Raw genomic sequence first — 57,535 nt, 5'->3', positions numbered from 1 at the left:
AGCGGGCATTGGCCGAACGCCTGATGGCCAGCCTGCTGTGCAAGGCCCCCGAAGGGCTTGAGGCCTGCGGGCATTGCAAGTCCTGCCTGTTACTGGCAGCTGGCAGCCACCCGGACAATTATGTCCTGGAGCCGGAAGAGGCGGACAAGCCGATCAAGGTCGATCAGGTGCGTGATCTGGTCAGCTTTGTCGTGCAGACCGCACAGATGGGCGGTCGCAAGGTGGTGCTCGTCGAGCCGGTAGAGGCAATGAACATCAACGCTGCCAATGCTTTGCTGAAAAGTCTGGAAGAGCCTTCGGGCAATACCGTTCTGTTGCTGGTCAGTCATCAGCCGAGCCGGTTGCTGCCGACGGTCAAGAGCCGCTGTGTTCAGCAGGCTTGCCCGCTGCCAGGCGAGCAGATGAGCCTGGACTGGCTGAGCAATGCCTTGCCTGACTGCACGCAGGACGAGCGTTTTGAGTTGCTGACGCTGGCGGCCGGATCGCCGCTGGCGGCCGTGGCGCTCCATACGCAAGGCGTTCGCGAGCAACGCGCGCAGGTGGTGGACGGTGTCAAGAAGCTGCTCAAGCAACAGCAATCGGCGACTCAATTGGCCGAGGGCTGGAAGGATATTCCGCTTTTACTGCTGTTCGACTGGTTCTGCGACTGGTCGCACCTGATCCTGCGCTATCAGATGACGCAGGATGAAGAAGGCCTTGGTCTTGGCGACATGCGCAAGGTCGTTCAGTACCTGGCACAGAAATCCTCTCGCGCCAAAGTGCTGGATATTCAGGACTGGATTCTGGCGCAGCGACAAAAAGTCATGTCCAAGGCCAATCTCAACCGGGTCTTGCTGCTTGAAGCATTGCTGGTGCAGTGGGCAGGCCTGCCAGGACAGGCGTAGACTCTGCGTTATCCGGAACCGTTGAGGTGTTGTCATGAGTCTGCCGCTGAACACAGGTCCACGTAATGGCATTCTGTCGCTGACCATCAAGGACAAATCCGTCCTTTACGCTGCCTACATGCCTTTCATCAGAAACGGGGGGCTGTTCATTCCCACCAGCAAAAGCTACAAGCTGGGTGATGAGGTGTTCATGCTGCTCAACCTGATGGACGAGCCGGAAAAGGTTCCGGTGGCCGGCCGCGTCGCCTGGATTACGCCAAAAGGCGCGCAGGGCAATCGGACTGCCGGTGTCGGCGTGCAATTCAATGACGGCGACAATACCGCACGTAATCTGATCGAAACTCATCTGGTCGGTGCTCTCAAGTCCGATCGTCCAACCCATACGATGTAGTTGTGTTTTAACCAATGCTTGTAGATTCCCATTGTCACCTCGATCGCCTTGACCTCGCCCTGCACGATGGTTCTCTGGATGCCGCCCTTGACGCCGCGCGGGGCAGGGGCGTCGGGCACTTTCTCTGCATCGGTGTCAGCGCCGACAATGCCGGCGCAGTCAAAGCGCTCGCCGAACGCTACGCCGACGTCGACTGCTCGGTAGGCATCCATCCGCTGGACGTCAAGCCGGGTGAAATGCCCCCTCTGGATTGGTTGCTCAAGGAGCTGGACCATCCGCGCGTGGTGGCGATCGGCGAGACCGGTCTGGACTATCACTACGAGCCCGAGGCCGCCGAGCTGCAGCAGGCTTCTTTCCGGTTGCACCTTGAGGCAGCCCGTGTCACGGGTAAACCGGTGATCATCCATACCCGTGGCGCACGCGCCGATACATTGAGCCTTCTGGGTGAGGCGGCACTGCCACAGGCAGGCGTCCTGCATTGCTTCACCGAAGACTGGGAGATGGCCAGGGCTGCGCTGGACCTGGGCTATTACATCTCGCTGTCCGGCATCGTGACCTTCCGCAATGCCGACGCATTGCGGGATGTTGCAAGGCAAGTCCCAGCAGACCGGCTGCTGGTTGAAACCGATTCGCCTTACCTTGCGCCTATCCCTTATCGGGGCAAGCCGAATCTGCCGCAGTATGTGCGTGAAGTTGCCGAATTTCTCGCGATGCTGCGAGGCGACTCCTACGAGCGTTTTGCCGAACAGACCACTGCCAACTTCGCTCGCCTGTTCCCGCTGGCACATGTTCAGCGCTGATTGGCCTACAGGTCGGTGCAAGGGCAAATCGCAGGCAAAAAAAACCCGGATTCTGGGGGGTGAAGCCGGGTTAAGACCATTAGGAGTAAAACAAAGGCACGCTGGTCCCTCGGCACCTTTACTGGCGAGTCATTTGGGGAATTATGACGCGTCAGCGGATTAAGTATTGCCCAGCATGGCGCACCGTCCAGTCTCTTTTGGTCGTTTTTTAAACAGTTTTGGAATACTAAAGCGATTCTTGAGTCCTCTACAGGCGTTTTTTTGCCGAACCGGATGCAAGGCGGTTGTATCAATGTTGCCCGCGTGCGCCGATAGATCAGGCATGCCGAGCGTTATTCAGTGTCTGGCCGGAGTTGTCGGGTGGAGTTTTCCAACGGTTTTCTATTGAGTCTGTCGTTGTGCCTGGACATCGGTCTGGCAAACATAGCGATGATTACGCTGTCCATGCAGCGCGGCTTTTCCAAGGGCTTATGGCTGGGGCTGGGAACCTGTGTCGGCGATCTGGCCTACGCGATTCTGGCCATGCTCGGCATGGCGGTGTTGCTGCAATACGAAGCTGTACGCTACGTGCTCTGGCTTGGCGGTACGGCCGTGCTGGCGTGGTTCTGCTTCAGGATGGTCATGAGTGCTACTACGGTTAGCGCTGGTCTGGAGAATCAGGACGTTCACTCGGAAAAGTCCAGCCTGGCATTGTTTCTGCGCGGGATCTTTCTGGCGATGTCTTCACCTAGCGCCATTCTCTGGTTTGCTGCCGTCGGCGGCGCGCTGATTGCCCGGCAGGGCTCTGACCTCGCCAGTGCCTCGACCTTCCTTGCGGGGTTCGTCGCAGCGGGGGTGGTCTGGTCGATCTCGCTGTGCGCGCTGGCACACCAGGGCGGGCGTTTCATGGGCGAGCGGATGCTGCGCTGGTCTTACATTGCCTCTGCGCTCATCTTTGCCTATTTCACGTTGTATGTGGTGATCACGGGGTATCTGGAGTTTGTCGTTGCAGCACCGGTGGGGCCTGCGTCTTAGCGTGCCGTCCGGTATCCGCTTTACCGGGCTGTCGACGACCGGCAGATTTTTCTCGCCCGATTCGTTCGTATAGGTCGACAAGTAAGGATGATCCGTGCAATTTAGCGCCGATTGGGCATAATACCCGGCTTCGATTTCGATCCTGACAGACCTCTCTATGCAGAAAGAACCTCGTAAGGTCCGTGAATTTCGCCGCCGCGAGCAGGAAATTCTCGACACCGCGCTAAAGCTGTTCCTGGAGCAGGGCGAAGACAGCGTCACTGTCGAGATGATCGCGGACGCTGTCGGCATTGGCAAAGGCACCATCTACAAGCACTTCAAGTCCAAGGCAGAGATCTATCTGCGCCTGATGCTCGATTACGAGCGGGACCTGAACGCGCTGCTGCATTCCGCCGATGTCGACAAGGACAAGGAAGCGCTCTCGCGTGCCTATTTTGAGTTCCGCATGCGTGATCCGCAGCGCTATCGTCTGTTTGACCGACTGGAAGAAAAAGTGGTCAAGGGCAATCAGGTGCCCGAACTGGTCGAAGAACTGCACAAGATCCGCGCCTCCAACTTCGAACACCTGACACTGCTGATCAAGGGGCGCATTACCGAAGGCAAGCTTGAAGATGTTCCGCCTTATTACCACTACTGTGCTGCGTGGGCGCTGGTGCACGGCGCCGTTGCGTTGTACCACTCGCCGTTCTGGAGCAATGTGCTGGAAGATCAGGAAGGCTTTTTCCACTTCCTGATGGACATTGGCGTACGCATGGGCAACAAGCGCAAGCGTGACGTCGATGTCACTGCCGAGCCCAGGCTCAAGCCCGAGCCCTCCGCCGAATAAGACCCCGTTAGGGTCTTGAGCGCTCGCTTCAAGGATTTGGTGCCGGCTGCGTCAGAGATGGCGCGGAAGCTGCATCCGACGACCATTCGCCGGTTTTCCGTCACCGGTCTTTGGGAGGGGATAATGCGTAGCCTGGTTCTGCTGCTCGCGCTGTTGGCGCTGAGCGGCTGCATGAAAGTCAGTGACATGGGTGAAGGTGTTCGCGAGCAATTCAGCGATGCAGGGCTGCTCGATCACAGCGACACCCGCCGTACTGCCAACTGGCGCGTGCAGCCCGACTCGTTCATTTATATCGCGCAGGGTGCCTTCGTTCCGCCGGGTAATGCTTACCCGCGACCCAATGTGGTGGCCGAGGAGGCTTTCAAGGGCTTTGTCGAATACTTCCCGATGGTCCGCCGTGCCAGAGGGCCCATGGGCCTGGATGAAGCCATGATCGAGGCGCGCAGCGCAGGCGCACATTATTTGCTCTATACCCGTTTTGCCAAGGCCGATGACCGTATTGGCAATGGCGATCAGTGGTCCGATCAGGAAGCGGTGGACCGCCTGGGCGTCGACAGCGGCGTCATTCAACTAATGTTGATCGAAACCAGCACCCGCTATCTCATCGACAGCGCGCGCATTCGCAGCCGTGGCGGATTGCTGACGCTTTACGACAAAAGTCCCGAGGATTTGCTGGGTCCGCCTCTTGAGGACTACGCTCGTACCTTATTGGGCGTCGAACGTTAAAGCCCGCGTCAGGAGAGTGGAGTGACCGATTCAAACAAGGCGGGTGATCTGTTTGCACAGATCCCCAAAACCAAGGGGTTGCCGCCTGTTCATCTGTGGAATCCGGATTTCTGTGGCGATATCGACATGCGCATCGCCCGCGATGGCATCTGGTACTACCAGGGTACGCCGATCGGCCGTAAACCAATGGTCAGGCTTTTTTCGACCATCATGCGCCGTGACGGCGATGACTATTTTCTCATTACCCCCGTCGAGAAGGTCGGCATCAGGGTTGATGACGCGCCTTTTGTCGCCGTTAGCCTTGAGGTGCTGGGCGAGGGCGAAGGTCAGGTGCTGCGTTTCCTGACCAACGTCGAAGATCAGGCTGAAGCAGGGCCGGAGCACCCTCTGCGTGTTGTCACAAACCCCGATACTCAGGAGCCAGCGCCGTATATCCATATACGGAGCAATCTTGAGGCGCTGATTCATCGCAATGTTTTCTATCAGTTGGTCGAGCTGGCGGTTTCCCGCGAGATCGATGGAGAGCGCTGGCTGGGGGTCTGGAGCCACGGCGTATTTTTCCCGGTGGGGCTCGAGCCTTGAACGACACGGCTATTTTCCGGCTTGAATTGCCTGTCGGCAGTGCGGCAGTTAAAGTGCCGCTCCCTGATTTTCCTGAGGTTTTTGCATGAGCCAGTCCTTTGATATCGCCGTCGTCGGCGCAACCGGTACTGTCGGCGAAACCATTGTCCAGGTGCTCGAGGAGCGCAATTTCCCGGTGGGCAATCTGCACCTGCTGGCAAGTATAGAGTCTGCTGGCCACTCGGTGCCGTTTCGGGGCAAGAATGTGCGCGTACGCGAAGTCGACAGTTTCGACTTCGGCAAGGTGCGCATGGCGTTTTTTGCTGCCGGCCCGGCCGTCAGTCGCAGTTACGCCGACAAGGCCGTAGCGGCGGGCTGCTCGGTCGTGGATTTGTCGGGCGCCTTTCCGTTTGCGCAGGCCCCGAATGTCGTGCCTGAAATAAATGCTACGCTTTTGCACAACTACGGCGTCGCGCCTTGTCTGGTGGCCAGCCCGAGCGCTTCTGCCACTGCGGTTGCATTGGCCCTTGCGCCACTGCGCACGCTGATCGATATCCAGTCCGTGACGGTAACAGCGTGTCTGGCTGTATCTGCACTGGGCCGCGAAGGCGTCAGCGAGCTGGCGCGCCAGACTACCGAGCTGCTGAACGTCCGTCCGCTGGAAACACGCTTTTTCGATCGTCAGATGGCATTCAATGTACTGGCCCAGGTGGGCACGCCTGACGAGTCGGGGCACTTGGCGCTTGAAAAGCGTCTGGTCGAAGAAATACGCGAACTGCTGGCGCTGCCGTCGCTCAAAGTGTCGGCTACCTGCATTCAGGTGCCGGTGTTCTTTGGTGACAGCTTCAGCGTAGCGTTGCGCACCGCCGGCCCGGTCGACGTGGCAGCGATCAATGCAGCGCTCGAGTCGGCAGCCGGGATCGAGCTGGTGGATGCCGGCGATTACCCTACAGCGGTGGGTGATGCCGTGGGTCAGGACGTGGTTTATGTGGGGCGGGTTCGATTGGGAACTGACGATTCGGAGCAGCTCAATCTGTGGCTGACATCGGATAATGTGCGAAAAGGTGCTGCGCTGAATGCTGTGCAGGTTGGCGAATTGTTGATAAAAGACTATGTGTAAAAGATACTTGGCAACTATTTGAATAATTGTTTTAGCGGCGATACGCCTTACACCCAACTGCAGGACTACCTCTCCGGATATCGGGGAATCTTTAAACAAGGGATGGGCTATGGTTCAGGTTCGTAAACTGGTATTAGCAATCGCTGCGGCTTCAGCGCTGTCATCGGGTATGGCGCAGGCGCTGGGGCTCGGGGAATTGTCGGTCAAGTCGACCCTGAATCAGCCTTTGGTAGCGGAAATCGAGTTGACCGAAGCACAGGGGCTCAATGCAACGCAAGTTGTGCCCAGTCTGGCAACCACCGCGGATTTCGCTCAGGCGGGCGTTACCCGTCAGGCGTTTCTCAACGACCTCACGTTTACCCCGGTTATCAACGCCAGCGGCAAGAGCGTTCTGCGCATTACCTCCAGCAAACCGGTGCGTGAACCCTACGTAAAGTTCCTGGTTCAGGTGCTCTGGCCAAACGGTCGGCTGCTGCGTGAATACAGTCTTTTGCTCGACCCGCCAAAATTTTCTCCCGAGGCCGCCGCAGCAGCAGCAGCCGCTCCGGCCCCAGCTGCAGCACCCGCAGCACCCGCACAACTGGCAACGGTAGCGCCTTCGGCAGAGGCTCCCACGCCTGAAGCCCCAGCGCCTGCGACCAATGCAACTGCATTGCCGCCGCCAGCCGCAGACAAGCCGGCGCAATACGTCACCGCCAATAACGACACCTTGTGGGAAATTGCCGCCAAAGTGCGTAATGGCGGAACCGTTCAGCAAACCATGCTGGCGATACAGGCACTCAATCCGGAGGCCTTCATCGGCGGCAATATCAACCGCTTGAAGAAGGGGCAGGTGCTGCGTCTTCCGACGCCTCAGCAAACCGCCGCACTGCCACAACCGCAGGCAGTTGCGGAAGTTTCCCGGCAGTACAGCGCCTGGCGTGAAGGTCGTCGTCTGCCTGCCGGCACACGTCAAGTCGACGCCACTCGTCGTGACCGTGCTGGCGCGGCGCCTTCCAGTGTCGAAACTTCCGACAACCTGAGTCTGGTTTCGGCCAGCGGCAAGCCTGCGGCAAAAGGCGCAGCGGGCGACAGTGATCTTGGCAACAAGCTGGCGGTGGCTCAGGAGGCACTGGACACCACGCGTCGTGACAATGCCGAGCTGAAAAGCCGCATGAACGACCTGCAAAGCCAGCTTGACAAGCTGCAGCGTATTATCGAACTGAAAAACGGTCAGTTGGCCAAAATGCAGGCAGCCGGTGCAGCCGTGCCTCCTGCTTCGGCTGCTGCCACCCCGGAAGCTGCGACGCCTGCCAATGCGGCAGTGCCTGCATCGCTTGTGGATGCCAACGGTACTCCGGTCAAACCGGCTGGCGAGATCGCTCCGGAAGATGCATTGCCGGCAGGTGCCGCTGAGGTTGCGACCCCAGCGGCCGATCAGCCGTTGGCCGTGGAGCCGGTTGCCCCTGCAGAAGATCAGGATGCGCTGCAGAAAATCCTCGACAACCCGGTACTGCTTGGCTTGATCGGCGGCGCTGTATTGTTGATTCTGGCCTTGCTGCTGTTGTTCCTGGCGCGTCGTCGCGCTGCGAAGGCTGAAGCCGAGAAGCACAAGCGCATGGCGCGTGCGCTGGCTGAAGAGTCAGATTTTGTTTCAGACATGGACATGAACGCGCCTCCAGCCAGCTTCGATGGTCTTGATGTGCCACCACCCAGCGTGCGCATGGGGGCTGCCGCAGCCGCCGCAACTGCTGCTCGCGAACGTCCTGCCGATCCGCTGCTTCAGGCCGAGATTCATATTGCTTACGGGCGCATGAACCAGGCTGTCGAGCTGCTTGAGGAAGCCGTCAAGGAAGATCCGAAGCGCGATGATATTCGCCTGAAACTGATGGAAATCTACGCCGAGCAGGGCAACAACAAAGCCTATGCCGCGCACGAGCGTAAACTGGTGGCAGCGGGAAAGCGTGAAGCTGAGGTCGAGCAGCAGGAAGAATTCAACTCGACCCTGAAGCCGGTGGCACCTGTTGCCGCACCGCTGGCTTCTGAATCTGCAACCGCGTCGGTTGCCCCTGCGGTGGTCGCAGGGGCTGCAGCGGCCAGTGCCGCAGCTCTGGCAGCAGAGCTTGATGCCAAATATGTCGAAGAACTGCTGGCCGACGACTCGGCAGAGCAAAAGGCTGAGCCTGAACCTGAAATTGCGGCTACGCCGGATCCCGAGCCTGAACCTGAGACGGTCACTCCATTGGCCGCTCAGCCCGCAGAGGAAGATCCGTTCGATCACGATTTTGACTTGAGCCTGGACGAGTTCGAAGAAACGTCCGCGCCTGACGTCGCCACGGTGAATAATCTCGATGACTTGATGCTGGACGAGCCGAAGGTCTCAGCAGCGGATGATGAGCCGCTGAGCTTTGAGTCGATCATGCAGCAGCAGGAAGAGGCCCGCGCAGCTGCAACGCCGGAGGACCTTGCCGATTTCGATCTGGACCTGTCCGAGGAAGATCCGGCGCTCAAGAATGAAGATGACTTCCTGCTGGGGCTTGGCAGTGATCCGCTTGATCTGGGCGAAACCCCGCCTGCGCCGCCAATCAGTGACGACCTGGAGTTGCCGGAAGATTTTGATCTTTCGCTGGCTGACGAGATTGAAACCGATCAGGCAAGTCAGGCATTCGCCACCGAAATCGATGACGTCAATGCCGAGCTTGACCGGTTGTCGCAGAATCTCGAGCACCCGCCGCTCGATGAGCCAAGGTTCACAGCCGAAGATGCAGCGGCACTGGACGATGAGCCTGACTTCGACTTCATGGCCGGTACTGACGAAGCGGCGACCAAGCTCGACCTGGCGCGTGCCTACATCGACATGGGTGATGCAGACGGCGCCCGGGATATTCTGGACGAGGTGGTCACCGAGGGCGATGACGGGCAGAAAAGCGAAGCGCGGGAGATGCTTTCGCGGCTGGCCTGACTCCACATGGGCAACCTGCAAACGGCCGCATACGCGGCCGTTTGCGTTTCAGTTGCCCGGCTTGAGTAGCGTGTTTTTTTTGCGACCGTATAATGACCGACTTTTCGCGAACCGACAGGCTGTACCACTTTGGCGAACATAGATAACCCGGCCGCCGAGATGGCGGCCGAGGGCTTTTCCCGAATCGCGCTGGGCGTTGAATACAAGGGCTCGCGCTATTGCGGCTGGCAACGCCAGGCGTCCGGTGTGCTGACCGTGCAGGAAACCTTGGAAGACGCTCTGTCGAAGGTAGCTGCGTCACCGGTTTCATTGATGTGCGCTGGGCGTACGGACGCTGGCGTGCATGCCTGCGGGCAAGTGGTGCATTTCGATACCCAGGCCGAGCGCTCCATGAAGGCGTGGGTCATGGGCGCAAATATCAATCTGCCCCATGACGTCAGTGTAACTTGGGCCCGGGTCATGCCTGCCACGTTTCATGCGCGTTTCAAGGCCATCGCTCGTCGTTATCGCTACGTGATCTACAACGACCAGATTCGCCCGGCGCACCTGAATCAGGAGATTACCTGGAACCACCGCCCGCTGGATGTCGAGCGCATGGCACAGGCAGCCGAGTACCTGGTCGGTACCCACGATTTCAGTGCTTTTCGCGCTGGCCAGTGCCAGGCCAAGTCGCCCGTCAAGCAGCTCCACCATCTGCGCGTGACCCGTCATGGCAAGATGATCGTAATCGATGTGCGCGCCAATGCCTTCCTTCACCATATGGTGCGCAACATCGCTGGCGTCTTGATGACCATCGGTACCGGAGAGCGCCCGGTCGAGTGGGCCCGTGATGTGCTGGAAAGCCGGGTTCGACGCACCGGCGGTGTGACGGCTCATCCTTACGGGCTGTATCTTGTGCAGGTCGAATACCGTGATGAGTTTCCGCTGCCCGAGCGCTTCATCGGTCCGCACTTTCTTACTGGCTTTGCGGAACTGGACGGCTGACGTCCCGAGCAGCATTTGCTAACATCCGGGACTTTCCGAAAGGTCTGAGGTTACTCACGACATGTCAGCCGTTCGCAGCAAGATCTGCGGGATTACCCGCATAGAAGATGCTCTGGCTGCTGCCGAGGCAGGAGCCGATGCAATTGGCCTGGTGTTTTATCCCAAAAGTCCGCGTGCGGTGACGGTGTTGCAGGCTCGTGCCATTATTGCCGCGCTGCCGCCTTTCATCACCACTGTCGGACTGTTCGTCAACGCCAGTCGCTGCGAGCTCAACGAGACGCTGGATGCGGTTGCACTGGACATGCTGCAGTTTCATGGCGATGAAACGCCGGATGAATGCGATGGCTACCATCGCCCTTATATCAAGGCCCTGCGGGTCAAGGCGGGTGATGATATCGCCCAGGCTTGTCGCAGCTATCGCAATGCGCGAGGCGTGCTGCTCGACACCTATGTAGAGGGGGTCCCCGGTGGTACCGGCGAAACCTTCGATTGGGCGCTGATTCCTGGCGATCTGGACAAACCGGTGATTCTGGCAGGCGGTCTGACGTCGGCCAACGTGGCACAGGCCATTGCTCAAGTACGGCCCTACGCTGTAGATGTCAGCGGTGGTGTCGAAAAGAGCAAGGGTATCAAGGATCGGGAAAAGATCCTTGCGTTCATGAGTTCGGTGCACGGCACCTGATGTGACGGTTGCCTGTCGGCCGCCGTCCATAAGCCTGTCCCTGCCATGAGGCATGCGGGTCGAATCAAGTAAGCGGTGGTGCCGATGCGCAACGCCGTCGTTGTGAAAAATCGGGATGAGGATGTGCAGGTCCGGCCGTGGTCGATCGCTATCCTTCATCATCGTCCATACACGAATTTATCTGAGGGCATGCGATTGGCGTGTTGACTGCCAGTCGTTCGAGCCACACCGGTACTGGAGATATAAAGCATGAGCAACTGGTTGGTAGACAAACTGATCCCATCGATCATGCGTTCCGAGGTCAAGAAGAGCTCGGTTCCCGAAGGCCTCTGGCACAAATGCCCGTCCTGTGAGGCGGTGCTGTATCGGCCGGAGCTGGAGAAGACCCTGGACGTCTGCCCCAAGTGCAATCACCACATGCGCATCGGCGCACGCGCGCGCCTGAACATTTTTCTGGACGTCGAAGGGCGTGAAGAGCTGGGTGCCGATCTTGAGCCGGTCGACCGTCTGAAATTCCGCGACGGCAAGAAATACAAGGACCGTCTCACCGCTGCGCAGAAGCAGACGGGCGAAAAGGACGCGCTGATTTCCATGAGCGGCACGTTGCTGGGCATGCCGGTGGTCGCCTCGGCGTTCGAGTTCTCGTTCATGGGCGGTTCGATGGGCGCCATTGTCGGCGAGCGCTTCGTGCGTGCAGCCGATTACGCCCTGGAAAACCGTTGCCCGTTCATCTGCTTCGCTGCTTCGGGCGGTGCGCGCATGCAGGAAGCGCTGATCTCGCTGATGCAGATGGCCAAGACCTCGGCGGTTCTGGCGCGTCTTCGCGAAGAAGGGCTGCCCTTTATCTCGGTGTTGACCGACCCCGTCTATGGCGGCGTTTCCGCCAGTCTGGCCATGCTGGGTGACGTTATCGTTGCCGAGCCCAAGGCGCTGATCGGTTTCGCCGGCCCTCGCGTCATCGAGCAAACCGTTCGCGAGAAACTGCCTGAGGGCTTCCAGCGCAGCGAGTTCCTGCTGGATCACGGCGCTATCGACATGATCGTCTCGCGTAGCGAGCTTCGTCCGCGTCTGGGCAACCTGCTGGCTCAAATGATGAACCTGCCTACGCCTCGCTTTGTAGCACCCGTCATCGAGCCTATCGTCGTCCCACCGGCACCGACCAGCCTATGACCTTTACATCCCTGGGCGACTGGCTCTCTTACCTGGAACAATTGCATCCGTCAGCCATCGACATGGGGCTGGATCGTTCCCGGCAGGTGGCGCTGCAACTGGGGCTGACACGCCCGGCACGCCGGGTGATCACCGTGACAGGCACCAACGGCAAAGGATCGACCTGTGCCTTTGTCGCAGCCTTGTTGCAGGCTCAGGGCCTGAAGGTCGGTGTCTACAGCTCACCGCATTTGATTCGCTATAACGAGCGAGTGAAAGTGCAGGGCGTCGAAGCAACCGATCTCGAATTATGCGATGCGTTCGCTGCGGTCGAAGCGGCACGTGGCGATGTCACCCTGACTTACTTCGAAATGGGCACGCTGGCGGCATTCTGGCTGTTCGAGCAGGCCGGGCTGGATGCAGTCGTCCTGGAGGTCGGTCTGGGCGGGCGTCTGGATGCGGTAAATATTGTCGATGCAGATGTCGCGCTGGTAACCAGTATCGGTGTCGATCATGCCGAGTATCTGGGTGATACCCGTGAGTCGGTGGCCTTCGAGAAGGCAGGGATCTTCCGCCCGGGCTGTCCTGCGCTGTGCGGCGATCCGGCACCGCCGGAGCCGCTGCTGGCCAAGGCTCGCGAGTTGGGCTCCCCGTTACTCATACGTGGTCAGGATTTCGACCTTGCCATAGGCAATGACAGCTGGGACTGGCGTGGTGTTGCTCATGGCGAGCAAGTCGAACTGCGCGGTCTGCCGCTGCTGGACCTGCCCATGCAGAATGCAGCGTTGGCGCTTCAGGCGTTTGCCTTGCTGGGGTATCCACTGCAACTGGATGCCATAGCGCAGGTTCTGGTCCGGACCCGGCTTGCCGGTCGACTCGATCGCAGAACCGTCAGCTGGCATGGCAAGCAGCTCGGGGTGCTTCTGGACGTCGGGCACAACCCCCATGCTGCTCAATTTCTGGGGCAGTGTCTGGCGCGTCAGCCGGTTGTCGGCAAACGTCGCGCGGTGTTTGGTCTGCTGAGTGACAAGGACCTTGAAGGTGTTGTCGCACATCTGGTGCCGTTTATCGATGAGTGGGCTGTAGCACCGCTGCCTACCTCGCGCAGTCGTCCGGCAGAAGAGTTGCATTCGGCCTTGCAGAACCTTGGCGCTCGCGTGACGTCCTATCAGAGTGTTGCGTTGGCGCTGGAGGCTCAGTGCGCGCATGCCACGCCCGATGACGAGATACTGCTGTTCGGATCATTTTACTGTGTTGCCGAGGCCTTGGAGTGGTTGGCCCGGTACACCGATGAGGACGCTGCAAATGGCTTTGCTGGATAACGTATTCAAGCAGCGGATGGTTGGAGCGCTTGTGCTGATCGCCGTGGCGGTGATCTTTCTTCCCATGCTCTTCACGCGTGAAGATGAAACGCGCCAGGTGCAGGTCGAGGCACCGTCCGCACCCCAGGCACCCTCTGCCTCCCAGGTCCGGGTCGATCCAGTGCCTGTTCCGGAGCCTCAGGCCCTGCCCCAGGAGCCGGTGCCGAACGACGATGACATGAGCAGCAGCCAGCCGCCATCCACGCCGATCGCGTCCGCCCCGAGCGTACCCGCTGCGCCTCCGGCTGCTAGCGCCCCGGCCTCGAAGCCTGCTGCCAAACCTGCACCTGCACCTGCACCTGCACCTGCACCTGCACCTGCACCTACACCAGCGACAGCTGCGGCCCCTGCGAAACCTGCGGCTCCTGCTGGCGTCGACGCCAATGGTCTGTCGATCAGTTGGTCGGTGCAGTTGGCAAGCATGTCCAACCGTGCCAATGCCGACAATCTGCAAAAGACCCTGCGAACGCAGGGCTACAACGCCTACATTCGCACTGCCGATGGCGTTAATCGGGTATTTGTCGGCCCGCTCATCGAGCGCGCCGAGGCTGACCGGCTGCGCGATCAGCTCGACAAGCAGCAAAAGCTCAAGGGCATTGTGGTGCGCTTTCAGCCTGAACGGGGCTGACCGTTCGGCACCTTGTGCCTTTGCGTCAAAGGAAAATGCCTCGCGCCGGTAATCCCTGCTTACCGGCAGGCGGGCGCTCTGCTAAAATGCGCCGCCTTATCCGTCTGCAGGCTGCAACGTGCCATTTACTCCGGTTGACTGGGCAATTCTGGGAATTGTCGCCATCTCCGCCCTGATCAGTCTGAAACGCGGCTTCGTAAAAGAAGCATTGTCGTTGACGACGTGGATCATTGCAGGTGTTGTGGCCTGGATGTTTGGCGCAGGGCTGTCGCAGTATCTGGTCAATTACATAGAAACACCCTCGGCCCGCGTGATTGCGAGCTGCACCATTCTTTTTGTCGCCACCTTGCTGGTAGGCGCCATGGTCAATTTTCTGATAGGCGAGCTGATTCGCGTCACCGGGCTTTCCGGGACCGATCGTTTTCTCGGCATGGTCTTCGGCGCAGCGCGCGGAGGCCTGCTTGTCGTTGTGGCGGTAGGGCTGTTGAGCCTGGGTCCGGTGCAACAGGATCAATGGTGGCAGCAGTCCAGGCTGGTGCCGCAATTTCTCATGGTCGCTGACTGGTCGAAAAACCTGATTCTCGGGATGTCCAGCAAGTGGCTCGCCAGCGGCATCAGCGTACCCGCTGATATGCCGTTCAAGGAACAGATCCTGCCGTCTACAATGCCGCAGGATGTGCTCGGTAAATCCAGTTCCACTAAGTAGGGGTTGTGTCGCATGTGTGGCATCGTCGGTATCGTCGGCAAGTCGAACGTCAATCAGGCGCTGTATGACGCGCTTACCGTCCTCCAGCACCGCGGCCAGGACGCTGCCGGTATCGTGACCAGCCATGATGGCCGGTTATTCCTGCGCAAGGACAATGGATTGGTGCGCGATGTGTTCCATCAACGCCATATGCAGCGGCTGGTCGGGCACATGGGCATCGGTCACGTGCGCTATCCCACTGCGGGCAGCTCGACTTCGGCCGAAGCTCAGCCGTTCTACGTCAACTCGCCTTACGGCATCACGTTGGCGCACAACGGCAACCTGACCAACGTAGAGCAACTGGCCAAGGAGATCTACGAATCCGACCTGCGCCATGTGAACACCAATTCCGATTCGGAAGTGCTGCTCAACGTGTTCGCCCATGAGCTCGCGGTGCGTGGCAAGTTGCAGCCGACCGAAGAGGACATCTTCGCGGCAGTAACCGACGTGCACAATCGCTGCCGTGGTGGTTACGCGGTCGTGGCCATGATCACCGGTTATGGCATCGTCGGTTTCCGCGACCCGGACGCCATTCGTCCCATCGTGTTCGGCCAGCGTCATACCGACGAAGGTGTCGAGTACATGATCGCATCGGAAAGCGTGTCGCTGGACGTGCTGGGGTTTACCCTGATTCGCGACCTGGCACCGGGCGAAGCGGTCTACATCACCGAAGACGGCAAGCTGCACACCCGTCAGTGTGCGGCCAACCCCAGGTATGCGCCGTGCATTTTCGAACACGTCTACCTGGCACGTCCGGACTCCATCATCGACGGTATCTCGGTCTACAAGGCGCGTTTGCGCATGGGCGAGAAGCTGGCCGACAAGATCCTGCGCGAACGTCCTGATCACGACATCGACGTGGTCATCCCGATTCCGGATACCAGTCGTACCGCTGCGCTTGAACTGGCCAATCATCTGGGCGTCAAGTTCCGCGAAGGTTTCGTCAAGAACCGTTACATCGGCCGGACCTTCATCATGCCGGGTCAGGCAGCGCGCAAGAAGTCCGTGCGCCAGAAGCTGAACGCGATCGAACTGGAATTCCGCGGCAAGAACGTGATGCTGGTGGATGACTCCATCGTGCGTGGTACGACCTGCAAGCAGATTATCCAGATGGCCCGCGAAGCCGGTGCCAAGAATGTCTATTTCTGTTCAGCGGCCCCGGCCGTGCGCTACCCCAACGTCTACGGCATCGACATGCCGAGCGCTCACGAGCTGATCGCTCACAACCGTACCACTCAGGACGTTGCCGACCTCATCGGTGCCGACTGGCTGGTCTATCAGGATCTGAATGACCTGATCGAGGCGGTCAGTGGCAGCAAGAAAATCAAGATCGACAACTTCGATTGTTCGGTTTTCGACGGCAAGTACGTGACCGGCGACATCGACGAGCATTATCTGAACAGGATCGAGAGCGCGCGTAACGACGCCTCCAAGATCAAGACTCAGGCCGTGAGCGCGATCATCGATCTGTACAACAACTAATTGGACAAGGAGTGGGCGGCATGACTCAGGAATGGGATGCAGGTCGGCTGGACAGCGACCTTGAGGGCGTGGGTTTCGATACCCTTGCCGTACGTGCCGGGCAACACCGCACCCCGGAAGGTGAGCATGGCGATCCCATGTTCTTTACTTCCAGCTACGTATTTCGCACGGCCGCCGATGCGGCCGCGCGTTTTGCAGGCGAGGTGCCGGGCAATGTCTACTCGCGCTACACCAACCCGACTGTGCGTTCTTTCGAAGAGCGTATCGCTGCGCTGGAAGGTGCCGAGCAGGCCGTCGCCACGGCCACCGGCATGGCGGCGACCCTGGCGGTGGTGATGAGCCTGTGCAGTGCCGGGGACCATGTTCTGGTGTCACGCAGTGTCTTTGGTTCGACCATCAGCCTGTTCGACAAGTACTTCAAGCGCTTTGGCATCGAGGTGGACTACGTTCCGCTTGCAGATCTTGCTGGCTGGGACACGGCGATCAAGTCCAACACCAAAATGCTGTTTGTCGAATCCCCGTCCAATCCATTGGCCGAGCTGGTCGACATCGCTGCACTGGCTGAAATTGCGCATGCCAAAGGCGCGATGCTGATCGTCGATAACTGTTTCTGTACACCCGCCTTGCAGCAGCCGCTGTTGCTGGGTGCCGACATTGTCGTGCACTCGGCCACCAAGTTCATCGACGGCCAGGGTCGTTGCATGGGCGGCGTGGTTGCCGGACGCAGCGAGCAGATGAAGGAAGTGGTCGGTTTCCTGCGTACGGCCGGACCGACGCTCAGCCCGTTCAATGCGTGGATCTTCCTCAAGGGGCTCGAAACCCTTAATTTGCGGATGCGCGCTCACTGCGCCAATGCCCAGGCGCTGGCCGAGTGGCTTGAGCAGCAGGACGGTGTCGAAAAGGTTCATTACGCAGGGCTGAAGAGCCATCCGCAGCATGAGCTGGCTCTACGTCAGCAAAAGGGTTTTGGCGCAGTGGTGAGTTTCGAGGTCAAGGGTGGCAAGGATGGCGCATGGCGCTTCATCGATGCCACGCGACTGATTTCGATTACAGCCAATCTGGGCGACAGTAAAACCACGATCACTCACCCGAGCACCACTTCTCATGGCCGTCTGGCGCCGCAGGAGCGCGAAGCGGCGGGTATTCGTGACAGCCTGATTCGGGTTGCAGTGGGGCTGGAAGACGTGGCTGACCTGCAGGCCGACCTGGCTCGCGGCCTGGCGGCGTTGTGAACGACAAGACGCGTGACGGGGCCGGTGGCGAGGCGGGCGGTGAGTGGGCGTTGAAGTTTGCCAGCACTCACAACGGTCGTGTCGCTCTGGTGACCGGTGCCGCTCGCGGCATTGGTCTCGGCATCGCAGCGTGGCTGATTGCCGAGGGCTGGCAAGTGGTGCTGACTGACCTGGACCGTGCAAGAGGTTCTAAAGTGGCGGGTGCGCTGGGTGAAAACGCCTTGTTCATCGCCATGGATGTGGCCAGTGAAGAGCAGGTTTCAGCGGGCGTGGCCGAAGTGCTCCGGCAATTTGGGCGTCTGGACGCCCTGGTGTGCAATGCCGCGATCGCCGATCCGCACAACACCACGCTGGAAAGCCTCGAGCTGTCGCACTGGAACCGTGTGCTGGCCGTCAACCTCGGTGGCCCGATGCTGCTGGCCAAGCATTGCGCGCCGTACCTGCGTGCGCACTGCGGCAGTATCGTCAACCTGACGTCCACTCGCGCCCGCCAGTCCGAAGCCGATACCGAAGCTTATGCGGCCAGCAAGGGCGGCCTGATGGCGCTGACGCACGCGCTGGCGATCAGTCTGGGGCCGGAGATCCGTGTCAACGCCGTCAGCCCGGGCTGGATCGACGCGCGTGACCCTTCGTTGCGCAAGGCCGAGCCGTTGTCCGAGACCGATCATGCCCAGCATCCGGCCGGCAGGGTAGGGACAGTGGAAGACGTTGCTGCGATGGTGGCGTGGCTGCTGTCCAGGAACGCCGGTTTCGTTACCGGGCAGGAGTTTGTGGTCGATGGTGGCATGACACGCAAGATGGTCTACGCCGAATAGTTTTGTGCAGTCTGCCGACATTGACTCTTTGTTGTGCTTTTGATGTGTGGTAGCGGTTTTGCGATTGAGCCTGTTTTTTAAAAAACTTCAATCAGGCTATTGACTTAGGTTCGTTAGGTGCGTAAATTTCGCGGCCTCAACGAAGCAAAGGGTGATTAGCTCAGCTGGGAGAGCAGCTGCCTTACAAGCAGCGGGTCGGCGGTTCGATCCCGTCATCACCCACCATCGTTGAGTTTGAAGGCTGAAGTACGAGGGCTTTCAAATGTGACTCTAAAAAGGTTATACGGACGCAAGTCCACAATGCGCAGCGGTAGTTCAGTCGGTTAGAATACCGGCCTGTCACGCCGGGGGTCGCGGGTTCGAGTCCCGTCCGCTGCGCCATATTTGTACGGATCGGGTTTTCCCGGTTTGCGATTGAAAAGCCTAAGGGTTTCAGTCAGGTGTACAGGAAACAGACTACCGAAAGTTTGTTTCAAACAGGTTTACAGCGATACGCAGCGGTAGTTCAGTCGGTTAGAATACCGGCCTGTCACGCCGGGGGTCGCGGGTTCGAGTCCCGTCCGCTGCGCCATACATCGCTTCAAGGCCCTTGAACTCCTTGAAGCAAACAAAAAAGCGACCTGAGGGTCGCTTTTTTGTTGCCTGTGTTTTGTCTGCTTGCGAGCAGGCCTAGTTCGCTTGAACACGTGTTGTATTCAAATCCTTTTGAACTGTGCGTTGATCCAGCGTCGGCCTTGTTGCAGACTTACCGCCATTTCCCAGTTCGCAGTCTTGCTGGCAGTCTTTTCCTTCCTCAGGATTTTCGATGTTTAAGCTACTGAACGTTCGTACCGCATTCTGGATATCTGCCGTGTTGATGGCAGCTGGCTGTTCCTCGCCGAAGCAGGCGGTCTACGACCATGAACACTTCGATGATGCCGGGACGTTTTCCCGAAGCTATCCTGCGACCGACCTGGCTTATTGTGAGGCGGGGCGGCGCGCCTTGTTGAGTCAGGGTTATATCATCACCAGCAGCGACCCGAAGATGATTGCCGGTCGCAAGAGCTTTCAACAGACCGGCGACACGCATATCGAGATCAGCTTCAATCTTGTGTGCGCCGCCGATGCGAAGGATGGCAGCTCAACCATGTTCGCCAACGCCCTGCAGGACCGCTATGCGTTGAAGAAAACCAATAACTCGGCCAGTCTCGGGGTCGGTGTGCTGGGCTCTGTTTCGATGCCGATAGGCTCTACGGACGATTCGATGGTCAAGGTCGCCAGCGAAACCGTTTCCTCGGCGAAGTTCTATGAGCGCTTTTTTGGCCTGGTAGAGAATTTCCTCCCGCCGGAAGTGAAAAAGGCTGCACATATTGTCGAGAAGCCAAAAGCCGACCTCGGTGTTCCTGATGTAGCCCCTCCCGCAGCCGAACCAGGCAAGGCGGCCGAAGAGCCCGCCAAACCGGCTCCAGCAGAAAAGGAGTCGCCCGCCAAGGCTGAACCCGCTGCAGAGCCGGCCGCGCCGCCCGCCGCGAGCGAGCCCATGCCAGCACCTGCCGAGCCTGCATCGTTCAAGGCGGAAACACTCGAAACACCGGCAGCCGAGCCAGCAGAAGGCGTCACGCCAACCGAGGCTGCGCCCGCTCAATAATGGCTGTCATGATCATGCACGGCAGGCTCAACAGCGTACGCAGAGCTTGTGTACGATAGGCACGGGTGTCCGGAGAATATCTATCGTGCCCTTGCTCCGCGTGGGCACGCCGGTCTGGACGCCCAGCGTCCTCTTGCGACGCAGAGCGTCGTGAACTGCATTCCCACGCTGGAGCGTGAGGAACGATAGTCGTCAGGGATAACACTATCGTGCTCATGATTCGCTGGGTACGCCGGTCTGGACGCTCTGCGTCCTCTTGCGACGCAGAGCGTCGTGAACTGCATTCCCACGCTGGAGCGTGAGGAACGATAGTCGTCAGGGATAACACTATCGTGCTCATGATCCGCGTGGGTACGCCGATCTGGACGCTCCGCGTCCTCTTGCGACGCAGAGCGTCGTGAACTGCATTCCCGCGCTGGAGCGTGAGGAACGATAGTCGTCAGGGATAACACTATCGTGCCTAGGCTCCGCGTGGGTAAGCCGATCTGGACGCTCCGCGTCCCCTTGCGACGCAGAGCGTCGTGACCTGCATTCCCACGCTGGAGCGTGAGGAACGATAGTCGTCAGGGATAACACTATCGTGCCCATGATCCGCGTGGGTACGCCGATCTGGACGCTCCGCGTCCTCTTGCGACGCAGAGCGTCGTGAACTGCATTCCTACGCTGGAGCGTGAGGAACGATAGTCGTCAGGGATAACACTATCGTGCCCATGCTCCGCGTGGGCATGCCGATCTGGACGCCCCGCGTTCTCTTGCGACGCAGAGCGTCGTGAACTGCATTCCCACGCTGGAGCGTGAGGAACGATAGTCGTAAGGGATAACACTATCGTGCCCATGCTTCGCAGGGTACGCCGATCTGGACGCCCAGCGTCCTCTTGCGACGCAGAGCGTCGTGAACTGCATTCCCACGCTGGAGCGTGAGGAACGATAGTCGTCAGTGATAACACTATCGTGCTCATGATTCGCTGGGTACGCCGGTCTGGACGCTCTGCGTCCTCTTGCGACGCAGAGCGTCGTGAACTGCATTCCCACGCTGGAGCGTGAGGAACGATAGTCGTCAGGGATAACACTATCGTGCCCATGCTCCGCGTGGGCATGCCGATCTGGACGCTCCGCGTCCCCTCGCGACGCAGAGCGTCGTGAACTGCATTCCCTGGAGCGTGAGGAACGATAGTCGTCAGGGATAACACTATCGTGCCCATGCTCCGCAGGGCATGCCGGTCTGGACGCTCTGCGTCCTCGTGTGACGCGGAGCGTAAGGACGAGAAGTATCCACGGCCTCAGCCCAGAAACAACCGGTACGCCGGGTTCTCGCTCTCGTCCCAGTACGGGTAACCGATCTCGTCCAGCGCCGCCCCCACCAGATGCCGTTCCTCTTCGGGCACGACCAGCCCGGCAACCACGCGGCCATCGGCTGCGCCGTGGTTGCGGTAATGGAACATCGAGATGGTCCAGCGCCCGCCCAGGCGGTTGAGAAAGTTGAACAACGCGCCCGGCCGCTCCGGGAACTCGAAACGCAGCACCACCTCATCGTCGACGCGCTCGGCATGCCCGCCGACCATGTGGCGGATGTGCAGTTTGGCCAGTTCATTGTCGGTCAGGTCCAGCACCGGAAAACCCTGGCCGGTCAGGCTGGTGATCAGCGCGCTGCGCGGGTCGTTCTCCGGATGGGTCTGCACGCCGACGAAAATGTGGGCTTCACGGTCGGTGTGGTAGCGGTAGTTGAATTCGGTGATCTGGCGCTTGCCGATGGCTTCGCAGAACGCCTTGAAGCTGCCCGGTTGCTCGGGGATGGTCACGGCAATGATCGCTTCGCGGCCTTCGCCCAACTCGGCGCGCTCGGCAACGTGACGCAGGCGGTCAAAGTTGACGTTGGCCCCAGAGTCGATCGCCACCAGCGTCTGGCCGCTGATGCCGCGCTGTTCGACGTATTTCTTGATCCCGGCCACACCCAGCGCGCCCGCAGGCTCGGTGATCGAGCGGGTGTCGTCGTAGATGTCCTTGATCGCAGCGCAAATCTCGTCGGTGCTGACGGTGATCACTTCATCGACATAATGACGGCACACCTCAAAGGTGTGATGGCCGATCTGCGCCACCGCCACGCCATCGGCAAACAGACCGACCTGGCTCAACACCACGCGCTCACCTGCGGCCATTGCGGCCTGCAGGCAATTGGAATCGTCCGGTTCGACACCAATCACCTTGATTTCCGGGCGCAGGTATTTGACGTAAGCCGCGATACCTGCAATCAGACCGCCGCCACCGACCGGCACGAAAATGGCGTCCAGCCGGCCCGGCTGCTGACGGAGGATTTCCATCGCCACGGTGCCTTGCCCGGCAATCGTGTCGGGATCGTCATAGGGATGGATGTAAACGAAGCCCTGCTCATCGACCAGTTTCAGCGAGTAAGCCAGCGCTTCGGGGAATGAATCGCCGTGCAGCACCACTGTGGCACCTCGTGAGCGCACGCCCTCGACCTTGATTTCCGGGGTGGTGCGTGGCATGACGATGGTGGCCAGAATGCCCAGTTCACGCGCCGCCAGCGCCAGGCCCTGCGCGTGATTGCCCGCCGAAGCGGTGACTACGCCGCATGCGGCCTCTTGTGGGGTCAGTTGCGCCAGCTTGTTGTACGCCCCGCGAATCTTGAACGAGAACACCGGCTGCAGGTCTTCGCGCTTGAGCAACACCTGATTGCCCAGTCGCCCGGACAGTTGGCGAGCACCCTGCAATGGGGTTTCGATGGCCACGTCATACACGCGGGAGGTGAGGATTTTCTTGACGTACTGTTCAAGCATCGGGGTGGCATCACTGACGAAGCGGGCAAGGCCGGGAAGTCTACCCTGCGTGCCGAAAGACGACCATACGAATGACAGGGCTTTGCAACGCAGTCGCCGCTATAATGCGGGCCTTTTTGCATCCCCTCTTCTATCTACACCAGGCACCGTGGAGTCCGCATGACCCAGGATCAACTCAAACAGGCAGTCGCCCAGGCAGCTGTCGACTTTATCCTCCCCAAGCTCGATGACAAAAGCATTGTGGGCGTCGGCACCGGCTCCACGGCCAACTGCTTCATCGATGCACTGGCCAGGCACAAGGCAGCATTCGATGGCGCGGTTGCCAGCTCAGAAGCCACGGCAGCGCGTCTCAAGGGTCATGGCATTCCGGTCTATGAGCTGAACACGGTCAGCGATCTGGAGTTTTATGTCGACGGCGCTGATGAAAGCGACGAGCACCTGAACCTGATCAAGGGCGGCGGCGCAGCGCTGACTCGCGAAAAAATCGTTGCGGCCGTGGCCAAAACCTTTATCTGCATCGCCGACGGCAGCAAGCTGGTGCCGGTGCTGGGCGCCTTTCCGCTGCCGGTCGAGGTTATCCCGATGGCCCGCAGTCACGTTGCCCGGCAATTGGTGAAGCTGGGCGGCGACCCGGTCTATCGTGAAGGCGTCCTGACCGACAACGGCAATATCATCATCGACGTGCACAACATGAGCATCACCAACCCGGTGGAACTGGAAGCACAGATCAACGCCATTGTCGGCGTAGTCACCAACGGCCTGTTCGCCGCCCGCCCGGCCGACCTGCTGCTGCTGGGCACCGCTGAAGGCGTGAAGACCCTGACACGCTGATAAAACCGCACATGCCCACGCAAGGTGGGCATGTGCCTCAAAGACTCAAGGCTTGCGGAACACATAAAACAGGTTCGGCTCGCTCACCAGATACAGCGTTCCTTCGTCGTCCATGGCCATGCCTTCGGCCTGTGGCACGCTCCTGCTCAAGCCCATGTCGCCTTTTTTCAGCGAACCACTGCCAATCGGCCGGCCAGTGGTATCGAGTTCCAGAATGCGTTTCGATTCATCGGACAGCGCCAGCAGGTGGCCGCTCGCCTCATCGAATTGCAGACTGGACAGATCGCGCACGGAAAGCTTGCCATCACGTTTGCCGTCAGTGATCACCTGGAGATTACCCGGTGCGTCGGCATTGACTCTGGGAAAGCCGCGCACCTCGATGATTTGCACAGGATCGCGCTCGCGGGCGACAAACAGGCGCTTGCCGCGCGAGTCATAGGCCAGACCTTCGTAGCCTTTATTGCCACTGGTCGTCAGCCCCAGCGTCAGTTGCTCGGCATCGGCGGCGTTCAGACTTTTGGTGTTGTCATCCACATGAATCTGAATCAGCCGCAGTTGACGCTCATCACTGATGACGTAAACGCCGGGGCTGATGTATTCAACGGCCTCTGCATCGCCAAACCCCACCAGCGGAATACGGCGCAGCACGCGACCATCCAGGCTGAGTTCGACCAGTTCAGGATTCTGGTTGGTCACCGTGAACAGGCTCTTGCGGTCCGGGTCGTAGCTCAGGCCCGAGACATCGTCCTCAAGCCCCTTGATAACCTGCTCTTCTGTCACAGCACGATACTGATCAAGACCAATGGCCTGAAGCGAGTCGGACTGCCAGAACACTTGCCAGTCGAACAATACGCGCTCCACGTAGCGGTAGCGCTCATTGGCGCGCATGAACAGCACAACCAACGGAACAAGGACGACAAGCAGGAATAAAGAGCGGATGGAGCGGCGCATTGAGGTGACTCGGCAAGTTGAGCGGGCGGCATTGATACCACGCCATTCTGAAAGCAAGCTTAATGGCATGGTGCTATATTTTTGCCGAATGTGTATCGGCTACTGAGGTATCTGCCGTCCTGGCTCAGTGCTTGCGAGGCGTCCTGTGAAACGAATAGAACAGGTTCGGTTCGCTGACCATGTACAACGTCCCGGCCTCGTCCAGCGCCACACCTTCGGCACGGGGGATCGTATCCTTCAAGCCATTCATGCCGCCCAGCAGGGTCATGAAGCTCACCTGCTCGCCCTGTTCGTCGACTTCCAGCAACAGATGAGAGTCGGCCGAAAGCGCAAGCATATGGCCGGTGCGCGGGTCGATACTCAGCGAGGACAGGTTGCGCATGTCCAGTGCACGACTCGGAAGTTGCTGCTTGTCACCTTTCAGCACGTCACTGCCGTTGCTTTGCCAGATAAACAATGCCGGCGGACGCTCTTCCCCCAGTATCAACTGTTGACGACGCGGGTCCCAGGCAATGCCTTCGAAACCCTTGTTCTGGTTCGCAGACTTGCCCAGATCGTACTGGGGAAAATCCGCAATGTTCAGGCTGGCGGTATCGGCGGTCACCTTGACGATGGTCAACATGTGTTGACGCTCGTCGGTAATCGCAATCAGCCCGTCGTTCATGACTGCAACCCCTTCCGGATTGCTCCAGCCCACCAAAGGAATCTTGCGCAACACATCGCCTGTGAGCGTCAGTTCCACCAGAAATGCATTCTTGCCCATGACCGCAAACAACGTTTTGGTAACCGGGTTGTAGGAAAGATCCGAAGCTTCGTCCTTTTCCATGCCCGGTAACACCTTGGCATCGATATCTACATGATAGTCCGGCAGCCAGATACTGGCGTGACGACCCGCCTTGCTCTCGAATCTTTCCTGAAACCACAGCAAGGCACGATCATCCCAGTGCATTGCGAACGCCAGGCCATAGCCCATCAGGGCGATCAGTAGCAGCCACGAATACCAGCGCATGTTACGTATAAAGGCAAAGCGTTTTTTGGCGCGAGGCGGCGTTGAGGCAGGAATGGCCATTCAAGTGTTCCTGAGCAAATTGGACTTCGTGACAACGGTTCGTAACAACTGGGCGTCCGCAAGTGCGCACCCGCGCAGGTCGGCGGGATTATCCAGAGCAGGTGTGAAAAAAACGCAAAACGACCCGAACTATCAACCACCGGATAAACAAAAGCCACCCGGGAATGACCCGCGTGGCTGTGGATGAAGCATGAGGCGGGTATGCGCTTAACGAACGACGCTGCTGAACGGCGTTTGCCCGACCAGCTCCAGGACGATTTCGTCACCGGCTTCAAACGGACCTACGCCCGCAGGGGTACCGGTCATAATGAGGTCACCGGCCTGCAACGAGAAGTTGGCAGCCATGTGCTGGATCATCGGCACAATCGGGTTGAGCATCAGGTTGCTGTTGCCATCCTGAACCACCTTGCCGTTGATGGTCAGGCGGATGCCGATGTCGGTCAGGTCAGGAAAGGTCTCGGCGGGAACGAACGGCGGGATCACCGCAGCACCGTCGAAGCATTTGGCCAGCTCCCATGGCAGACCTTTCTCACGCAGACGCGACTGGACATCGCGCAGGGTCAGGTCCAGGCCGGGCGCAAAGCCACTGATGGCATCGAGCACTTCTTCGCGGGAAGGGTTCTTGCTCAAAGGCTTGCCGATCAACACCACGATCTCGGCTTCGTAATGCACCGAGCCGCGATCTGCCGGGATGGTGAACCCTCCTTCCAGCGCAACCACCGCACTGCCGGGCTTCATGAACAACAGCGGTTCGGTAGGCACCGGGTTGCCCAGCTCCTTGGCGTGCTCGGCGTAGTTACGGCCAATGCAGACCACTTTGCCCAGCGGGAAGTGGATGTTGGTGCCATCGACATATTTGTGCTGGTAGCTCATGACGTCTCCCGGGTCTGGTAAGTGTGGCGTGGCTGTGTTGGCATCGCGGTGTGCGATCCAACAGGCATCAAACGGCGAATATTTTCCCCGGATTCATGATGCCATTAGGGTCGAACACCGCTTTCAACGCTTTCATGTATTCGATTTCAACCGGCGAGCGACTGTACGTCAAATAGTCGCGCTTGGTCATCCCGACCCCGTGCTCGGCGGAAATCGAGCCGTTGTATTTTTCCACCGTCTCGAACACCCACTTGTTGACCTGCGCACATTTGACGAAGAACTCAGCCTTGTCGAGGCTTTCGGGCTTGAGAATGTTCAGGTGCAGGTTGCCGTCGCCAATATGGCCGTACCACAGCACTTCAAAATCCGGGTAGTGTTCAGCGACGATGGCGTCGATTTCGGCTAGAAACTCCGGCACTTTCGAAACGGTGACGGAAATATCGTTCTTGTACGGGGTGAAGTGCGAGATGGTTTCGGAGATGTACTCGCGCAGTTTCCACAGATTGCGTAGCTGCTGTTCGCTCTGGCTCATCACACCGTCGAGCACCCAACCCTGCTCGACGCAGTGCTCGAAGGTCGCCAGCGCCTGATCGGCCAGGTCTTCGGTGGTTGCTTCGAACTCCAGCAGCACATAGAACGGGCATGGCGTGTCGAAGGGTGACGGTACGTCACCGCGCGCCATGACACGGGCGAAGGATTTGTCGGAAAAGAACTCGAAAGCGGTCAGGTCGAGCTTGCCGTGAAAGGCATGCAACACCGGCATGATCGAGTTGAAGTCCGAGGTGCCCAGCACCATCGCGGTAAGGTTTTTTGGCGCACGGTCGAGGCGCATGGTGGCTTCGACGACAAAACCCAGCGTACCCTCGGCTCCGATGAACAGCTGACGCAAGTCGTAGCCGGTAGCGTTCTTGATCAGATCCTTGTTCAACTCCAGCAGGTCGCCCTTGCCGGTGACCACTTTAAGGCCCGCGACCCAATTGCGCGTCATGCCGTAGCGAATGACCTTGATACCGCCTGCGTTGGTGCCGATGTTGCCACCTATCTGGCTGGAGCCCGAAGAGGCGAAATCGACCGGGTAATAAAGGCCGTTGTCTTCGGCCAGGGCCTGCAATTGTCGAGTGATCACGCCAGGCTGGCAGACCGCCGTTCGATCGGTCAGATTCAACTCCAGCACCTGATTCATGTGATCGAACGACACGACCACCTCGCCGTTAGCCGCCACCGCCGCCGCAGACAGCCCGGTTCGCCCCCCGGATGGCACCAGCGCCACGCGCCGTTCATTGGCCCATCGCACGATGGCCTGTACCTGTTCGGTGGTCTTCGGAAACACGATGGCCAGCGGCGCAGGGGTGAATTGCCTGGTCCAGTCCTTGCCGTAAGTCTGCAGAGAATCGGCATCGGTCAGCACCTTGCCGGTGTCAACCACGGTCTGCAGCTCATCAATCAAAGCGCGATCGGTCATGGACTCAACTCTCGAACAATTCATGGGCATCCTGAGAACGGTTCACGTTACGGGATGAGGTTTCGCGGGGCTCATATGCTAGCATACGCCCCCCGTGAGTCGTGCCCAGAGCCGAACCGGGCACCCCCTGCCAATTTTCTTCGGGACACAGGTTTACGCAGATGAGCAAGACTTCCCTCGACAAGAGCAAGATCAAGTTCCTTCTTCTCGAAGGCGTCCATCAGTCCGCTGTCGACGTCCTCAAGGCAGCCGGCTATACCAGCATCGAGTACCACACCAAGTCTCTGCCGGAAGCCGAACTGAAAGAAAAGATCGCCGATGCGCACTTCATCGGTATTCGCTCACGCACTCAGTTGACCGAAGAGCTGTTCGATTGCGCCAAAAAACTGGTTGCAGTCGGCTGCTTCTGCATCGGCACCAACCAGGTTGACCTCAATGCAGCGCGCGAGCGCGGTATTGCGGTGTTCAATGCGCCCTACTCCAATACCCGTTCGGTGGCCGAGCTGGTGCTGGCCGAAGCGATCCTGCTGCTGCGCGGCATCCCCGAAAAGAATGCTTCCTGCCACCGTGGCGGCTGGATCAAGAGCGCGGCCAATTCCTTCGAAATCCGCGGCAAGAAGCTGGGCATCATCGGTTACGGCTCGATCGGTACCCAACTGTCGGTTCTGGCCGAAGGCCTGGGCATGCAGGTGTATTTCTATGACACCCTGACCAAGCTGCCACTGGGCAACGCCACCCAGGTGTCCAGCCTGAACGAACTGCTGGGCATGTCCGACATCGTGACCCTGCATGTGCCGGAAACCTCGGAAACCCAGTGGATGATCGGCGAAAAAGAAATTCGCGCGATGAAGAAGGGCAGCATCCTGATCAACGCGGCACGCGGCACGGTTGTCGAGCTGGACGCCCTGGCTGACGCGATCAAGGACAAGCACCTGATCGGTGCGGCCATCGATGTGTTCCCGGTCGAGCCACGCTCGAACGACGACATCTTCGAAAGCCCGCTGCGTGGTCTGGACAACGTGATCCTGACGCCGCACATCGGTGGTTCGACTGCCGAGGCGCAGGCCAATATCGGTCTGGAAGTGGCGGAAAAGCTGGTCAAGTACAGCGACAACGGTACGTCGGTGTCCTCGGTCAATTTCCCGGAAGTTGCCCTGCCGGCTCACCCTGGCAAGCACCGCCTGCTGCACATCCACGAGAACATCCCGGGCGTGCTCAGCGAGATCAACAAGGTCTTCGCCGAGAACGGCATCAACATCTCCGGTCAGTTCCTGCAGACCAACGAGAAGGTCGGTTACGTGGTGATCGACGTCGACGCCGAATACTCGGACCTCGCCCAGGCCAAGCTGCAACAGATCAAAGGCACCATCCGCAGCCGCGTCTTGTTTTAATACCGCCCCACTAAGTCTGCTTCTGATTCTGCCCAAAGGGCGTGGGAGCGGACCGGGCGACGCTTAGATTGTGTGGGAGCGGACTTGTCCGCGAACTGCCGGGAACCGGCAGCAAACATCAGACACACCGGAGGTAGCAGGTTTCAGGGCCGCTTCGCAGCCCATCGCAGCCGTCGTAACCTCCTGAAGCTCCCACGCCCTTTGGGCAGAAGCCTGAAAGCCCAGTGCTCCCGAATGCCTTTTCGTGACGCCCGGCGCCCCACCTCGCTGACACACCTACTTCACATTGATGGTGATCTTCTTCGACTCGACCGAAGGGTTCAGCGGCATATGGCCTTTGTCGCCCATCAGCAATTGCAATGTGTGCTGGCCTGGTGGCAGGTTGATTTCGGTCTCGGTCTGGCCTTTGCCGAAGTGGCGAATGTTGTCACTGACCGGCAGCGGAGCATCCATCGCTGGCTGGTCCTTCACGTCGATCAGCAGATGATGGTGACCGGTCTCGGGAACATCCACACCTGCCGGCGCAACGCCCATGCCTTTAAGACCGAATTGCACTTTGAACGGTGAAGTGACGGTTTCACCATCCTTGGGCGAGATAATGTACACCTCGGCCCCTTCAGGAGATGCGGTGCGTGGCATATCGGCGGCGCTGACCAGCATGGATGCGCTGAGCAACAGGCCCGCGACCATCGTTCCAGAAAATAAGGATTTCATGATTGCTCCGGTTCCAGTTGACGTAAGTCGACCCTCACACAACAAATCCGTCGGTTCAGGAATGCTCACGATAGACCGCAGTCTGGCTTAATGGCTCACCGCATTCATGAAACAGTTTTCATGATCGGGCCATAAACGTCACTGGAACAGCTCATTGCCCCGGCGTCTGAACCAGCCCGTCAATGACAGTCGGTCTCGGCTGGCGGGCATGACTTCGTGGGGAATATCACCGGACAGAAAAACCACCAGGCAGCCGCCTGTAGGCTGGACGTCGTAAGCGACATCGCCCTTGAGGTACATGCGCAACTGACCACCATGCTCGGGCAGCCAGGCATTATTGAGGTAGAGCACCGCCGACACTACGCGCTTGTCATCATCGCGGAAACGATCCACATGCCTGAGGTAGCGAGCGCCGGGAGGATACAGCGCAAAATGGCTTTCGTAGTCTTCCAGTCCCAGGAAAAGGCCGCGATTGAGCGCCTGACGCAAGCTTTCCATCAGGTGCAGATAACTGTCGCAGCATTGCACCTGCCCTGCTTCAAGCCACTGGATGCGATCACCACGAATGCCTTCGCGGATTTCCTGCGCTGGCCCTTTGCCAATAGCGGCAGGTTCGAGCTCGCCTTCGGCAGCACGTTTTCGGCACTCTTGCTCAAGTTCCAGAGTCAGAGCTTCGGGCAGGAAAATATTCTGCTGCGACCAGCCGTTGGCGGCCAGGTCGTCGACGATTCGAAGCAGCAGTGGATGGTCAGAGGGTATGTGCATGGCGTGCATAGTATCCATAAGCCATGAAATCCGACAGAGGCGTATACATGCCGCATCACACGCGGGAGATTTCATTCGCCAAAGGCACTCATAACTCGACAAATCCCCGCCAACACCCGGAGAATAGCGGCCTGCCGACAGGAGTCCCCAATGCGTCGTTTGTTTGTTTTGCTGTTGATGTTCTGCACCTCACCTGCCTGGGCAGACAGCTACGATCAGTTGTATAAAGCTGCAGGCTGGCCGGAACAGCGCGCGCATTTCAACGATGCTCTCAAGGCCGCCCAGCAGCGCTACAGCAACAACCTGCCGCCCGCTGTTTATCAGGCGCTGGTCAATAACAGCAATCAGCGCTTCGCCCCCCAGGCCATGGACCAGCGCGCATCAAAGCGCTTGCGCGAAGGCCTCAAGGATCCGAGCCCGGCGCTGCAATTCTTTCAATCGCCACTGGGCCGCAAGATCGTCAATGCAGAACTGACTGCTACCCGCGCCGACCAGTTGGCCAAGCATGCGCAGGGTCTGCCGCATATCGAAGCGGATGCAACGCGTCAGTTGCTGATCGGCCACCTCGCCCAAGCGCTGCCTGCCAGGCAGGCGGGGGCGGAAGTCAGCCTGGCTATCGCCGGCGTTGCCGCCGACAGTCTGAGCCAGATGATTCCCGGTCTGTTGGGCGGCGGTCAGGCGCAGGGCATGCTCGAAGGCCAGCGCGAACGCCTGATGGCGCAGATCAGCGCTGATCTCAATAACACGCTGCTGTATGTCTATCGCGACCTCTCCGATCCGGAACTCGAAGAGTTCTCGACCTTCGCCGAGTCGCCCGAAGGCAAAGCCTATTATCAAGCCGCACTGGCCGCGATTCGCGCCGGACTGGCGGTCGGGCAAAGTGCGTCGAGTTTGAATCCCGGCCAGTAAAACCGCCCGATTTCTCAAGCGCCTCGGGCCAATTGAACGGAAACAACCGTATGAAGGACTCTCTGGCCCTACTCGCTACCGCTACCGCAATGGCTTTTTTAGCCTGGCTGTTCTGGAGTTCTCTGGGGCAGGCCGGCAAGGCTGCAAGAGTCTAACGAAGCCGCCCTTCCAGAAAGTCAAAATACCTTGCCCGTAATTCCGGCGATTCGTTGGCCAGATGATGCCGGGCATGGCCGAGCATCAGAATCTGCGGCTGGCTGAACTTGCCGTTCAGCACCGCAAGGTTGTGAGACCAGTCCACCGTCATGTCCGCCTCGCCCTGAATGATCAGCGGGCTGCGCAGGCTGCGTGGTGCGCTTTCGATACGCACGATCCATTTCGACAGCGCGCCGACCCAGGCAGTGGGCAGGCGGCGTGGCTGCAAAGGGTCCGCCAATAGAAAAGGCAGGAACGCGGGCGCATTGGAATTCTCCGTGAAGCGCCGGGCAATGCCGTTGACGAACGGTTTCAGCAGTTGATAACTCAACCGCGACCAGCCCCAGGCCCTTGGCCTGACCAGAGGCGCCAGGAGGATCACCTCACCTTGCGCTGGCGTGTCATGCCCCTGATGCAGCAGGTGATCGGTCACGATGGCGCCACCCATGCTTTGCCCGCAAAGGTGCCAGGGATGCGGCAGCCCCAGGACTTCGGCCTCAAGCAGCAGGCGTTGCAGCACGAGCTGGTATTCAGAGAAGTCATTGATACAGGCCCGGCTGCCACTGGACAGTCCGTGCCCCGGCAAATCGCAGGCGATCACGGCAAACCCGTGATTCAGCGCCCACTCGATCACATGACGGTACAGCCCCATGTGGTCATAGAAACCGTGAAACAAAAACAGCGTGGCGACCGGACTGTCAGGCATCCACACTTGCCCGACAACCTCGTAACCCGCGACATCAAGCCGCCCCAGCCAGCTGCGTATGACTTTTTCACCGCCCAGCCCGGCCAGCCCGTAGAAACGCTGATAGGCCAGTCCGTCCATGGAAAGCGGGTCGATGACATTCAGCGGCAGCAGGCTGGCGCGTAGTTTATCGGGGTCAAACGTGGCGGACATGTGGCTTCCAGATTCCGGCAGGCGGTGAGTAAAATTGTGTAACGATATTCTTCTGTATGCTCCGGCATGGCAAGCTGCGCCGCTGCAATCACGTGTTTGAGTCATGAATCGGCGTATCGCCATCGGTCTGTACGATAGCGAGCGCTATCTTAATGCCTGCTTTGCACTTGATCGCGGTAGGCTTTCGCGCTGTATCCAGCCAGGCCGGCAGTCAGTCTGCTGCCATGTAGTTCACCATAGTACTCACCCATGCCTCACGCCATTCACAGAGAAACCGGATGAAACGCAGCCTCGTCATTCTCGCTATTGTCATCGCCGTCCTTGCAGGTGGCGCAGGCTGGTACATCAATAGCAAACAACCGGTGCGTGATGGCGAAATTGCCATGAGTCGTCTCCAGGCCCCCGTTACTCTGCGGTATGACGAACGTGGCGTGCCGCACATCCGGGCCGAAAACGAAGCCGATCTTTACCGTGCGCTGGGTTATGCCCATGCCCAGGACCGGCTGTTCCAGATGGAAATGCTGCGGCGTCTGGCGCGCGGCGAACTGGCGGAGATACTTGGACCGAACCTGGTCGAGACCGACAAACTGTTTCGTACCCTGCGCATTCGCCAGCATGCCGACGCTTATGTCGCACGTCAGGACAAGAACACGCCCACCTGGAAAGCACTGGAAGCCTACATCGACGGCGTCAATCAGTATCAGGACACTCATGCGAGGCCGATGGAATTCGACGCACTGGGCATCCCCAAGCGACGCTTTACGACCGAAGACACGGTCAGCATCGGTGGCTATCTGGCGTACAGCTTCGCGGCAGCGTTCAGAACCGAACCACTGCTGACGTATGTGCGCGATCAGCTGGGTCCGAACTATTTGAAAGTGTTTGACCTGGACTGGCATCCGGACGGCGTTCTGGGTGCCAGGCCGGCGTTGGCCAGCGCCGACTGGAAAGGCCTGGCGCAGTTGGCCCGGTTGAGCCACACAGCGCTGGAAGACGCGGGTCTGCCGCAGTTCGAGGGCAGTAACGCCTGGGCGATTTCCGGCAGCCGCACGCAAAGCGGCAAACCGATACTGGCAGGCGACCCGCATATCCGCTTCTCGGTGCCCTCTGTGTGGTACGAAGCGCAGCTGTCTGCGCCGGGCTTTGAGCTGTACGGACATTTTCCGGGGCTCAATCCGTTTGCGTTTCTGGGGCACAACATGGATTTCGGCTGGAGCCTGACCATGTTCCAGAACGATGACGTGGACCTGATCGCCGAGAAGACCAATCCTGATAATCCCGATCAGGTCTGGTATCACGGCCAATGGGTCAATATGACCCGCACCGAGCAACAGATTGCAGTCAAGGGTCAATCGCCAGTCGTTCTGACGCTGCTGGAGTCGCCGCACGGCCCGATCGTCAATAATGTGATGGGCAAGAACGCGGGCCAGACGCCGATTGCCATGTGGTGGTCCTTTCTGGTGTCGGCCAACCCGGTACTGGATGGTTTCTACGAGGCCAACCGTGCCGATACGCTGGAGAAGATGCGCAACGCCGCCGAGAAAATCCAGTCGCCGGGTCTCAATATCGTCTGGGCCAATGCCAAGGGTGACATCGGCTGGTGGGCAGCGGCGCAATTGCCGATCCGCCCGGAAGGCGTCAACCCCGGCTTCATTCTGGATGGCAGCACGGCGCAGGCCGATAAACTCGGTTTCTACCCGTTCAGCGCCAACCCGCACGAAGAAAACCCGGCGCGTGGCTACATCGTGTCAGCCAACTTCCAGCCCCTGTCGCCGACCGGCATGCAGATTCCCGGTTACTACAACCCGGCCGAGCGCGGTCAGGAGCTGAACCGGCAACTGAGCAACTCTACGGTCAAGTGGGACCTGGCAGCCAGCAAAGCGCTCCAGTTGGGTACGCAGACCGACTATGCACCGAGCATTCTCACCCCCTTGATCCCGGTGCTGCGCGGCGTCGTCAGTGACCCGGACGAACTCGCCCTTGTGGAGCGCATGGCCAGCTGGAAAGGCGATTACCCTGTGGATTCGGTGGGGGCCACGCTGTTCAACCAGTTCCTGTTCGACCTGACCGAAGAGACCTTCCACGACGAACTGGGCGACACGATGTTTGAAACACTGCTGTCGACCCGCGTACTGGACGCCGCCCTGCCGCGCCTGGCAGCCGATGCCGATTCGCCGTGGTGGAACAATCGCAATTCCCCTCACGAAGAAAGTCGCGCCAATACTGTCAAGGTAGCGTGGCGGGCCAGTGTGTCGCACTTGAAGTCGTTGTACGGCAACAACCCGGATGAATGGGTGTGGGGCAAGACTCACACTCTCACGCAGGGCCACCCGATGGGTTCACAGAAGCCGCTGGACATGATTTTCAACGTTGGCCCCTATGCCGCACCGGGCACGCATGAAGTACCGAATAACCTGTCATCCAGCATCCGCCCTGCCCCATGGCCGGTCGGCTACGGTCCCTCGACCCGCCGCCTCATCGACTTCGCCGATCCGGCCCATAGCCTGGGGATCAACCCGGTAGGGCAAAGTGGCGTGCCGTTCGACAAGCATTATTCGGATCAGGCCAAGGCGTTTGTGAGCGGCGAATACGTACCGCAGCGCTTCAGCGAGAAGGACGTGGCGGAGCATACGGAAGGGGTTTTGCGGCTGGTGCCGGGCGCGTAGCAGTTAGGTGAATATCGTGCCAAGGCGCCGCGCCGCAAGATCAGGATCGGGCGCGGAGCAATCCAGAACTGCGTTCCCACGCTGGAGCGTGAAACGATAACCTGATCTCAAATCCAGCGAGGTCATCGTTCCCGTGCTCTGCGCAGGCATGCAGTCCCGGGCGCTCTGCGTCCTGCCGTGCCGCAGCTGTCAGGCCGTCGGAGCACGCCTCGGGTCTGGTTGCTTCCAGGCATCTGCTGCGCTTTCATCAATGGCTTGCTGGATAGCACGTTTGCGGTTGTTTTCGGCGCGGCGGGTGAAGAACCAGACCAGGAAGGTCGCCAGTGACACGGCCAGCAGGATCAGGCTGGCAACCGCGTTGATCTCAGGCTTCACACCCAGACGCACGGCCGAGAACACTTCCATCGGCAAGGTCGTCGAACCCGGCCCGGAGACGAAGCTGGCGAGTACCAGGTCGTCCAGCGACAACGCAAACGACATCATGCCCCCGGCCGCCAGCGATGGCGCGATCATCGGGATGGTGATCAGAAAGAACACCTTCCACGGACGCGCACCCAGATCCATGGCCGCCTCCTCGATCGACAGGTCCAGCTCACGCAGCCGCGCCGACACCACCACCGCCACGTAGGCGGCGCAGAACGTTGTGTGCGCGATCCAGATGGTCATGATGCCGCGCTCCTGCGGCCAGCCGATCAACTGCGCCATGGCCACGAACAGCAGCAACAGCGACAGGCCGGTGATCACTTCCGGCATCACCAGCGGCGCAGTCACCAGCCCGCCGAAGAACGTGCGGCCCTTGAAGCGGCTGATGCGGGTCAGCACAAACGCAGCCATGGTGCCCAGCGCCACCGCCGCAACGGCGGTGTAGCAGGCAATTTCCAGCGAGCGCATCACCGAGCCCATCAGTTGCGAGTTGTCCAGCAGGCCGACGTACCATTTCACCGACCAGCCGCCCCAGACCGTCACCAGTTGCGAGGCGTTGAACGAGTAGATGACCAGAATCACCATCGGCGCATAAATGAACAGCAAACCCAGGACCAGCATCAGGTTCGAGAATCGAAAGCGGTTCATGCCTTGCCCTCCAGTTCTTTAGCCTGACTGCGGTTGAACAGGATAATGGGCACGATCAGCACCAGCAGCATGATGACCGCCAGCGCCGAAGCCACCGGCCAGTCACGGTTGTTGAAGAATTCCTGCCACAACACGCGACCGATCATCAGGGTTTCCGGACCACCCAGCAGCTCTGGGATCACGAACTCGCCCACCACGGGAATGAACACCAGCATGCAGCCGGCGATAACGCCGTTCTTGGACAACGGCACGGTGATTTTCCAGAAGCTGTTGAACGTGCTGGAACCCAGGTCGGACGCTGCTTCCAGCAGGCTGGTGTCGTGCTTCACGAGGTTGGCGTACAGCGGCAGGATCATGAATGGCAGGTAGGAATAGACTACGCCGATGTACACCGCCAGGTTGGTGTTGAGGATCTGCAACGGCGCGTCGATCAGGCCCAGCCACATCAGGAAGGCATTGAGCAGTCCGTTGTTGCTGAGAATGCCCATCCAGGCGTAGACGCGGATCAGGATTGCGGTCCAGGTCGGCATCATGATCAGCAGCAACAGCACGGTTTGCAGGTCTTTACGGGCGCTGGCGATGGCATAGGCCATCGGATAGCCGATCAGCAGGCACAGCAGCGTGCTGATAAAGGCCATTTTCAGCGAACCCAGATAGGCCGAAACGTACAGGTCATCGCCACTGAGCAAGGTGTAGTTGGCGAAGTTGAGGACCATTTGCAGCTTTTCGTCGGCGTAACTGAAAATCTCTGTGTACGGCGGGATCGCGACGTCGGCTTCGGCGAAGCTGATCTTGAGCACGATCAAAAACGGCAAGGCAAAGAACAGGAACAGCCAGAGGAACGGCACGCCGATGACCATCTGCCGCCCGTTGGGCTTTATGCGCTCGAACGCGCGCTTGATCTTGCGGATTTTCATGAGCGCAGTACCACGCCGCTGTCGTCTTCCCACCAGACGTAGACTTCATCGCCCCAGGTAGGCCGTGCGCCCTGACGCTCGGCGTTGGCGACGAAAGACTGGACCAGCTTGCCGCCCGGCAGCTCGACGTAGAACACCGAGTGACCGCCCAGATAGGCGATGTCGTGGACCTTGCCACGCGACCAGTTGTATTCGAAGCCCGGCTGCTCGGTGGTGATCAGCAGTTTCTCCGGGCGCAGCGCGTAGGTGATGTGCTTGTCTTCCACCGACGTACTGACGCCGTGGCCGACGTAGATATTGCGCTCCAGCTCGGGGCTGCGGATCAGCGCGTGAGCTTCCATGTCTTCGATCACATCGCCTTCGAACAGGTTGACGCTGCCGATGAATTCGCAGACCAGACGGCTGGTCGGGGTCTCGTAGATGTCGATCGGGCTGCCGATCTGCGCGATCCAGCCCAGGTGCATGATCGCGATGCGCTCGGCCATGGTCATGGCCTCTTCCTGATCGTGGGTCACCATCACGCAGGTCACGCCAACGCGCTCGATGATCTCCACCAGTTCCAGCTGCATCTGCGAACGCAGCTTCTTGTCCAGCGCCCCCATCGGCTCGTCGAGCAGCAACAGCTTGGGCTTTTTGGCCAGCGAACGGGCCAGGGCCACACGCTGACGCTGACCACCCGAGAGTTGATGCGGCTTGCGTTTGGCGTACTGAGTCATCTGCACCAGCTTGAGCATTTCCGCCACGCGGGCGTCAATTTCCGGCTTGGCCAGCTTGTCCTGTTTCAGGCCGAAGGCGATGTTGTCCGCCACGGTCATGTGCGGGAACAGGGCGTAGGACTGGAACATCATGTTGATCGGACGTTCGTACGGCGGCATGTCGGTAATGTCGACACCGTCGAGGTAGATGCGGCCCTCGGTAGGCCGTTCGAACCCGGCCAGCATGCGCAGCAGTGTCGATTTACCGGAACCGGAGCCGCCAAGCAGGGCGAATATCTCGCCTTTGTTGATCTGCAGGGACACGTCGTCCACCGCAATCGTCTCGTCGAACTTTTTCGTGACCCGATCAATCTTGACCAGCACCTCTTTGGGTTGCTGACCGCCTTCGAGGGCTTTCTTGTAGGCGCCGGAGGCAACTGCCATGGGTGAAACTCCCAACAGGTAGGCAACCCGGCCAATACGGCCGGGAGCTGGATTTTTATTTGCCCGACTTGACCTTGGTCCAGCTGCGGGTCATCAGACGTTGCACCTTGGGTGGCAACTCGCTGTTCACGAACAGGCGGTCCAGCACTTCCTGAGGCGGATAAACCGCTTCATCGGTACGGATGCTCTGGTCCATGAACTCGCCGGAGGCGGGATTGGGGTTGGCGTAGCCGACTTCATCGCTGACCTTGGCGATGACCTTCGGGTCAAGCATGTAGTTGATGAAAGCGCTGGCGGCCTTGACGTTCTTCGAGTCCGCCGGGATCGCCAGCATGTCGAACCACAGGTTGCCGCCCTCTTTCGGGATGCTGTAGGCAAGCTTCACGCCCTTGCCTGCTTCTTCCGCACGGGACCTGGCCTGGAACACGTCACCCGAAAAACCGGCCGCAACACAGATGTCGCCATTGGCCAGGTCGGTAATGTATTTGGAAGAATGGAAATAGGTCACGTAAGGACGAATCGCCATGAGCTTGGCTTCGGCCTTCTTGTAATCGGCTTCCTTGGTGCTGTTGGGGTCCAGCCCCATGTAGTTGAGCACTGCCGGCAACATTTCATCGGCAGAGTCGAGAAACGCTACGCCGCAACTGGACAGCTTCTTGATGTTTTCAGGCTCGAACAACACTGCCCAGGAGTCGATCTTGTCGACGCCCAACACGGCCTTGACCTTGTCGACGTTGTAACCGATGCCGTTGGTGCCCCACAGATACGGCACTGCGTACTGGTTGCCAGGGTCGTTCTTCTCCAGACGCTTGAGCAGCGCCGGGTCGAGATTCTTGTAGTTGGGCAGTAACGACTTGTCGAGTTTCTGGAAAGCGCCGGCCTTGATCTGCTTGCCGAGGAAATGATTGGACGGCACCACCACGTCGTAGCCCGTGCGCCCGGCCAGCAGCTTGGCTTCCAGGGTTTCATTGGAGTCGAACACGTCGTACATCGGCTTGATGCCGGTGGCCGCTTCAAAGTCCGCCAGGGTGGTCTTGCCGATGTAATCGGACCAGTTATAAATATGCACGGTGGATTCAGCCTGAGCACTGATCGTCAGCATCAGCCCGGCAGCCGCCAGCAAGGTTTTGGAAAAAATAGAAATAGACAAAGAATGAGTCCTTTTAACAGAGGGGCCTGAGCGCCGGAGGGCGTCCGGAAAACCAAACCGGCGCGCAACTTACCGTCTATGCGTCCATCCAGCAAAGGTTTAGGCAATATTCCTGTCTGCTGGAGGCTGCGTGGCCAAGGCTACGCAGCATCCACAGGTTTGATGACAGGCTTATTTACCTGACTTTATCTTGGTCCAGCTGCGGGTCATGATCCGCTGGGTCGCAGCCGGCAAGTCCGCGATTGCATACAACTTGGCCTGAACATCGGCAGGTGGATAAACGCCAGGGTCACTGGTGATTTCCTTGTCGACCAGTGCCGTGGCCGCCGCGTTGCCGTTCGGGAAGCGTACTGCATTGGTGATTTCGGCCATGATTTCCGGCTTCATCAGGAAGGTCATGAACTTGTAGGCACCTTCGACGTTTTCGGCATCCTTGGGAATGGCGACCATGTCATAGAAGCTGCCAGCGCCTTCTTTCGGAATGTTGTAGGCAACTTTGACCTTGCCACCGGCCTCGGCAGCACGCGACTTGGCCTGATAGATGTCACCCGAATAGCCGACGGCTACGCAAATGTTGCCGTTGGCCAGGTCCGAGATGTACTTGGACGAGTGGAAATAGCCAATCGACGGACGAATCTTCATGAACAGCGCTTCAGCTTCGGCAAGCTGCTTCTTGTCCTGAGAGTCGGTCGGGTAGCCCAGATAATGCAAGGCAATCGGCAGCATTTCGGTCGGCGAGTCGAGGAAGCTGATGCCGCACGATTTCAGCTTGGCAGCGTTTTCCGGCTTGAACAGCAGATCCCACGAGTTGACCGGCGCATCGGCCCCCAGTGCAGCCTTGACCTTGTCCGGGTTGATGCCGATACCGATCGACCCCCACATGTACGGGAAGGCATGCTTGTTATCCGGATCGCTGACCGACACGGCCTTGAGCAGCGATTCGTTCAGGTTCTTCCAGTTTGGCAGCCTGGACTTGTCCAGTTCCTGATAAACACCGGCCTTGATCTGCTTGGCCAGGAAGTTGTTGGACGGCACAACAATGTCATAGCCGGACTTGCCAGCGAGCAATTTGGCTTCCAGCGTCTCGTTGCTGTCGAAAACGTCGTAGACCACCTTGATGCCCGATTCCTTCTCGAACTTGGCAACGGTGTCCGGCGCGATGTAATCGGACCAGTTGTAGACGTGCAGCACTTTGTCATCGGCCTGCGCAGCGGCGGCCACAACGCCCATCAGGGACAGCGCGAGAAGGGTCTTGCCAAATTTTTTCATGCGTAGCTCCAATGTATTTTTATCACTGACCGTCAGTTAGCGGCGTGTAGCCATTAGTCTGGCAATTTCCTGGGCAGGCTTACAAGCCAAGGCCCCTAAAACAACGCACATTGCGCTTGAATCGACACTTTTTTTGCGGATTCAGTCCTGCAATACCGCCAGCGTCAGGTCCAGGCATTTGCGAGCCTTTTCGACCAGCTCGTCGATTTCCACAAAACTGATCACCAATGGCGGCGCAATGATCATCGTATCGCCCACAGCCCGCATGATCAGGCCATTATCGAAGCAGAAGGTTCGACAGATCATTCCCGCGCCCTTGTCGGTGTAACGCTCGCGAGTGACCTTGTTCTTCACCAGTTCGATGGCCCCCAGCAGCCCGACGCCGCGGACTTCGCCCACCAGTGGATGATCGCTCAACTCACGCAAACGCTTTTGCAAATACGGTGCCGTTTCCAACTTGACCCGTTCGACGATCTTTTCTTCGCGCAGGATACGTATGTTCTCCAGCGCAACCGCAGCCGCCACCGGATGCCCCGAGTAGGTGAAGCCGTGATTGAAATCGCCGCCGTCGTTGAGCACCGCAACGATTTCATCGCGTACGATCAGGCCACCCATCGGCACGTAACCGGAGGTTAGCCCTTTGGCGATGGTCATCATGTCTGGCTTGAGGCCGTAGAAATCGCTACCGAACCACTCACTGGTGCGCCCGAAGCCACAAATGACCTCATCGGCGGCGAAGAGGATGTCGTAGCGGGAAAGGATCTCCTTGATCTTTGGCCAGTAGGACTCGGGCGGGATGATCACACCGCCCGCGCCCTGGATCGGCTCGGCGATGAATGCCCCGACGTTCTCGACGCCCAGTTCGAGAATTTTCTTTTCCAGTTGCTCGGCAGCCCACACCCCAAACTCGTCGGGTGTCATGTCGCCACCTTCGCCGAACCAGTACGGCTGCGGAATATGCACCACCCCCGGGATCGGCAAGTCGCCCTGCTCGTGCATGTACGTCATGCCGCCCAGGCTGGCTCCGGCGACGGTCGAACCGTGATAACCGTTGACGCGGCTGATAATGGTTTTCTTGTTCGGCTGCCCCTTGAGCGCCCAGTAATGACGAACCATGCGCAGCATCGTGTCATTGCCTTCGGAGCCTGAGCCGGTGAAGAACACATGATTCATGCCTTGTGGAGCGATCTCGGAAATAGCCTTGGCCAGCTCCAGCACCGGCGGGTGGGCGGTCTGGAAGAACAGGTTGTAGTAAGGCAGCTCACGCATCTGCTTGCTGGCAGCGTCGGCCAGTTCTTCGCGACCATAGCCAATGGCAACGCACCACAGGCCGGACATGCCATCGAGGATCTTGTTGCCCTCGCTGTCCCACAGATAAACGCCCTCGGCGCGAGTGATGATGCGCGGGCCTTTCTCTTTCAACTGCTTGTAATCGCTGAACGGTGCCAGGTGATGCTCGCTGCTCAGGGCCTGCCATTCGAGGGTTTGCGGGTTGTTGGCACTCATGCAGCACTTCCTTTGATCAGGTCAGTTGTCAGAGCGCCGTGCATCAGCCGCAGCAGCGCTCTGCGCGATCAGACGGCGAAAAGCAGGAATTCCCGCTCCCACGAACTGATCACGCGCTTGAAGTTTTCATGCTCGGCGCGCTTGACCGCGACATAACCGATGATGAATTTCTTGCCCAGGTATTTTTCAATGGTCTTGCTGTTTTCCATGCGCTCCAGCGCGTCTTCGATGGTCAACGGCAGGCGCAGGTTGCGCCGCTCGTAGCCACGCCCGACCACCGGCGCGCTCGGGTTGATGCCTTCGACCATGCCGATAAACCCGCACAGCAGGCTGGCGGCGATGGCCAGATAAGGATTGGCATCGGCACCCGGCAGACGGTTTTCCACACGGCGGTTCTGCGGCACGGCATCCGGCACGCGCAGGCCGACGGTGCGGTTTTCTTCGCCCCACTCGACATTCACCGGGGCCGAAGTGTCGGGCAGAAAGCGGCGAAACGAGTTGACGTTGGGCGCGAACAGCGGCAACAGCTCGGGGATGAATTTCTGCAGACCACCGACATGGTTCAGAAACAGCTCGCTCATGGTCCCGTCTTCATTCGAGAAGATGTTCTTGCCGGTCTCGATGTCGATGATGCTCTGGTGCAAGTGCATGGCACTGCCAGGCTCGCCGGTCATCGGCTTGGCCATGAAGGTCGCCGCAACGTCATGCTTGAGGGCGGCTTCGCGCATGGTGCGCTTGAACACCAGAATCTGATCAGCCAGCGACAGAGCGTCGCCGTGACGGAAGTTGATTTCCATCTGCGCCGTGCCGTCTTCGTGGATCAGCGTATCCAGATCCAGATTCTGCAGCTCGCACCAGTCATAGACGTCTTCGAACAATGGGTCGAACTCATTGGCAGCTTCGATGGAGAACGACTGCCGCCCGGTCTCGGGCCGCCCGGAGCGACCGATTGGCGGCTGCAGCGGATAGTCGGGGTCATCACTGCGTTTGGTCAGGTAAAACTCCATCTCGGGTGCCACGATGGGCTGCCAGCCTTGATCGGCGTAGAGTTTCAGGACCTTCTTCAAGACGTTGCGCGGCGACAGCTCGATAGGGTTGCCCTGCTTGTCGTAGGTGTCGTGAATCACCTGCGCTGTGGGCTCTACCGCCCAGGGCACCAGGTACACCGCGTTCTGGTCGGGGCGGCAAATCATGTCGATGTCTGCCGGGTCCAGCAGCTCGTAGTAGATATCGTCCTCTACATAGTCACCGGTTACCGTCTGCAACAGCACGCTTTCAGGCAGACGCATGCCTTTTTCAGCGATGAATTTGTTGGTCGGCGAGATCTTGCCGCGGGTGATGCCGGTAAGGTCGGACATCATGCATTCGACTTCGGTAATCTTGTGTTCTTTCAACCAATCGGTGAGCTGGTCGAGGTTGGTACTCATAAATACCTCAGGGTTTTATTGTCCTGACCGTGATCAGGCGTTTTCTAGACGCATCGGCGTCATGGGTACAACTCGTTTCGGCGAGAGCCGAATAGGGGTAAGGTGACAGCTGCAGAGCCGGATTTCCAGACGGGACGGTCACACTGACGACGCCGTTATAGTGGTAATGTCCAGCCTTGAGAGTAGAGCAGACGGGCTCTGATGGCCGTCCGGGAGTGTCGCAATGTGCGTCAATCCACCACGAGCACTGATATCACAGGCATGATGGCCGCGGTACCGACTGGATATCTGCGTGTCGACCAATGGAAGGTGACGCATTGGACCCCCGCTATTGTTGCTCTATTGGGTTGCGATCGAGCTTAGCCTCGTTCATTTTTTTATACAACAGCCCGTTAATAATAGAAGACAGGCCGCTCAAGCCCGTATCCAGCATTACCAGGAAGCAGAATAAAACGCCCTAAATAGCAGCAAAAAAGGCCATATGGCGCAGTTTTAGGGCAAAAATGGCTCTATTGACTTCATCATGGCTTTCGGATTGACTGAGATCCGCAATCATTGATGATTGATATTTTTAACAACAAAGGTGTTGCATCATGTCGGTACCCCCGCGTGCCGTTCAGCTTAACGAAGCGAACGCGTTCCTTAAGGAACATCCTGAGGTTCTGTACGTTGACCTTCTGATTGCAGATATGAATGGTGTGGTGCGTGGCAAACGCATCGAACGCACCAGCCTCCATAAGGTTTACGAGAAAGGCATCAACCTGCCGGCCTCTTTATTTGCCCTGGATATCAATGGCTCCACGGTGGAAAGCACCGGTCTGGGCCTGGATATCGGTGATGCCGACCGTATCTGCTACCCCATCCCCGATACCCTGTGCAACGAGCCGTGGCAAAAGCGCCCTACCGCGCAATTGCTGATGACCATGCACGAAATCGAAGGTGATCCGTTTTTCGCCGATCCGCGCGAAGTATTGCGTCAGGTTGTCGCCAAATTCGATGAAATGGGCCTGACCATCTGCGCAGCGTTCGAACTGGAGTTCTACCTGATCGATCAGGAGAACGTGAACGGTCGCCCGCAACCGCCACGCTCCCCGATCTCCGGCAAACGCCCGCATTCGACACAGGTCTACCTGATCGATGACCTCGACGAATACGTCGACTGCCTTCAGGACATCCTTGAAGGTGCCAAAGAGCAAGGCATCCCTGCCGACGCCATCGTCAAGGAAAGCGCCCCGGCACAGTTCGAAGTCAACTTGCATCACGTCGCGGATGCCATCAAGGCGTGCGATTACGCCGTGCTGCTCAAGCGCCTGATCAAGAACATTGCCTACGATCACGAGATGGACACGACCTTCATGGCCAAACCCTATCCGGGTCAGGCGGGCAATGGTCTGCACGTTCACATCTCGATTCTGGATCGCGACGGCAAGAACATCTTCACCAGCGAGGATCCCGAGCAGAACGCCGCATTGCGTCACGCAATCGGCGGTGTGCTCGAGACCCTGCCGGCACAAATGGCTTTTCTGTGCCCGAACGTCAACTCGTACCGCCGTTTCGGTGCCCAGTTCTATGTCCCCAACTCGCCGACTTGGGGCCTGGATAACCGGACGGTTGCCGTTCGCGTACCGACCGGCACTGCCGATGCGGTACGTATCGAACACCGCGTTGCGGGTGCCGATGCCAACCCGTATCTGGTGATGGCTTCTGTCCTGGCGGGCGTGCATCACGGTCTGGTCAACAAGGTCGAGCCGGGCGCTCCGGTAGAAGGCAACTCCTACGAGCAGCATGAACAGAGTCTGCCGAACAACTTGCGCGATGCCTTGCGCGAGCTGGACGACAATGCAGTCATGGCCAAATACATAGATCCGAAGTACATCGATATCTTCGTGGCCTGTAAAGAGAGCGAGCTGGAGGAGTTCGAACACTCCATCTCCGACCTCGAGTACAACTGGTATCTGCATACGGTCTGATTGAGGCCGAGTGACACAAAACGCCGCAGGCTTTGAGCCTTGCGGCGTTTTTGTTTGGCGTGCATGCCCCGGACACCTATCGTTCCTCACGCTCCAGCGTGGGAATGCCGTTCTGGACGCTCTGCGTCCGATCTTGAACATGCAGTGCGGCCCGAATTTGTGACGCAGAGCGTCACGAACTGCATGCCAACGCGGAGCATTGGCACGATAAACAGTTGGATTTTTGTATACCGATGAGCGCGGGGCGTGGGAGCGATAATCGTTTGGCGACGACAGCGAACCATCCAGTCAGAATCCCTTACAATGCCAGCAGCCCAGCCAAGAGCCACGCCCATGACACGCGCCGCCGCACCTCGTAAACCTCAAGCACGCAGCCAGGCCAGAATCGACTCGATTCTCGACGCCGCACGCACGCTGCTTGCCGAACAAGGGGTGGCCAGCCTGTCGATCTACAGCGTTGCCGAGCGCGCCGGCATTCCGCCGTCGTCGGTGTATCACTTCTTCGCCAGCGTTCCGGCCCTGCTTGAAGCACTGACCGCCGATATCCACGCCGCCTTCCGCGCATCGCTGCAAGCACCCATCGATCACGATCAGCTCACCACCTGGCGCGATCTGTCACGCATCGTCGAACTGCGCATGCTCGCCATCTACAACGCCGACGCCGCCGCCCGCCAATTGATCCTCGCCCAGCACGGCCTGACTGAAATCAACCAGGCCGACCGGCAACATGACATAGAACTGGGGCAACTGATGCTGGAGGTATTCGATCGCCACTTTCAACTGCCCGCGCTGCCGGATGACGTGGACGTGTTTGCGCTGGCTATGGAACTGGGGGATCGGGTATATGCGCGGTCAGTGCAGTTGCATGACGCGATCACACCGCGCATGGCCGAGGAAGGCATGCGGGTATTCGATGCTTATCTGGGGTTGTATTTGCCGATGTTTTTAGTGAAGAGGACCGCATTATGAGCAGGGTAGCTAAAGCAAGAAACATCATGACGCCAGCATTCGGCAAAACCGATAGTTCGCCTACCTCACAGAACTGCCAGGTAAAAAACTGAAAACCCCGGAGGGCTATAACCGTCCGGGGTGTTTTTTGCCCATCGTTTACAGCTTGGCGATGGAGACTTCAGTCGACTTCACGAAGGCGATTACTTCGCTGCCCACGACCAGTTCCAGCTCTTTTACCGAGCGGGTGGTGATGACCGAGGTCACAACGCCGGAAGCGGTTTGTACGTCGATTTCCGACAGTACGTCGCCGTGAACGATTTCCTTGATGGTGCCTTTGAACTGGTTACGAACGTTGATGGCTTTGATAGTCATGGCATGTCTTCCTTTGGGGATCAGGGTTAATTTGCCCAGCGCAGTTGCGTGGGCAGTGGCGAAAACGGTTCCGGGTCAGGTGGCGAGCCCGGCAGGGCCAGCACGCGGTTGAGGACTTCGGCTTCCAGTGCCGCAAGGCGATGCGAGCCACGAACACGTGGACGTGGCAGGTCGACCAGCAGGTCCAGGCCAATCTGGCCTTCTTCGATCAGGATGACTCTGTCGGCAATGGCAACAGCCTCGCTGACGTCGTGAGTCACCAGCAGCACCGTGAAGCCGTATTGGCCCCACAGTTTTTCAATCAGTTGCTGCATTTCGATCCGGGTCAGAGCATCCAGCGCGCCCAGAGGCTCATCAAGCAACAGCAGACGCGGTTTGTGAATCAGCGCACGAGCCAAAGCAACGCGTTGCTTCTGGCCACCGGACAATGCCGCTGGCCACTCATTGGCGCGCTCGGCAAGGCCAACGGCCTCAAGCGCTTCAAGCGCCTGCGCCCGCCAATCGCCGCTAAGGCCGAGGCCGACGTTATCGATGATCTTTTTCCAGGGCAGCAAACGCGCCTCCTGGAACATCAAACGCGTGTCCTCACGAGCGTCGTCCAGTGGTGCAGAACCTGCTAGCAATTGACCCTCGGTTGGCTTGTCGAGGCCGGCAAGCAGGCGCAACAAGGTACTTTTACCGCAGCCGCTACGGCCGACGATGGCGACGAACTGACCGGCCGGAATATGCAGGTCGATGTCCTTGAGCACTTCGCGAGTGCCAAACGCCTTTTTCAGGTTGCGTACCGCCAGCGGGATGCCACGCAGCAAATGCGGAGGTTGCTGTTTAAGACTGGTCATGCTGCACCGCCTTTGCTTACTTGATAGGCCGGGTGCCAGCGCAGGCAGACGCGCTCCAGACCGCGAGCAGCCAGATCGGCCAGCTTGCCGAGCACGGCATACAGCACGATGGCCAGTACCACGATGTCGGTCTGCAGGAACTCCCGCGCGTTCATCGCCAGATAGCCAATGCCGGAGCTGGCAGAAATGGTTTCCGCCACAATCAGCGTCAGCCACATGAAGCCCAGCGCAAAGCGCACGCCCACCAGAATCGACGGCATCGCACCTGGCAGAATCACATGACGGAACAGGCTGAAACCGGACAGGCCGTAGCTGCGTGACATCTCCACAAGCGCCGGATCGATGTTACGAATGCCGTGGTAGGTGTTCAGATAAATCGGGAACAGGGTGCCCAGCGCCACGAGAAATATCTTGGCGGTCTCGTCGATGCCGAACCACAGGATGACCAGCGGGATCAGCGCCAGATGCGGGACGTTGCGAATCATCTGCACCGAACTGTCCAGCAGCCGCTCGCCCCATTTGCTCAGGCCGGTAATAAAGCCCAGAGCCAGGCCGATGCCGCCGCCAATGGCGAAGCCGATCCCGGCGCGCCAGCCACTGATCGCCAGGTGCGTCCAGATTTCGCCACTGGCAACCAGATTGATGCCCGCTTCGATGACTGCGCTGGGTGCGGGCAGAATACGTGTGGATAACCACCCGGCGCTGACCGACAGCTGCCAGACGGCCAGCAACAGGACTGGAAGTGCCCAGGGTGCCAGCCGGTGAACGATGCGTTGCGAAGCACTGAGGCTCATGGAGTTGTCTCCTCGAAGGGCCTGACGATCACTGTGCTTGAGCAACAGCAGCAGGAGGTGTCCAGACCACATCAGCGATGCTGAGCGGCTTTGGAATCAGTTTGAGCTGATAGAAGGTGTCGGCAATTTTCTGCTGCGCCGCTACAACCGGTGGAGTTATGAACAGTGCACCGTAGCCTTGGCGTTTTACTGAAGTCAGGGTGATGTCGGCGGGCAGCCCCAGCAACGGCGCGACCTGTTGCGTCACTTCGTCAGGATGAGCCTTGGACCATTCGCCCACTGCACGAACTTCTTCCACCAGGGCTTGAATCACCTTCGGGTTCTTTTGCGCGTAAGGCTTGGTCGCCAGATAGAACTGGTGGTTGTCGACGATGCCGGTGCCGTCTTTCAAGGTCCGCGCCTGTAATTGTTTTTCCGCGGCAGCCTGGTACGGGTCCCAGATGACCCAGGCGTCTACGCTGCCGCGCTCGAAAGCGGCGCGCGCATCGGCCGGAGGCAGGAAGACAGTCTGGATGTCGGTGTATTTCAGGCCCGCATCTTCCAGCGCCTTGACCAACAGGTAATGGACGTTCGAACCTTTATTGAGGACGACTTTCTTGCCTTTCAGGTCTTTGACCGAGGTAACAGGGGAATCCTTGGGCACCAGGATCGCTTCACTGGTCGGCGCCGGTGGCTCGTAAGCCACGTACAGCAGGTCCGCGCCAGCGGCCTGGGCGAAGACAGGCGGTGTTTCGCCGGTTACACCGAAGTCGATGGAGCCTACGTTCAGACCTTCAAGCAGCTGCGGGCCACCGGGGAACTCTGTCCATTGAACCTTGACGCCCTGCTCGGCCAGACGCTTTTCCAGCGAGCCCTTGGCCTTGAGCAGCACCAGCGTGCCGTATTTCTGATAACCGATGCGCAGGTCTTCCGCCTGGGCCTGCGTGACCGCACCAAGAGCGACCGCAGCAGCAAACAGCGCGACAAGACTTCGACGCAAAATGACAGTGCGCATATGCGCTCCTTTAGCGGGGTGTTGGCCAGTGCCTGATCGGCCTGTAGGAGACGAACAAGGCGGGAATAGGCACGACCTTAACAGCACTTTTTTATATCTATAAATCTTATTTTTTCATTTAGTTATTCCGTAAGTGAATATGAAGGGCCGCACTATTTTTCAACTATCGTGCGACGCTCCGCGGCGCATGCCGTTCTGGACGCTCTGCGTCCGACCCTGGCTCTGCGGCGCGACGAAGATTTGTGACGCAGAGCGTCACACACCGCATTCCCACGCTGGAGCGTGAGGAACGATGGTCTCGACTACCGTGAGATGCTTAATCTGAGTGCGCCGCGCCAGGCACGTCGACTACCGTGCGACGCTCCGCGTCGCATGCCGTTCTGAACGCTCTGCGTCCTGCCTTGATGGTCCGGCACTGAAGTGAACGAGAGGTGCTCGAACGCCATAAAAAAGGGCCGATAAATCGGCCCGAATAACCCCACGCTTGGTAGATCGAAAATCAGCGGTTTGGCTGAGGTGTCAGGCGCAGATAAGGTGTGACGGCCTTGTAGCCCTTGGGAAAGCGTTGTTTGATTTCGGCTTCGTCCTTGATCGACGGCACAATCACTACGTCATCGCCGTCCACCCAGTTGGCGGGCGTGGCGACCTTGTAGTTGTCGGTCAATTGCAGCGAGTCGATAACGCGCAGAATCTCGTGGAAATTACGCCCGGTACTCGCTGGATAAGTAATCGTCAGGCGCACCTTCTTGTTCGGATCGATCACGAACAACGAGCGCACAGTCAGCGTGTCGTTGGCATTGGGATGAATAAGGTCATACAGGTCGGAGACCTTGCGGTCGGCATCGGCCAGAATCGGGAAGTTGACCTGGGTGTTTTGCGTGGTGTTGATGTCGTCGATCCACTTGATATGCGAATCAACCGGGTCTACCGACAGCGCAATGGCTTTCACACCGCGCCTGGCGAACTCGTCTTTCAATTTGGCGGTGAAGCCCAGCTCGGTGGTGCAGACCGGCGTGAAGTCGGCAGGATGAGAAAACAATACCCCCCAGCTATCGCCGAGCCATTCGTGGAAACGGATACGACCTTCGCTGGATTTCTGCTCGAAGTCAGGGGCGATGTCGCCAAGTCGCAGTGTCATGGTGTTGCTCCTTGTCTGTATCGGGTAGGCCTTGGTATAGCACTACTGTGCACCCTGTCCAGGGAAGTTAAAAAGAATAAATAATGCGCCTCCTATAGCTGTCGGGAATATCAAAAAACAGGCAAAAGAAACCCCGCACGAGGCGGGGTTTCTCTGGACCTCAATACACTTACATGAAGTTGTAGGTGTAGTTGAAGATCAGGCGGGTCTGGTCAGTGTTGGTCGAGTTGTTCAGGTCGCCATCGGCACGGTAAGTACCGTGACGCAGGGTGGTGCCGAAGCCTTTCAACGGACCGCTCTGGATCACGTAGTCAACGCGCATGTCGGTTTCCCACTCCGAGTACTCTTCCTTGCCGGTAGTACGGTCGCGAATGTCGTCTGCGTGCAGGTAAGCAACTGCTGCTTTCAGGCCTGGAACACCCACTTTGGCGAAGTCATACGAGTACTGACCGAACGTGGTGTTTTCACCCGCGCGGTTGAAGCCGTTGATCATCGAGTCAGTGAACAGGTAGAAGCTGGAACCGCCGTTGCCTTCAAGACTCGAAGTGCTGGTGCCGTTCTTGGTTACGTTGCCCTGGTTCAGGAAAACCATACCGCCGTCATCGCCAACCTGTTGATGGCCAACCATCAATGCATGGCCACCCAACGAGTAGGTGAACATGGCAGACCAGGTGGAGTTATCCACTTCGCCAGCGTTCTTGGCATAGCCGTTGTTGTTGTTGAAACGGTAGCCCGTCGCGGCGTCGCTGTTCTTGCCGTCAGAGCTGCTGTTGAAATAACGCAGGTCAGTCTTGAAGGACTGGTTGTCGCTGATCGGGTAGACATGAACCAGACCCAGGAAGTGTTGCTTGTAGAAGTCTTCCAGGTTGGCGTAGTAGTACTGCAGGGTCAGGTCTTTGGTAACTTTCCAGTCAGCACCGGCGAAGCGGAACTGATCGGCAGTCTCGGAAGCACCGGCGATGGACAGGTCAGTCCAGTTGCTCGAAGCACGGCCGATGGACTTGTTCAACTGACCCGCCGTGAAGGTAACGGTGTCCAGATCCTTGGAAGTCAGGATGCCGCCCTGGAAAGCCTGAGGCAGAAGACGACCGTCGTTGCTGACCAGGATTGGCAGGTTAGGTGCCAATGCGTTACCGACTTTCAGTTCGGTTTTCGAGAAGCGTACCTTGCCGTTGGCGCCCAGACGGCTCCACTCGCTGACCGCAGAACCATCAGTGTCAGTAGGCAGAATACCGCCGTTTGCTGCAGCTGCGTGGTTACCACGACCGCCATCAAGGTGAACACCGACCAATCCCTGGACGTCCAGACCGAAACCAACAGTGCCTTGAGTGAAGCCCGACAAGTAGTCGAATTTCAGGCCAGTGGCCGTCTCACGGTTGTTGTGGGTAGTGCCTTCGCGGAAATCGTTGTCGAAATACAGAGTACGAGAACTAACGGACGCTTTGCTGTCTTCAAGGAAACCAGCTGCACCGGCCTGCTGGGCCAATACACCGACGGTTACGGCCAAGGCCAGGGTGGACTTCTTCATTAACTACGCTCCTCGTGAATCTAATTTTTTATGTCTCTGGTGCCGGGCGTTGCCCTGACCCAGAGATATTGCGATAGGCGACAGTCCCGACCTGGAGGTCAATGGATTCTGTACACCCCGACTTTTGACTAGACCGCGCATGTCGGTGGCCGAACGTTAGTGAAAATTCTTCATGCCCAAAAGGAACCGTTTGTCAGTTCCTGATAACAATCAGGTATATGTCACAACTCGTGTCAGCCAGGACGTCACGGAGTGTATCGACCTAATTGCGTAATTCCCAAAATTTATTTTGGTACCGCTCGTCAGATCATTTCGTTTTGTGCCACTTACCGGTCAAATCCAAACCAGCCGGTCACTCTCGCCAACGGCAAGGTGTAATCCCCCTGCTAGTAAAAGCCTTGTAAAACGGGCACTTCAGAGAGGTTAGTGAAGAAATATGACAGTTGTCACCACTTTGACGTCTGGCGCTATGCCATCGTGAAATAATTTCTAAAAACCGTTTAAAACAGGCTTTTTTTGGCGTTTTCGACCGTCTGAGACACGCGCTCAAGGGTAGTCCAGGTGAACAAAAAAGCAATTTCGGTGTCCGGCGTCTCCCACCTGAGCCGATTGGCAGATGCGTAACAGCCCCTGATGTGCAGACAAGCGGACAAAAACCTTTCATAAGCTAATATCTAAAAGTTATTTATTTGTAATTTCTTAGATCACTTAGGCTCCTAATCCAGCCAGTACCCGGCTCGTCTGATTCGGAGCGCCACCATGAAACTGCATTTTCCCCTGCGCCTGCTGATTGCACTGTCGTTGACTGGCACAACATTCATCGCACAAGCAGCCGACTTTACCGTTGCATACCAGACGACCGTCGACCCGGCCAAGGTTGCCCAGGCCGATAACGCGTATGAAAAAGCCACCGACTCGAAAATCTCCTGGCGCAAATTCGATAACGGGGCGGACGTCATGACAGCAGTCGCTTCCGGCGATGTACAGATCGGTTATCTCGGTTCAAGCCCCTTCACAGCAGCCGCTACGCGCAAACTCCCGGTTGAGGCATTCCTGGTTGCAACGCAGATTGGCGCTGCCGAAGCGCTGGTCGCCCGCAATGGCTCGGGGATCGACTCGCCGCAGGACCTGATCGGCAAGAAGGTAGCCGTGCCCTTTGTCTCCACCGGCCATTACAGCCTGCTCGCTGCACTCAAACACTGGAACATCGATCCGGCGAGGGTCACGATCCTCAACCTTGCGCCGCCCGCCATTGCTGCAGCCTGGAAGCGCGGCGACATCGACGCCACCTATGTCTGGGACCCCGCACTGGGCGTCGCAAAGGAAACCGGCAAGGTGCTGATCACCTCCGGCGAACTGGCCAAGGTCGGAGCCCCTACCTTCGATGCATGGATCGTGCGCAAGGACTTCGCCAGCAAACATCCGGAGATTGTCAGTGCATTCGCCAAAGTGACGCTCGATGCCTATGCCCACTATCGCCAGGACCCCGCTGCATGGATCGCCAACCCGGCCAATATCGACAAGCTGACCAGGCTGTCAGGTGCCAAGGCGTCTGACGTTCCTGCGCTGTTGCAAGGCAACGTCTACCCGCTGGCTGCCGAACAGACGGCGTTGCTGGGCGCACCAACCATTGAGGCCGTGAGCAAAACTGCAGCATTCCTTAAAGAGCAGGGCAAGGTAGACGCGCCTCTACCTGACTATTCGCCTTACGTCAGCACCCGGTTCATTCCTCGCTAAGCGCCTTGATTAGCTAAGCGCCTTGATTAAAAGGAGACACGGCATGGCCCTGTTGCGGCTGGAGCGCATTGGCGCACAGTATCCCGGTGCAGCGGCACCGGTGCTGGCGGACATCAATCTGAGCCTGGGCCCGCAGCAACTGCTGGTCGCGCTTGGCCCCTCCGGCAGCGGTAAGACCTCGTTGCTGAACCTGATTGCAGGCTTTATCAAACCCGACAGCGGTCGCATTACCCTTGACGGGATTGTCGTCGAGGGGCCGAGCGCCGAGCGCGGTGTAGTGTTTCAGGACGATGCTTTGCTGCCTTGGCAGGATGTGTTGGCCAATGTTGCATTTGGTCTTGAACTGGCAGGTGTCAGCCGTGCAGAACGCGAAGCAAGAGCACGGGAGATGTTGGCACTGGTGGATCTGGTCGGCTTTGATCAAAGGCGAATATGGCAGCTGTCCGGCGGGCAACGACAACGCGTCGGTCTGGCCAGAGCGTTGGCAGCCGACCCGCGCATCCTGTTGATGGACGAGCCGTTCGGGGCACTGGACGCTTTCACCCGCGAACAGATGCAGGAGCTGTTGCTGCAAGTGTGGCACCGTACCGCCAAGCCAGTGTTTCTGATAACGCACGATATAGAAGAGGCGGTTTTCCTCGCCACCGATCTTGTTCTGCTCGCCCCCAGCCCCGGTCGGGTCGACGAGCATCTGCACCTGGACTTCAGCCGTCGCTACAGCGCTGGCGAATCGGCCCGTGCGATAAAATCCGATCCACATTTCATCGAGACCCGCGAACATGTGCTGGCCAGGGTGTTCTCCCAACGCACTCGGGAGCAGCGTCTATGAGCAGCCATGAGCCTGTAAGCGGCCATGAGCCGATGGATCGCCACAACCTGGCAAGCATCGCCAAACCGTTGGCCGAGCAAGCTGCTGCCTCGTATCCAGGCACCAGAGCGATCAGCGTGCTGACCCTCGCAGCGTTGCTGACCCTCTGGTGGGCCGTGACTGCCGCGGGCTGGATCGAACCGCTGTTCCTGCCGTCGCCAGCGGATGTGCTGAGCAAAGGCTGGCTGCTGGCAACCAAAGGCTACATGGACTCCACACTCTGGCAGCATCTGCATGCCAGCCTGCAACGCATCGGTCTGGCCCTGGGCGCAGCGATTGTGACGGCCATCCCGGTGGGAATCGCCATCGGCCACAACCGCGTTGCGCGAGGCATCTTCGACCCTCTGATCGAATTTTACAGACCGATACCACCGCTGGCCTACCTGCCGCTGATCGTTATCTGGTTCGGTATCGGCGAATTCTCCAAAGTGTTGCTGATTTATCTGGCGATCTTCGCGCCAATTGCCATTGCTACCGCCACCGGAGTTCGCACCGTTGACCCGGCCAAAGTGCGAGCAGCACAGTCACTGGGCGCAACACGCTGGCAGTTGATTCGTCATGTGGTCCTGCCCGGCGCGCTCCCGGACATCCTTACCGGGATCCGCATCGGCCTGGGCGTGGGCTGGTCGACACTGGTGGCGGCAGAGCTGATCGCCGCCACCAGCGGGCTTGGGTTCATGGTGCAGTCGGCAGCGCAGTTTCTGGTGACCGACGTTGTGGTGCTGGGGATTCTGGTGATTGCCGTCATCGCGTTTGCCATGGAACTGGGCCTGCGTGCACTGCAACGCAAGCTGGTGCCTTGGCAGGACCAACCGCGTTAATGCATCAGTATGGGTGTGTATGGCGTGATGATGCGCAAATTGAGTGCATCGTCAGACGATGGGCAACCGCGTCCGACGCGGCTTGCAGGATTTGCGGCGTCAGCACCAACGATTCACATCGGGTATTTCCGCAATCAACCCGAGGCACCTGACTTTCAGAAAATACCCATAAAATTCAGTAGTTTGTTGATTTTTCGGGATTCAGGACTCAAGCGGTGCTTAACCGGATATGACTAGCCGAGCCTGTTCTTTCGGATTAATTCTCAAAACTGGCACGCACTCTGCAATAGGTATTACATCACCAGTTTTGGGGACCTTGGTACAGGCAGGCCGGGGATTCCCCTCTTTTATTCCTCCCGGAGACTGACCTCCAGTCTCCAGCGCCCGTCCACCTTCTCAGTGCGCCAGTCGCCATGAAGCGGACGGGCTGCCAGGAGCGTCAGCACCAACCCCTTCTCTCCTCGTTCAACCTTCCAGCGTGCAACCCTATTGTCGAACCTCAGTTGGCCCGTCCACGGCTGCCCTGAAGCATCGACGTTGAGCACCACTGCACCATCGACAGTGGCACCGCGATACTTCGGCTCTTCGTTGAACCAGAGCGCCAGCCCGGCTGGCAACTCCTCGATCTGTTCCAGTTCAACCGGGTCAGGTTGCTGCAGACGACCGATAATGGTGCCCACGGTAAAGCCGACAATTGCCATCGAACCAAGAACACGCGGCCACAGCTTCGGCCTCGGGTCCTCTTCAGGGGTAGAATGCATCCCGTCCTTTCGTTCGGAGCCGTGCATGTTTCACGTCATCCTTTTTCAACCAGAAATTCCGCCGAATACCGGCAATGTCATCAGGCTATGCGCCAACAGTGGCTGCACCCTGCATTTGATCGAACCCTTGGGTTTCGAGCTGGACGACAAGCGCTTGCGCCGTGCCGGACTCGACTATCACGAGTATGCCACGCTGCAGACGCATGCTGACCTGGCAAGCTGTCTGGAGAAGATCGGCAATCCGAGGCTGTTCGCTTTCACCACCAAGGGCTCGCGACCTTTTCACGATGCCAGCTTTGAGCCAGGTGACGCATTTCTGTTCGGCCCGGAAAGCCGTGGCCTGCCCGCCGATATTCTCGACTCGCTGAGCAGCGACAACCGACTGCGGCTGCCCATGCGTGAAGGCTGCCGTAGTCTGAATCTGTCCAACACCGTCGCTGTGGCGGTTTATGAGGCCTGGCGCCAGCACGGATTTGCTTAGGCCCCAGTGTGGGGCTTTGCCGCGCCCTGTGGATATTATCTTACTGACACCTGTGCCAATGCTCGGCGTAACAAAGCGGTTTTGAGAGGTCAGGGGGATTGGGGTTCGACTCAGGTCACTTACGTCGTACTCTGCGTCGTCTGTGCCATCGCGGTTGAAAAGCGTTTTAAAGCAGTTGGGCTGAAGGCACGGATGATTATCGTGCCGACGCTCCGCGTCGACACGCAGTTCGTGACGCTCTGCGTCACAAAGCGGTTCTGGGATGTCAGGTGGATTGTGGGTTCGACTCAGGTCTGCTTTTCGCCCCTCGGCGAG

The 57,535-nt window shown here is 58.7% G+C and carries 51 protein-coding genes and 3 tRNA genes (1 of these 54 cut by a window edge); 32 read left to right on the top strand and 22 right to left on the bottom strand.

All coding sequences use genetic code 11. The features are described 5' to 3' along the window. The 22 genes from ALO80_RS25900 to ALO80_RS25795 form a co-directional block, all read left to right on the top strand. On the top strand, positions 1-884 hold the 3' portion of the coding sequence (locus tag ALO80_RS25900; protein ID WP_055011037.1) for a DNA polymerase III subunit delta'. The gene continues 103 nt to the left of window position 1, outside the view; 884 of the gene's 987 nt are visible here — the last part of the coding sequence; its start codon lies beyond the left edge, outside the window; it ends in the stop codon at positions 882-884. A gap of 34 nt (positions 885-918) precedes the next feature. Beyond that, positions 919-1,275 (top strand): PilZ domain-containing protein, encoded by a 357-nt coding sequence (locus ALO80_RS25895; protein WP_002552698.1) that lies wholly within the window; start codon positions 919-921, stop codon positions 1,273-1,275. Positions 1,276-1,289: 14 nt separating this feature from the next. After that, entirely contained in the window at positions 1,290-2,075 is a 786-nt protein-coding gene (locus ALO80_RS25890; protein ID WP_055011036.1) for a TatD family hydrolase, read from the top strand. 360 nt (positions 2,076-2,435) lie between these two features. Next, the gene (locus tag ALO80_RS25885; RefSeq protein ID WP_054984651.1) at positions 2,436-3,089 is read left to right on the top strand and encodes a LysE family translocator; all 654 of its coding nucleotides are present in this window, start codon (positions 2,436-2,438) and stop codon (positions 3,087-3,089) included. Between the two features lie 157 nt (positions 3,090-3,246). Next, positions 3,247-3,915 carry a TetR/AcrR family transcriptional regulator gene (locus tag ALO80_RS25880; protein WP_054984652.1) on the top strand — a complete coding sequence of 223 codons (669 nt, stop codon included), beginning with the start codon at positions 3,247-3,249 and terminating at the stop codon, positions 3,913-3,915. A 123-nt stretch (positions 3,916-4,038) separates the two neighbouring features. After that, complete coding sequence (locus ALO80_RS25875) at positions 4,039-4,641, top strand: DUF4823 domain-containing protein (protein ID WP_054984653.1); 603 nt, start codon at positions 4,039-4,041, stop codon at positions 4,639-4,641. A gap of 21 nt (positions 4,642-4,662) precedes the next feature. Beyond that, positions 4,663-5,223: a DUF1285 domain-containing protein gene (locus tag ALO80_RS25870; protein WP_055011035.1), complete on the top strand. Its 561-nt coding sequence runs from the start codon at positions 4,663-4,665 to the stop codon at positions 5,221-5,223. 85 nt (positions 5,224-5,308) lie between these two features. Next, entirely contained in the window at positions 5,309-6,322 is a 1,014-nt protein-coding gene (locus tag ALO80_RS25865) for an aspartate-semialdehyde dehydrogenase (RefSeq protein ID WP_055011034.1), read from the top strand. A gap of 109 nt (positions 6,323-6,431) precedes the next feature. Next, the gene (locus ALO80_RS25860) at positions 6,432-9,263 is read left to right on the top strand and encodes a FimV/HubP family polar landmark protein (RefSeq protein ID WP_055011033.1); all 2,832 of its coding nucleotides are present in this window, start codon (positions 6,432-6,434) and stop codon (positions 9,261-9,263) included. 159 nt (positions 9,264-9,422) lie between these two features. Then, positions 9,423-10,247 (top strand): tRNA pseudouridine(38-40) synthase TruA, encoded by an 825-nt coding sequence (truA, locus tag ALO80_RS25855; protein WP_054984666.1) that lies wholly within the window; start codon positions 9,423-9,425, stop codon positions 10,245-10,247. A gap of 61 nt (positions 10,248-10,308) precedes the next feature. Next, on the top strand, positions 10,309-10,929 hold the full coding sequence (locus ALO80_RS25850) for a phosphoribosylanthranilate isomerase (protein WP_055011032.1): 621 nt from the start codon (positions 10,309-10,311) through the stop codon (positions 10,927-10,929). Positions 10,930-11,178: 249 nt separating this feature from the next. After that, entirely contained in the window at positions 11,179-12,099 is a 921-nt protein-coding gene (accD, locus tag ALO80_RS25845; RefSeq protein WP_054984658.1) for an acetyl-CoA carboxylase, carboxyltransferase subunit beta, read from the top strand. After that, positions 12,096-13,400: a bifunctional tetrahydrofolate synthase/dihydrofolate synthase gene (folC, locus tag ALO80_RS25840; RefSeq protein ID WP_055011031.1), complete on the top strand. Its 1,305-nt coding sequence runs from the start codon at positions 12,096-12,098 to the stop codon at positions 13,398-13,400. The genes accD and folC overlap by 4 nt, the downstream gene beginning before the upstream one ends. Beyond that, a complete protein-coding gene (locus ALO80_RS25835) occupies positions 13,384-14,067 on the top strand; it encodes an SPOR domain-containing protein (RefSeq protein ID WP_055011030.1) in 684 nt (227 codons plus the stop codon). Before folC ends, ALO80_RS25835 begins: the two co-directional genes overlap by 17 nt. A 118-nt stretch (positions 14,068-14,185) precedes the next feature. Continuing rightward, complete coding sequence (locus ALO80_RS25830) at positions 14,186-14,773, top strand: CvpA family protein (protein WP_003318487.1); 588 nt, start codon at positions 14,186-14,188, stop codon at positions 14,771-14,773. Positions 14,774-14,785: 12 nt separating this feature from the next. Continuing rightward, the gene (gene purF / locus ALO80_RS25825; RefSeq protein ID WP_055007244.1) at positions 14,786-16,294 is read left to right on the top strand and encodes an amidophosphoribosyltransferase; all 1,509 of its coding nucleotides are present in this window, start codon (positions 14,786-14,788) and stop codon (positions 16,292-16,294) included. Between the two features lie 20 nt (positions 16,295-16,314). Then, positions 16,315-17,526, top strand: a complete 1,212-nt coding sequence (locus ALO80_RS25820; protein WP_055011029.1) for an O-succinylhomoserine sulfhydrylase — start codon at positions 16,315-16,317, stop codon at positions 17,524-17,526. A 50-nt stretch (positions 17,527-17,576) separates the two neighbouring features. Beyond that, positions 17,577-18,341, top strand: coding sequence for an SDR family oxidoreductase (locus ALO80_RS25815; RefSeq protein ID WP_162491701.1), 765 nt, complete (start codon positions 17,577-17,579; stop codon positions 18,339-18,341). Between the two features lie 149 nt (positions 18,342-18,490). Beyond that, positions 18,491-18,566: transfer RNA gene (locus ALO80_RS25810), tRNA-Val, on the top strand. A gap of 79 nt (positions 18,567-18,645) precedes the next feature. Further along, positions 18,646-18,722: transfer RNA gene (locus ALO80_RS25805), tRNA-Asp, on the top strand. Positions 18,723-18,835: 113 nt separating this feature from the next. Then, a tRNA-Asp gene (locus tag ALO80_RS25800) sits at positions 18,836-18,912 on the top strand. 234 nt (positions 18,913-19,146) lie between these two features. Beyond that, on the top strand, positions 19,147-19,968 hold the full coding sequence (locus tag ALO80_RS25795; RefSeq protein ID WP_055011027.1) for a DUF2242 domain-containing protein: 822 nt from the start codon (positions 19,147-19,149) through the stop codon (positions 19,966-19,968). 1,280 nt (positions 19,969-21,248) lie between these two features. Here the strand turns inward: ALO80_RS25795 and ilvA are convergent. Beyond that, a complete protein-coding gene (gene ilvA / locus ALO80_RS25790) occupies positions 21,249-22,763 on the bottom strand; it encodes a threonine ammonia-lyase, biosynthetic (RefSeq protein ID WP_055011026.1) in 1,515 nt (504 codons plus the stop codon). Positions 22,764-22,922: 159 nt separating this feature from the next. Here ilvA and rpiA point away from each other — a divergent pair, with 159 nt between their 5' ends. Beyond that, entirely contained in the window at positions 22,923-23,594 is a 672-nt protein-coding gene (gene rpiA, locus ALO80_RS25785; protein WP_055011025.1) for a ribose-5-phosphate isomerase RpiA, read from the top strand. 45 nt (positions 23,595-23,639) lie between these two features. On the opposite strand, the gene ALO80_RS25780 is transcribed toward rpiA, so the two are convergent. The 4 genes from ALO80_RS25780 to ALO80_RS25765 all read right to left on the bottom strand — a co-directional run bounded on the left by ALO80_RS25780 (position 23,640) and on the right by ALO80_RS25765 (position 27,949). Beyond that, positions 23,640-24,545 (bottom strand): SdiA-regulated domain-containing protein, encoded by a 906-nt coding sequence (locus tag ALO80_RS25780; protein WP_055011024.1) that lies wholly within the window; start codon positions 24,543-24,545, stop codon positions 23,640-23,642. A gap of 124 nt (positions 24,546-24,669) precedes the next feature. After that, the gene (locus ALO80_RS25775) at positions 24,670-25,614 is read right to left on the bottom strand and encodes an SdiA-regulated domain-containing protein (RefSeq protein ID WP_055011023.1); all 945 of its coding nucleotides are present in this window, start codon (positions 25,612-25,614) and stop codon (positions 24,670-24,672) included. A gap of 207 nt (positions 25,615-25,821) precedes the next feature. Beyond that, positions 25,822-26,487: a fumarylacetoacetate hydrolase family protein gene (locus ALO80_RS25770; protein WP_054985102.1), complete on the bottom strand. Its 666-nt coding sequence runs from the start codon at positions 26,485-26,487 to the stop codon at positions 25,822-25,824. A 67-nt stretch (positions 26,488-26,554) separates the two neighbouring features. Continuing rightward, entirely contained in the window at positions 26,555-27,949 is a 1,395-nt protein-coding gene (locus ALO80_RS25765; protein ID WP_055011022.1) for an FAD-binding oxidoreductase, read from the bottom strand. A gap of 161 nt (positions 27,950-28,110) precedes the next feature. Here ALO80_RS25765 and serA point away from each other — a divergent pair, with 161 nt between their 5' ends. Continuing rightward, positions 28,111-29,340, top strand: a complete 1,230-nt coding sequence (gene serA, locus ALO80_RS25760; protein WP_002555754.1) for a phosphoglycerate dehydrogenase — start codon at positions 28,111-28,113, stop codon at positions 29,338-29,340. A gap of 276 nt (positions 29,341-29,616) precedes the next feature. Here the strand turns inward: serA and ALO80_RS25755 are convergent, their stop codons facing one another. Continuing rightward, complete coding sequence (locus ALO80_RS25755; protein WP_055011021.1) at positions 29,617-30,054, bottom strand: DUF4399 domain-containing protein; 438 nt, start codon at positions 30,052-30,054, stop codon at positions 29,617-29,619. Positions 30,055-30,192: 138 nt separating this feature from the next. Next, entirely contained in the window at positions 30,193-30,828 is a 636-nt protein-coding gene (locus ALO80_RS25750; protein ID WP_055011020.1) for a 2OG-Fe(II) oxygenase, read from the bottom strand. A gap of 141 nt (positions 30,829-30,969) precedes the next feature. Between ALO80_RS25750 and ALO80_RS25745 the strand changes: the two genes are divergently transcribed. After that, positions 30,970-31,728, top strand: a complete 759-nt coding sequence (locus tag ALO80_RS25745) for a DUF2059 domain-containing protein (RefSeq protein ID WP_054987249.1) — start codon at positions 30,970-30,972, stop codon at positions 31,726-31,728. Positions 31,729-31,879: 151 nt separating this feature from the next. On the opposite strand, the gene ALO80_RS25740 is transcribed toward ALO80_RS25745, so the two are convergent. Beyond that, the gene (locus ALO80_RS25740) at positions 31,880-32,821 is read right to left on the bottom strand and encodes a phospholipase BipL (protein ID WP_055011019.1); all 942 of its coding nucleotides are present in this window, start codon (positions 32,819-32,821) and stop codon (positions 31,880-31,882) included. Positions 32,822-33,099: 278 nt separating this feature from the next. Between ALO80_RS25740 and ALO80_RS25735 the strand changes: the two genes are divergently transcribed. After that, positions 33,100-35,487: a penicillin acylase family protein gene (locus ALO80_RS25735; protein ID WP_055011018.1), complete on the top strand. Its 2,388-nt coding sequence runs from the start codon at positions 33,100-33,102 to the stop codon at positions 35,485-35,487. Between the two features lie 189 nt (positions 35,488-35,676). Here the strand turns inward: ALO80_RS25735 and ALO80_RS25730 are convergent, their stop codons facing one another. The 7 genes from ALO80_RS25730 to ALO80_RS25700 form a co-directional block, all read right to left on the bottom strand. After that, on the bottom strand, positions 35,677-36,558 hold the full coding sequence (locus ALO80_RS25730; RefSeq protein WP_054987253.1) for an ABC transporter permease subunit: 882 nt from the start codon (positions 36,556-36,558) through the stop codon (positions 35,677-35,679). Further along, the gene (locus tag ALO80_RS25725; protein ID WP_003372160.1) at positions 36,555-37,475 is read right to left on the bottom strand and encodes an ABC transporter permease subunit; all 921 of its coding nucleotides are present in this window, start codon (positions 37,473-37,475) and stop codon (positions 36,555-36,557) included. The genes ALO80_RS25730 and ALO80_RS25725 overlap by 4 nt, the downstream gene beginning before the upstream one ends. Then, the gene (gene potA, locus ALO80_RS25720; RefSeq protein WP_054987254.1) at positions 37,472-38,614 is read right to left on the bottom strand and encodes a polyamine ABC transporter ATP-binding protein; all 1,143 of its coding nucleotides are present in this window, start codon (positions 38,612-38,614) and stop codon (positions 37,472-37,474) included. The genes ALO80_RS25725 and potA overlap by 4 nt, the downstream gene beginning before the upstream one ends. Before the next feature lie 55 nt (positions 38,615-38,669). Beyond that, positions 38,670-39,764 carry a polyamine ABC transporter substrate-binding protein gene (locus ALO80_RS25715; protein ID WP_055011017.1) on the bottom strand — a complete coding sequence of 365 codons (1,095 nt, stop codon included), beginning with the start codon at positions 39,762-39,764 and terminating at the stop codon, positions 38,670-38,672. Between the two features lie 171 nt (positions 39,765-39,935). Then, on the bottom strand, positions 39,936-41,033 hold the full coding sequence (locus ALO80_RS25710; protein WP_054987256.1) for a polyamine ABC transporter substrate-binding protein: 1,098 nt from the start codon (positions 41,031-41,033) through the stop codon (positions 39,936-39,938). A 141-nt stretch (positions 41,034-41,174) separates the two neighbouring features. After that, on the bottom strand, positions 41,175-42,539 hold the full coding sequence (locus ALO80_RS25705; RefSeq protein WP_055011016.1) for an aspartate aminotransferase family protein: 1,365 nt from the start codon (positions 42,537-42,539) through the stop codon (positions 41,175-41,177). 68 nt (positions 42,540-42,607) lie between these two features. Continuing rightward, entirely contained in the window at positions 42,608-43,966 is a 1,359-nt protein-coding gene (locus ALO80_RS25700) for a glutamine synthetase family protein (protein ID WP_002555767.1), read from the bottom strand. Between the two features lie 593 nt (positions 43,967-44,559). Here ALO80_RS25700 and ALO80_RS25695 point away from each other — a divergent pair. Beyond that, the gene (locus ALO80_RS25695; RefSeq protein WP_055011015.1) at positions 44,560-45,936 is read left to right on the top strand and encodes a glutamine synthetase family protein; all 1,377 of its coding nucleotides are present in this window, start codon (positions 44,560-44,562) and stop codon (positions 45,934-45,936) included. A gap of 333 nt (positions 45,937-46,269) precedes the next feature. Beyond that, positions 46,270-46,905, top strand: coding sequence for a TetR/AcrR family transcriptional regulator (locus ALO80_RS25690; protein ID WP_054987259.1), 636 nt, complete (start codon positions 46,270-46,272; stop codon positions 46,903-46,905). A 138-nt stretch (positions 46,906-47,043) separates the two neighbouring features. Here the strand turns inward: ALO80_RS25690 and ALO80_RS25685 are convergent, their stop codons facing one another. The 6 genes from ALO80_RS25685 to ALO80_RS25660 form a co-directional block, all read right to left on the bottom strand. Next, entirely contained in the window at positions 47,044-47,259 is a 216-nt protein-coding gene (locus ALO80_RS25685) for a TOBE domain-containing protein (RefSeq protein WP_002555770.1), read from the bottom strand. Between the two features lie 26 nt (positions 47,260-47,285). Next, positions 47,286-48,098, bottom strand: coding sequence for an aliphatic sulfonates ABC transporter ATP-binding protein (gene ssuB / locus ALO80_RS25680; RefSeq protein WP_010195713.1), 813 nt, complete (start codon positions 48,096-48,098; stop codon positions 47,286-47,288). Continuing rightward, positions 48,095-48,892 carry an aliphatic sulfonate ABC transporter permease SsuC gene (gene ssuC, locus ALO80_RS25675; protein WP_032614408.1) on the bottom strand — a complete coding sequence of 266 codons (798 nt, stop codon included), beginning with the start codon at positions 48,890-48,892 and terminating at the stop codon, positions 48,095-48,097. The genes ssuB and ssuC overlap by 4 nt, the downstream gene beginning before the upstream one ends. A 28-nt stretch (positions 48,893-48,920) precedes the next feature. Beyond that, positions 48,921-49,886, bottom strand: coding sequence for a sulfonate ABC transporter substrate-binding protein (locus ALO80_RS25670; protein ID WP_055006968.1), 966 nt, complete (start codon positions 49,884-49,886; stop codon positions 48,921-48,923). A gap of 499 nt (positions 49,887-50,385) precedes the next feature. After that, positions 50,386-51,024, bottom strand: coding sequence for a peroxiredoxin (locus ALO80_RS25665; protein ID WP_055011014.1), 639 nt, complete (start codon positions 51,022-51,024; stop codon positions 50,386-50,388). A 169-nt stretch (positions 51,025-51,193) separates the two neighbouring features. Further along, positions 51,194-52,552: an OprD family porin gene (locus tag ALO80_RS25660; protein WP_054987263.1), complete on the bottom strand. Its 1,359-nt coding sequence runs from the start codon at positions 52,550-52,552 to the stop codon at positions 51,194-51,196. Between the two features lie 759 nt (positions 52,553-53,311). On the opposite strand from ALO80_RS25660, the gene tauA reads away from it, so the two are divergent. The 3 genes from tauA to tauC are packed head-to-tail and all read left to right on the top strand — an operon-like array spanning position 53,312 to position 55,978. Then, the gene (gene tauA / locus ALO80_RS25655) at positions 53,312-54,289 is read left to right on the top strand and encodes a taurine ABC transporter substrate-binding protein (RefSeq protein ID WP_055011013.1); all 978 of its coding nucleotides are present in this window, start codon (positions 53,312-53,314) and stop codon (positions 54,287-54,289) included. A gap of 43 nt (positions 54,290-54,332) precedes the next feature. Next, positions 54,333-55,118, top strand: a complete 786-nt coding sequence (tauB, locus tag ALO80_RS25650) for a taurine ABC transporter ATP-binding subunit (RefSeq protein WP_055011012.1) — start codon at positions 54,333-54,335, stop codon at positions 55,116-55,118. A gap of 32 nt (positions 55,119-55,150) precedes the next feature. Beyond that, a complete protein-coding gene (gene tauC / locus ALO80_RS25645; protein ID WP_162491700.1) occupies positions 55,151-55,978 on the top strand; it encodes a taurine ABC transporter permease TauC in 828 nt (275 codons plus the stop codon). Between the two features lie 347 nt (positions 55,979-56,325). On the opposite strand, the gene ALO80_RS25640 is transcribed toward tauC, so the two are convergent. Continuing rightward, positions 56,326-56,766: a hypothetical protein gene (locus ALO80_RS25640; protein ID WP_055011010.1), complete on the bottom strand. Its 441-nt coding sequence runs from the start codon at positions 56,764-56,766 to the stop codon at positions 56,326-56,328. Here ALO80_RS25640 and trmL point away from each other — a divergent pair. Then, the gene (gene trmL, locus ALO80_RS25635; RefSeq protein ID WP_054986783.1) at positions 56,765-57,220 is read left to right on the top strand and encodes a tRNA (uridine(34)/cytosine(34)/5-carboxymethylaminomethyluridine(34)-2'-O)-methyltransferase TrmL; all 456 of its coding nucleotides are present in this window, start codon (positions 56,765-56,767) and stop codon (positions 57,218-57,220) included. The two genes, ALO80_RS25640 and trmL, sit on opposite strands and share 2 nt — an antisense overlap. The last annotated feature ends 315 nt before the right edge of the window (positions 57,221-57,535 follow it).

It is taken from the genome of Pseudomonas caricapapayae, assembly GCF_001400735.1.
Classification (GTDB): Bacteria; Pseudomonadota; Gammaproteobacteria; order Pseudomonadales; family Pseudomonadaceae; genus Aquipseudomonas; species Aquipseudomonas caricapapayae.
Note: the sequence above shows the minus strand (reverse complement) of the source record. Positions and strands in the feature narration are given on the sequence as shown.

Excerpts from the sequence above, each read along its gene's own strand:
- ALO80_RS25895 (WP_002552698.1), top strand. The coding sequence starts at position 919 with ATGAGTCTGCCGCTGAACACAGGTCCACGTAATGGCATTCTGTCGCTG.
- ALO80_RS25890 (WP_055011036.1), top strand. The coding sequence starts at position 1,290 with ATGCTTGTAGATTCCCATTGTCACCTCGATCGCCTTGACCTCGCCCTG.
- ALO80_RS25880 (WP_054984652.1), top strand. The coding sequence starts at position 3,247 with ATGCAGAAAGAACCTCGTAAGGTCCGTGAATTTCGCCGCCGCGAGCAG.
- ALO80_RS25875 (WP_054984653.1), top strand. The coding sequence starts at position 4,039 with ATGCGTAGCCTGGTTCTGCTGCTCGCGCTGTTGGCGCTGAGCGGCTGC.
- ALO80_RS25865 (WP_055011034.1), top strand. The coding sequence starts at position 5,309 with ATGAGCCAGTCCTTTGATATCGCCGTCGTCGGCGCAACCGGTACTGTC.
- ALO80_RS25860 (WP_055011033.1), top strand. The coding sequence starts at position 6,432 with ATGGTTCAGGTTCGTAAACTGGTATTAGCAATCGCTGCGGCTTCAGCG.
- truA (WP_054984666.1), top strand. The coding sequence starts at position 9,423 with ATGGCGGCCGAGGGCTTTTCCCGAATCGCGCTGGGCGTTGAATACAAG.
- ALO80_RS25850 (WP_055011032.1), top strand. The coding sequence starts at position 10,309 with ATGTCAGCCGTTCGCAGCAAGATCTGCGGGATTACCCGCATAGAAGAT.
- accD (WP_054984658.1), top strand. The coding sequence starts at position 11,179 with ATGAGCAACTGGTTGGTAGACAAACTGATCCCATCGATCATGCGTTCC.
- folC (WP_055011031.1), top strand. The coding sequence starts at position 12,096 with ATGACCTTTACATCCCTGGGCGACTGGCTCTCTTACCTGGAACAATTG.
- ALO80_RS25835 (WP_055011030.1), top strand. The coding sequence starts at position 13,384 with ATGGCTTTGCTGGATAACGTATTCAAGCAGCGGATGGTTGGAGCGCTT.
- purF (WP_055007244.1), top strand. The coding sequence starts at position 14,786 with ATGTGTGGCATCGTCGGTATCGTCGGCAAGTCGAACGTCAATCAGGCG.
- ALO80_RS25820 (WP_055011029.1), top strand. The coding sequence starts at position 16,315 with ATGACTCAGGAATGGGATGCAGGTCGGCTGGACAGCGACCTTGAGGGC.
- ALO80_RS25795 (WP_055011027.1), top strand. The coding sequence starts at position 19,147 with ATGTTTAAGCTACTGAACGTTCGTACCGCATTCTGGATATCTGCCGTG.
- ilvA (WP_055011026.1), bottom strand. The coding sequence starts at position 22,763 with ATGCTTGAACAGTACGTCAAGAAAATCCTCACCTCCCGCGTGTATGAC.
- rpiA (WP_055011025.1), top strand. The coding sequence starts at position 22,923 with ATGACCCAGGATCAACTCAAACAGGCAGTCGCCCAGGCAGCTGTCGAC.
- ALO80_RS25780 (WP_055011024.1), bottom strand. The coding sequence starts at position 24,545 with ATGCGCCGCTCCATCCGCTCTTTATTCCTGCTTGTCGTCCTTGTTCCG.
- ALO80_RS25775 (WP_055011023.1), bottom strand. The coding sequence starts at position 25,614 with ATGGCCATTCCTGCCTCAACGCCGCCTCGCGCCAAAAAACGCTTTGCC.
- ALO80_RS25770 (WP_054985102.1), bottom strand. The coding sequence starts at position 26,487 with ATGAGCTACCAGCACAAATATGTCGATGGCACCAACATCCACTTCCCG.
- ALO80_RS25765 (WP_055011022.1), bottom strand. The coding sequence starts at position 27,949 with ATGACCGATCGCGCTTTGATTGATGAGCTGCAGACCGTGGTTGACACC.
- serA (WP_002555754.1), top strand. The coding sequence starts at position 28,111 with ATGAGCAAGACTTCCCTCGACAAGAGCAAGATCAAGTTCCTTCTTCTC.
- ALO80_RS25755 (WP_055011021.1), bottom strand. The coding sequence starts at position 30,054 with ATGAAATCCTTATTTTCTGGAACGATGGTCGCGGGCCTGTTGCTCAGC.
- ALO80_RS25750 (WP_055011020.1), bottom strand. The coding sequence starts at position 30,828 with ATGCACGCCATGCACATACCCTCTGACCATCCACTGCTGCTTCGAATC.
- ALO80_RS25745 (WP_054987249.1), top strand. The coding sequence starts at position 30,970 with ATGCGTCGTTTGTTTGTTTTGCTGTTGATGTTCTGCACCTCACCTGCC.
- ALO80_RS25740 (WP_055011019.1), bottom strand. The coding sequence starts at position 32,821 with ATGTCCGCCACGTTTGACCCCGATAAACTACGCGCCAGCCTGCTGCCG.
- ALO80_RS25735 (WP_055011018.1), top strand. The coding sequence starts at position 33,100 with ATGAAACGCAGCCTCGTCATTCTCGCTATTGTCATCGCCGTCCTTGCA.
- ALO80_RS25730 (WP_054987253.1), bottom strand. The coding sequence starts at position 36,558 with ATGAACCGCTTTCGATTCTCGAACCTGATGCTGGTCCTGGGTTTGCTG.
- ALO80_RS25725 (WP_003372160.1), bottom strand. The coding sequence starts at position 37,475 with ATGAAAATCCGCAAGATCAAGCGCGCGTTCGAGCGCATAAAGCCCAAC.
- potA (WP_054987254.1), bottom strand. The coding sequence starts at position 38,614 with ATGGCAGTTGCCTCCGGCGCCTACAAGAAAGCCCTCGAAGGCGGTCAG.
- ALO80_RS25710 (WP_054987256.1), bottom strand. The coding sequence starts at position 41,033 with ATGAAAAAATTTGGCAAGACCCTTCTCGCGCTGTCCCTGATGGGCGTT.
- ALO80_RS25705 (WP_055011016.1), bottom strand. The coding sequence starts at position 42,539 with ATGAGTGCCAACAACCCGCAAACCCTCGAATGGCAGGCCCTGAGCAGC.
- ALO80_RS25700 (WP_002555767.1), bottom strand. The coding sequence starts at position 43,966 with ATGAGTACCAACCTCGACCAGCTCACCGATTGGTTGAAAGAACACAAG.
- ALO80_RS25695 (WP_055011015.1), top strand. The coding sequence starts at position 44,560 with ATGTCGGTACCCCCGCGTGCCGTTCAGCTTAACGAAGCGAACGCGTTC.
- ALO80_RS25690 (WP_054987259.1), top strand. The coding sequence starts at position 46,270 with ATGACACGCGCCGCCGCACCTCGTAAACCTCAAGCACGCAGCCAGGCC.
- ALO80_RS25685 (WP_002555770.1), bottom strand. The coding sequence starts at position 47,259 with ATGACTATCAAAGCCATCAACGTTCGTAACCAGTTCAAAGGCACCATC.
- ssuB (WP_010195713.1), bottom strand. The coding sequence starts at position 48,098 with ATGACCAGTCTTAAACAGCAACCTCCGCATTTGCTGCGTGGCATCCCG.
- ssuC (WP_032614408.1), bottom strand. The coding sequence starts at position 48,892 with ATGAGCCTCAGTGCTTCGCAACGCATCGTTCACCGGCTGGCACCCTGG.
- ALO80_RS25670 (WP_055006968.1), bottom strand. The coding sequence starts at position 49,886 with ATGCGCACTGTCATTTTGCGTCGAAGTCTTGTCGCGCTGTTTGCTGCT.
- ALO80_RS25665 (WP_055011014.1), bottom strand. The coding sequence starts at position 51,024 with ATGACACTGCGACTTGGCGACATCGCCCCTGACTTCGAGCAGAAATCC.
- ALO80_RS25660 (WP_054987263.1), bottom strand. The coding sequence starts at position 52,552 with ATGAAGAAGTCCACCCTGGCCTTGGCCGTAACCGTCGGTGTATTGGCC.
- tauA (WP_055011013.1), top strand. The coding sequence starts at position 53,312 with ATGAAACTGCATTTTCCCCTGCGCCTGCTGATTGCACTGTCGTTGACT.
- tauB (WP_055011012.1), top strand. The coding sequence starts at position 54,333 with ATGGCCCTGTTGCGGCTGGAGCGCATTGGCGCACAGTATCCCGGTGCA.
- tauC (WP_162491700.1), top strand. The coding sequence starts at position 55,151 with ATGGATCGCCACAACCTGGCAAGCATCGCCAAACCGTTGGCCGAGCAA.
- trmL (WP_054986783.1), top strand. The coding sequence starts at position 56,765 with ATGTTTCACGTCATCCTTTTTCAACCAGAAATTCCGCCGAATACCGGC.
- ALO80_RS25640 (WP_055011010.1), bottom strand. The coding sequence starts at position 56,766 with ATGCACGGCTCCGAACGAAAGGACGGGATGCATTCTACCCCTGAAGAG.